Origin of the sequence: Falsiroseomonas tokyonensis (assembly GCF_019024325.1) — a bacterium.
GTDB classification, from domain to species: Bacteria; Pseudomonadota; Alphaproteobacteria; order Acetobacterales; family Acetobacteraceae; genus Falsiroseomonas; species Falsiroseomonas tokyonensis.
Genome location: NZ_JAFNJS010000011.1, coordinates 108,126 through 161,148, shown reverse-complemented (window position 1 = coordinate 161,148; position 53,023 = coordinate 108,126). Strand labels below are relative to the sequence as shown.

The 53,023-nt window shown below is 71.6% G+C and carries 50 protein-coding genes and 1 tRNA gene (1 of these 51 running past the window's edge); 35 read left to right on the top strand and 16 right to left on the bottom strand.

Annotated features, from left to right (window positions below):
- The 16 genes from J3S20_RS26525 to serA form a co-directional block, all read left to right on the top strand.
- Nucleotides 1–790: hypothetical protein (locus tag J3S20_RS26525; RefSeq protein ID WP_216839945.1), on the top strand; the 790-nt coding region annotated here is incomplete at its 5' end.
- On the top strand, nucleotides 787–2,154 hold the full coding sequence (gene tolB / locus J3S20_RS26520) for a Tol-Pal system beta propeller repeat protein TolB (protein WP_216839944.1): 1,368 nt from the start codon (nucleotides 787–789) through the stop codon (nucleotides 2,152–2,154). The genes J3S20_RS26525 and tolB, both read left to right, overlap by 4 nt.
- A gap of 147 nt (nucleotides 2,155–2,301) precedes the next feature.
- Nucleotides 2,302–2,781: a peptidoglycan-associated lipoprotein Pal gene (gene pal / locus J3S20_RS26515; RefSeq protein ID WP_216839943.1), complete on the top strand. Its 480-nt coding sequence runs from the start codon at nucleotides 2,302–2,304 to the stop codon at nucleotides 2,779–2,781.
- A gap of 177 nt (nucleotides 2,782–2,958) precedes the next feature.
- Complete coding sequence (locus J3S20_RS26510) at nucleotides 2,959–3,846, top strand: tol-pal system YbgF family protein (RefSeq protein ID WP_216839942.1); 888 nt, start codon at nucleotides 2,959–2,961, stop codon at nucleotides 3,844–3,846.
- Between the two features lie 67 nt (nucleotides 3,847–3,913).
- On the top strand, nucleotides 3,914–5,116 hold the full coding sequence (gene tilS, locus J3S20_RS26505) for a tRNA lysidine(34) synthetase TilS (protein WP_216839941.1): 1,203 nt from the start codon (nucleotides 3,914–3,916) through the stop codon (nucleotides 5,114–5,116).
- Between the two features lie 142 nt (nucleotides 5,117–5,258).
- Entirely contained in the window at nucleotides 5,259–7,184 is a 1,926-nt protein-coding gene (ftsH, locus tag J3S20_RS26500) for an ATP-dependent zinc metalloprotease FtsH (RefSeq protein ID WP_216839940.1), read from the top strand.
- A gap of 127 nt (nucleotides 7,185–7,311) precedes the next feature.
- Nucleotides 7,312–8,367, top strand: a complete 1,056-nt coding sequence (gene folP, locus J3S20_RS26495; RefSeq protein ID WP_216839939.1) for a dihydropteroate synthase — start codon at nucleotides 7,312–7,314, stop codon at nucleotides 8,365–8,367.
- A gap of 102 nt (nucleotides 8,368–8,469) precedes the next feature.
- A complete protein-coding gene (gene xylF / locus J3S20_RS26490; protein ID WP_216839938.1) occupies nucleotides 8,470–9,534 on the top strand; it encodes a D-xylose ABC transporter substrate-binding protein in 1,065 nt (354 codons plus the stop codon).
- Nucleotides 9,535–9,544: 10 nt separating this feature from the next.
- Nucleotides 9,545–10,786 carry a sugar ABC transporter permease gene (locus tag J3S20_RS26485; protein ID WP_216839937.1) on the top strand — a complete coding sequence of 414 codons (1,242 nt, stop codon included), beginning with the start codon at nucleotides 9,545–9,547 and terminating at the stop codon, nucleotides 10,784–10,786.
- Nucleotides 10,787–10,863: 77 nt separating this feature from the next.
- Complete coding sequence (locus tag J3S20_RS26480; protein ID WP_216839935.1) at nucleotides 10,864–11,619, top strand: ATP-binding cassette domain-containing protein; 756 nt, start codon at nucleotides 10,864–10,866, stop codon at nucleotides 11,617–11,619.
- Nucleotides 11,620–11,672: 53 nt separating this feature from the next.
- A complete protein-coding gene (glmM, locus tag J3S20_RS26475) occupies nucleotides 11,673–13,064 on the top strand; it encodes a phosphoglucosamine mutase (protein ID WP_216839934.1) in 1,392 nt (463 codons plus the stop codon).
- Nucleotides 13,061–13,882: a bifunctional hydroxymethylpyrimidine kinase/phosphomethylpyrimidine kinase gene (gene thiD / locus J3S20_RS26470; protein WP_216839933.1), complete on the top strand. Its 822-nt coding sequence runs from the start codon at nucleotides 13,061–13,063 to the stop codon at nucleotides 13,880–13,882. Before glmM ends, thiD begins: the two co-directional genes overlap by 4 nt.
- The gene (locus J3S20_RS26465; RefSeq protein ID WP_216839932.1) at nucleotides 13,879–14,742 is read left to right on the top strand and encodes a PhzF family phenazine biosynthesis protein; all 864 of its coding nucleotides are present in this window, start codon (nucleotides 13,879–13,881) and stop codon (nucleotides 14,740–14,742) included. The genes thiD and J3S20_RS26465 overlap by 4 nt, the downstream gene beginning before the upstream one ends.
- A complete protein-coding gene (locus J3S20_RS26460; RefSeq protein ID WP_216839931.1) occupies nucleotides 14,739–15,827 on the top strand; it encodes an SLAC1 family transporter in 1,089 nt (362 codons plus the stop codon). Before J3S20_RS26465 ends, J3S20_RS26460 begins: the two co-directional genes overlap by 4 nt.
- Nucleotides 15,828–15,921: 94 nt before the next feature.
- A complete protein-coding gene (locus tag J3S20_RS26455; protein ID WP_216839930.1) occupies nucleotides 15,922–17,094 on the top strand; it encodes a phosphoserine transaminase in 1,173 nt (390 codons plus the stop codon).
- Nucleotides 17,091–18,686, top strand: a complete 1,596-nt coding sequence (gene serA, locus J3S20_RS26450) for a phosphoglycerate dehydrogenase (protein WP_216839929.1) — start codon at nucleotides 17,091–17,093, stop codon at nucleotides 18,684–18,686. The genes J3S20_RS26455 and serA overlap by 4 nt, the downstream gene beginning before the upstream one ends.
- A 42-nt stretch (nucleotides 18,687–18,728) precedes the next feature.
- Here the strand turns inward: serA and J3S20_RS26445 are convergent, their stop codons facing one another.
- Both J3S20_RS26445 and J3S20_RS26440 read right to left on the bottom strand, forming a co-directional pair.
- Nucleotides 18,729–19,043 (bottom strand): hypothetical protein, encoded by a 315-nt coding sequence (locus tag J3S20_RS26445; RefSeq protein WP_216839928.1) that lies wholly within the window; start codon nucleotides 19,041–19,043, stop codon nucleotides 18,729–18,731.
- Nucleotides 19,044–19,158: 115 nt separating this feature from the next.
- On the bottom strand, nucleotides 19,159–20,091 hold the full coding sequence (locus tag J3S20_RS26440) for a LysR substrate-binding domain-containing protein (RefSeq protein WP_216839927.1): 933 nt from the start codon (nucleotides 20,089–20,091) through the stop codon (nucleotides 19,159–19,161).
- Between the two features lie 85 nt (nucleotides 20,092–20,176).
- Here J3S20_RS26440 and J3S20_RS26435 point away from each other — a divergent pair, with 85 nt between their 5' ends.
- From J3S20_RS26435 to J3S20_RS26425, 3 genes are read left to right on the top strand one after another with little or no spacing between them, the layout of a single operon-like run.
- On the top strand, nucleotides 20,177–20,812 hold the full coding sequence (locus J3S20_RS26435; RefSeq protein WP_216839926.1) for an SDR family oxidoreductase: 636 nt from the start codon (nucleotides 20,177–20,179) through the stop codon (nucleotides 20,810–20,812).
- A 10-nt stretch (nucleotides 20,813–20,822) separates the two neighbouring features.
- A complete protein-coding gene (locus J3S20_RS26430; RefSeq protein ID WP_216839925.1) occupies nucleotides 20,823–21,743 on the top strand; it encodes an MBL fold metallo-hydrolase in 921 nt (306 codons plus the stop codon).
- A gap of 4 nt (nucleotides 21,744–21,747) precedes the next feature.
- Nucleotides 21,748–22,662 (top strand): SMP-30/gluconolactonase/LRE family protein, encoded by a 915-nt coding sequence (locus tag J3S20_RS26425; RefSeq protein WP_216839924.1) that lies wholly within the window; start codon nucleotides 21,748–21,750, stop codon nucleotides 22,660–22,662.
- A 16-nt stretch (nucleotides 22,663–22,678) separates the two neighbouring features.
- Here J3S20_RS26425 and J3S20_RS26420 read toward each other — a convergent pair whose 3' ends face one another.
- The gene (locus J3S20_RS26420) at nucleotides 22,679–23,209 is read right to left on the bottom strand and encodes a hypothetical protein (protein WP_216839923.1); all 531 of its coding nucleotides are present in this window, start codon (nucleotides 23,207–23,209) and stop codon (nucleotides 22,679–22,681) included.
- An 87-nt stretch (nucleotides 23,210–23,296) separates the two neighbouring features.
- Between J3S20_RS26420 and J3S20_RS26415 the strand changes: the two genes are divergently transcribed.
- The 6 genes from J3S20_RS26415 to J3S20_RS26390 all read left to right on the top strand — a co-directional run bounded on the left by J3S20_RS26415 (nucleotide 23,297) and on the right by J3S20_RS26390 (nucleotide 28,713).
- Nucleotides 23,297–23,914 carry a dioxygenase family protein gene (locus J3S20_RS26415; RefSeq protein ID WP_216839922.1) on the top strand — a complete coding sequence of 206 codons (618 nt, stop codon included), beginning with the start codon at nucleotides 23,297–23,299 and terminating at the stop codon, nucleotides 23,912–23,914.
- A 232-nt stretch (nucleotides 23,915–24,146) separates the two neighbouring features.
- Nucleotides 24,147–25,289 carry an ATP phosphoribosyltransferase regulatory subunit gene (locus tag J3S20_RS26410; protein WP_216839921.1) on the top strand — a complete coding sequence of 381 codons (1,143 nt, stop codon included), beginning with the start codon at nucleotides 24,147–24,149 and terminating at the stop codon, nucleotides 25,287–25,289.
- Between the two features lie 5 nt (nucleotides 25,290–25,294).
- The gene (locus tag J3S20_RS26405) at nucleotides 25,295–26,584 is read left to right on the top strand and encodes an adenylosuccinate synthase (RefSeq protein ID WP_216839920.1); all 1,290 of its coding nucleotides are present in this window, start codon (nucleotides 25,295–25,297) and stop codon (nucleotides 26,582–26,584) included.
- A 12-nt stretch (nucleotides 26,585–26,596) separates the two neighbouring features.
- A complete protein-coding gene (locus J3S20_RS26400) occupies nucleotides 26,597–26,962 on the top strand; it encodes a cupin domain-containing protein (protein ID WP_216839919.1) in 366 nt (121 codons plus the stop codon).
- A gap of 222 nt (nucleotides 26,963–27,184) precedes the next feature.
- Nucleotides 27,185–27,595, top strand: a complete 411-nt coding sequence (locus tag J3S20_RS26395) for a GNAT family N-acetyltransferase (protein WP_343215308.1) — start codon at nucleotides 27,185–27,187, stop codon at nucleotides 27,593–27,595.
- Nucleotides 27,592–28,713 carry an MFS transporter gene (locus tag J3S20_RS26390; RefSeq protein WP_216839918.1) on the top strand — a complete coding sequence of 374 codons (1,122 nt, stop codon included), beginning with the start codon at nucleotides 27,592–27,594 and terminating at the stop codon, nucleotides 28,711–28,713. The genes J3S20_RS26395 and J3S20_RS26390 overlap by 4 nt, the downstream gene beginning before the upstream one ends.
- A gap of 7 nt (nucleotides 28,714–28,720) precedes the next feature.
- Here J3S20_RS26390 and J3S20_RS26385 read toward each other — a convergent pair whose 3' ends face one another.
- The 4 genes from J3S20_RS26385 to J3S20_RS26370 all read right to left on the bottom strand — a co-directional run bounded on the left by J3S20_RS26385 (nucleotide 28,721) and on the right by J3S20_RS26370 (nucleotide 33,375).
- Complete coding sequence (locus J3S20_RS26385; RefSeq protein ID WP_216839917.1) at nucleotides 28,721–29,254, bottom strand: VOC family protein; 534 nt, start codon at nucleotides 29,252–29,254, stop codon at nucleotides 28,721–28,723.
- A gap of 113 nt (nucleotides 29,255–29,367) precedes the next feature.
- On the bottom strand, nucleotides 29,368–31,026 hold the full coding sequence (locus tag J3S20_RS26380) for a histidine kinase famiy protein (protein WP_216839916.1): 1,659 nt from the start codon (nucleotides 31,024–31,026) through the stop codon (nucleotides 29,368–29,370).
- A gap of 166 nt (nucleotides 31,027–31,192) precedes the next feature.
- Nucleotides 31,193–32,077, bottom strand: coding sequence for an RNA polymerase sigma factor RpoH (gene rpoH, locus J3S20_RS26375; protein WP_216839915.1), 885 nt, complete (start codon nucleotides 32,075–32,077; stop codon nucleotides 31,193–31,195).
- A 269-nt stretch (nucleotides 32,078–32,346) separates the two neighbouring features.
- Entirely contained in the window at nucleotides 32,347–33,375 is a 1,029-nt protein-coding gene (locus J3S20_RS26370) for an RluA family pseudouridine synthase (RefSeq protein WP_379793870.1), read from the bottom strand.
- On the opposite strand from J3S20_RS26370, the gene J3S20_RS26365 reads away from it, so the two are divergent.
- The 7 genes from J3S20_RS26365 to J3S20_RS26335 all read left to right on the top strand — a co-directional run bounded on the left by J3S20_RS26365 (nucleotide 33,362) and on the right by J3S20_RS26335 (nucleotide 37,956).
- Nucleotides 33,362–33,643 (top strand): DUF6476 family protein, encoded by a 282-nt coding sequence (locus tag J3S20_RS26365; protein WP_216839914.1) that lies wholly within the window; start codon nucleotides 33,362–33,364, stop codon nucleotides 33,641–33,643. The two genes, J3S20_RS26370 and J3S20_RS26365, sit on opposite strands and share 14 nt — an antisense overlap.
- The gene (locus tag J3S20_RS26360; protein WP_216839913.1) at nucleotides 33,643–33,858 is read left to right on the top strand and encodes a DUF2256 domain-containing protein; all 216 of its coding nucleotides are present in this window, start codon (nucleotides 33,643–33,645) and stop codon (nucleotides 33,856–33,858) included. The genes J3S20_RS26365 and J3S20_RS26360 overlap by 1 nt, the downstream gene beginning before the upstream one ends.
- 41 nt (nucleotides 33,859–33,899) lie before the next feature.
- Nucleotides 33,900–33,975: transfer RNA gene (locus J3S20_RS26355), tRNA-Glu, on the top strand.
- A 464-nt stretch (nucleotides 33,976–34,439) separates the two neighbouring features.
- Nucleotides 34,440–34,976 (top strand): hypothetical protein, encoded by a 537-nt coding sequence (locus J3S20_RS26350; protein WP_216839912.1) that lies wholly within the window; start codon nucleotides 34,440–34,442, stop codon nucleotides 34,974–34,976.
- Between the two features lie 115 nt (nucleotides 34,977–35,091).
- A complete protein-coding gene (locus J3S20_RS26345) occupies nucleotides 35,092–36,081 on the top strand; it encodes a TRAP transporter substrate-binding protein (protein ID WP_216839911.1) in 990 nt (329 codons plus the stop codon).
- 1 nt (nucleotide 36,082) lies between these two features.
- Nucleotides 36,083–36,622: a TRAP transporter small permease gene (locus tag J3S20_RS26340; RefSeq protein ID WP_216839910.1), complete on the top strand. Its 540-nt coding sequence runs from the start codon at nucleotides 36,083–36,085 to the stop codon at nucleotides 36,620–36,622.
- Between the two features lie 2 nt (nucleotides 36,623–36,624).
- Nucleotides 36,625–37,956 (top strand): TRAP transporter large permease, encoded by a 1,332-nt coding sequence (locus J3S20_RS26335; protein WP_216839909.1) that lies wholly within the window; start codon nucleotides 36,625–36,627, stop codon nucleotides 37,954–37,956.
- 62 nt (nucleotides 37,957–38,018) lie between these two features.
- Here the strand turns inward: J3S20_RS26335 and J3S20_RS26330 are convergent, their stop codons facing one another.
- Nucleotides 38,019–38,945: a peptidoglycan-binding domain-containing protein gene (locus J3S20_RS26330; protein ID WP_216839908.1), complete on the bottom strand. Its 927-nt coding sequence runs from the start codon at nucleotides 38,943–38,945 to the stop codon at nucleotides 38,019–38,021.
- Between the two features lie 162 nt (nucleotides 38,946–39,107).
- Here J3S20_RS26330 and J3S20_RS26325 point away from each other — a divergent pair, with 162 nt between their 5' ends.
- On the top strand, nucleotides 39,108–40,430 hold the full coding sequence (locus tag J3S20_RS26325; RefSeq protein WP_216839907.1) for a TAXI family TRAP transporter solute-binding subunit: 1,323 nt from the start codon (nucleotides 39,108–39,110) through the stop codon (nucleotides 40,428–40,430).
- Here the strand turns inward: J3S20_RS26325 and J3S20_RS26320 are convergent.
- Nucleotides 40,414–44,913: a DUF4011 domain-containing protein gene (locus tag J3S20_RS26320; protein ID WP_216839906.1), complete on the bottom strand. Its 4,500-nt coding sequence runs from the start codon at nucleotides 44,911–44,913 to the stop codon at nucleotides 40,414–40,416. The two genes, J3S20_RS26325 and J3S20_RS26320, sit on opposite strands and share 17 nt — an antisense overlap.
- Nucleotides 44,910–46,475, bottom strand: a complete 1,566-nt coding sequence (locus J3S20_RS26315) for a Na+/H+ antiporter (protein WP_216839905.1) — start codon at nucleotides 46,473–46,475, stop codon at nucleotides 44,910–44,912. The genes J3S20_RS26320 and J3S20_RS26315 overlap by 4 nt, the downstream gene beginning before the upstream one ends.
- 108 nt (nucleotides 46,476–46,583) lie before the next feature.
- Between J3S20_RS26315 and J3S20_RS26310 the strand changes: the two genes are divergently transcribed.
- On the top strand, nucleotides 46,584–47,534 hold the full coding sequence (locus tag J3S20_RS26310; protein ID WP_216839904.1) for a S1C family serine protease: 951 nt from the start codon (nucleotides 46,584–46,586) through the stop codon (nucleotides 47,532–47,534).
- A 4-nt stretch (nucleotides 47,535–47,538) separates the two neighbouring features.
- On the opposite strand, the gene J3S20_RS26305 is transcribed toward J3S20_RS26310, so the two are convergent.
- From J3S20_RS26305 to J3S20_RS26280, 6 genes are all read right to left on the bottom strand, one after another.
- Entirely contained in the window at nucleotides 47,539–47,697 is a 159-nt protein-coding gene (locus J3S20_RS26305) for a hypothetical protein (protein WP_216839903.1), read from the bottom strand.
- Entirely contained in the window at nucleotides 47,694–48,176 is a 483-nt protein-coding gene (locus J3S20_RS26300; protein ID WP_216839902.1) for a DUF1003 domain-containing protein, read from the bottom strand. The genes J3S20_RS26305 and J3S20_RS26300 overlap by 4 nt, the downstream gene beginning before the upstream one ends.
- A 69-nt stretch (nucleotides 48,177–48,245) precedes the next feature.
- Entirely contained in the window at nucleotides 48,246–48,998 is a 753-nt protein-coding gene (locus J3S20_RS26295) for an SDR family NAD(P)-dependent oxidoreductase (protein WP_216839901.1), read from the bottom strand.
- Nucleotides 48,999–49,107: 109 nt separating this feature from the next.
- Nucleotides 49,108–50,616, bottom strand: a complete 1,509-nt coding sequence (locus tag J3S20_RS26290) for a tripartite tricarboxylate transporter permease (protein ID WP_216839900.1) — start codon at nucleotides 50,614–50,616, stop codon at nucleotides 49,108–49,110.
- 13 nt (nucleotides 50,617–50,629) lie between these two features.
- Entirely contained in the window at nucleotides 50,630–51,169 is a 540-nt protein-coding gene (locus J3S20_RS26285; RefSeq protein ID WP_246603292.1) for a tripartite tricarboxylate transporter TctB family protein, read from the bottom strand.
- Between the two features lie 170 nt (nucleotides 51,170–51,339).
- Nucleotides 51,340–52,332 (bottom strand): Bug family tripartite tricarboxylate transporter substrate binding protein, encoded by a 993-nt coding sequence (locus tag J3S20_RS26280; RefSeq protein ID WP_216839899.1) that lies wholly within the window; start codon nucleotides 52,330–52,332, stop codon nucleotides 51,340–51,342.
- 153 nt (nucleotides 52,333–52,485) lie between these two features.
- On the opposite strand from J3S20_RS26280, the gene J3S20_RS26275 reads away from it, so the two are divergent.
- Nucleotides 52,486–53,023: the start of a M20 metallopeptidase family protein gene (locus tag J3S20_RS26275; protein WP_216839898.1), read on the top strand. Its footprint extends 638 nt past the window's final position; the window shows 538 of its 1,176 coding nt (coding positions 1–538); its start codon is at nucleotides 52,486–52,488; its stop codon lies beyond the right edge, outside the window.

The following is a 53,023-nucleotide window of genomic DNA, read 5'->3' as shown; positions in this document are numbered from 1 at the left end:
CGCCGCCCCGCCGGCGCCCGCCCCGCCGACCCCGGCGCCGCCGCCGAGCCCGGCGCCCTCCGCCCCGCCGCCGCAGCCGGCGGAGCCGCCGCCAATGCCGCCGCCGCCGCCGCCTTCGCCCGCGCCGGTCGCGCCGAACCCCACGCCGCCGGCGCCCGCCCCGGCGCGGCCGCAGCCGGCCACGCCGGCCGCACCCGCCCCGCCGGCCCAGGCCGCGGCACCTGCCAATGCGCCGCCGGCGCAGACTGCCGTGCCCCTGCCGCCGCCGCCCGCGCCCGCGCCGCCCACGCCGGTGACGCAGCCGGGCACCGGCTCCACCCCGCCCACCGCGCGGCCGGATGAGCGTTCGACCAGCGTGCTGAACACGCTGGAGCGGCTGCGCCAGCAGCAGGCCGCCAACCGCCCGCCGACGGCCCGCCCCTCCGCCCAGCCGGCGCGCCCGGCCGCGGCCGGCGGCGCGCCCAATGCCACCGATTCCCTGAATGCCGGCGAAAGGGCCGCGATCGGGGAGCGGGTGGGCGAGTGCTGGCGCGTCGACCAGGGCATGCTCGGCCTGTCGGAGATGCGGGTCAGCCTGATCGCCATCGTGGATCGTGAAGGCGTGATCCGAAATGTGCTGCCGGGACCCGAAGGGGTGCCGAGCGAACCGCGCGCTCGTGCGCTATATGAACAGGCGCGGCGCGCCCTGCGCGATCCGGCTTGCAGCCCGCTGCCCGTTCCGCCGGGCCGCCTGCAGGCGGGCGAAAACCGCTTCCAGTTCAATTTCTCGCCGAGGGGATTTCTGCGATGACTCTGCCGGGCTTCGAATTCACGCGCCGCAGGGTGTTCGCTGGTGCCGGGGGCCTGGTTGTCGCCAGCCTGCTGCCCGACTTTGCGCTAGGCCAGGGTGCCGGCCAGACCACCGTCATCGATGTGACGCGGGCGCGCACCGATCCGGTGCCGATCGCCGTGCCGGACATGGCGGGTGCCAGCCCGGATGCGCAGCGCCTCGGCCGTGACATCGCCCGGGTGATCCAGGCCAACCTCCGCAATTCCGGCCTGTTCCGCCCGGTGGACCGCCAGGCCTTCATCCAGACGCCGGAGCTGGCGGCGGCCAATCCGCGCTTCCAGGACTGGCGGGTGATCGGCGCCCATGCGCTGACGACCGGCCGGGTCGAGGAATCCGGCGGCCGCCTGCGCGTCGAGTTCCGGCTGTGGGACGTGCTCGCCGACACCCAGCTGCAGGGCACCGCCTTCACCGCGCCGGCCGCGCAGTGGCGCCGCATCGCGCATCTGATCAGCGACGTGATCTATGAGCGGCTGCTGGGCGAGAAGGGCTATTTCGACACGCAGATCGTCTACATTGCGGAGTCCGGCCCGCGCGACCGCCGCACCCGCCGCATGGCGCTGATGGACCAGGATGGCGAGAACCACCGCTTCCTGACCGATGGCAGCTTCCAGGCCCTGACCCCGCGCTTCCACCCGACGGCGCGCCAGGTCGCCTTCATGTCCTATTTCCGCAACCAGCCGCGGGTCTATCTGTTCAACCTGGACAGCGGCCAGCAGCAGGTGCTGGGCAGCTTTGGCGGCATGACCTTCAGCCCGCGCTTCGCGCCGGATGGGCGCAGCGTGATCCTGTCCGCCAGTCGCGGCGGCGATGCCAATATCTTCGTCGTCGACATCGCCAGCCGGCGCGAAAGGCAGCTGACCTCGGGCGGGTCGCTCGATGTCTCGCCCTGCTATTCGCCGGACGGGACGCAGATCGTCTTCAACTCGGACCGCGGCGGCGACCAGCAGCTCTACGTCATGTCCGCCGATGGCGGCGGGGCGCGGCGCATCTCCTTCGGCAATGGGCGCTACGCCACCCCGGTCTGGTCGCCGCGCGGCGACCTGATCGCCTTCACCCGGATCAGCGGCGGCCAATTCGCCATCGGCGTGATGCGGCCGGATGGTTCGGGCGAGCGGATCCTCAGCGAGGGCTGGTCCATGGAAGGCCCGACCTTCGCGCCGAATGGCCGCGTGCTGGCCTTCTATCGGGAGACGGCGGCGCGGGATGCGCGGGGCGGCGGCTATTCCTCCCGCCTGGCGCAGATCGATATCGCCGGCTTCAACGAGCGGCAGATCGTGACGCCGACCGATGCCTCCGACCCCGCCTGGAGCCCGCTCCTCTCGTAACAAAAGATTGGTAACTGTTTCGGGTGCACCAATAGGGCCGCGGCGGGCGTTTTGCCTTGTTGCTGCCGCACGAATTGTTGACCATACCCCCTGGCCGGACGGTCCCCCGACTCGTCCAATGGCAACCCTGGAAGGATTCCGACTCCGATGAACACCAAGCTCCTCGGCGCGTTCGCCGCCGTGGCCCTGCTCGCTGCCTGCGGCAGCGGCACTGAGCAGTCCTCCGCTGCCACTGGCGGCGGCGCCGAGACCACGGCGAGCGGCCCCCGCCCCGGCAGCCAGGAAGACCTGGTCGCCAATATCGGCGACCGCGTGTTCTTCGACACCGACCGCAGCAGCGTCCGCGCCGACCAGCGCACGGTGCTGGAGCGCCAGGCCGGCTGGCTGGCCCGCTACCCGCAGGTCCAGGTGGCCGTCGAGGGCCATGCCGACGAGCGCGGCACCCGCGAATACAACCTGGCGCTCGGCCAGCGCCGCGCCAATTCGGCGCGCGACGTTCTGGTGGCCAGCGGCGTCGCCCCGGCCCGCATCGCCACCATCTCCTACGGCAAGGACCGCCCGGCCGCCCTCGGCTCCAACGAGCAGGCCTGGTCGCAGAACCGCCGCGCCGTCACGGTGGTGCGCTGAGCCTGCCGGCGGGCCTTCGCCTGAAGGCCCGCCACTCATCAGGGTTCGGAACGCCCCCCGCCCCACCGGGCAGGGGGCGTTCTGCTTTGCTCACGGCACTTTCTTGACCCGGGCCCTGGCCCCGGATGCGGCCGTGCCGTATCGGAAGCCCGCGCCACAGGCATGAAGGAGCCCGCCATGCGCCTCGTCCGATCCGCCCTTCTGGCCCTCGGCCTTTGCACCGCGCTGCTGGCGCCGCCCGCTTTGGCGCAGGTGGAAACGCGCGAGGGCATCGCCCTGCAGAACCAGATCCTGCAACTGCGGCAGGAGGTGGAGATGCTGCGCCGCTCGGGCGCCGGTGCGGCGCCGATGCCGGCGCCCGCCCCCTCCGCCCTGGGCGGCCGCCCCGTGGCACAAGGCGGTGCGCCGCAGGGGGAGCTGGTGGCCGCCCTGCTCGACCGCGTCTCCCGCCTCGAGGAGGAGCTGCGCATCCTGCGCGGCCGCGCCGAGCAATCCGAATTCCGCGAGCGCACGCTGCAGGAACGGCTGGAGAAGCTGGAAGGCGATGTCGATTTCCGCCTGCAGCAGCTGGAGGGCCAGCGCCAGGGCAGCGCCACCCCGCCGGCCCGCCCGCCGGTCGCCGCGGCCACGCCCGGAGCCCCCGCGGCGGCCGCGGCGGCGACGCCCGCCGCCACGCCGCCACGGACGCCGCAGCGCGCCCTGGCCGAGGGCCAGGCGGCGCTCGACCGGCGCAACTGGGCGACCGCCGAGGCCGCGGCGCGGGAGGTGATCGCCTCCCGCGATGCCGCGCGCGCCGCCGATGCGCAGCTCCTGCTCGGCGCCGCCCTGGCCGGGAAGCGGGATTTCGCCGGGGCGGCGGTGGCCTATGACGATGCCTATCGCCGGGCGCCGCAGGGCAGCCGGGCGCCGGAGGCGATGCTGGGCGTCGCCAATGCGCTGATCGGCATGAACAACAACACCGTTGCCTGCGGCCAGCTGAACGACCTGCGCGGACGCTTCCCCGCGCTGCGCGGCCCGGTGGCCGAACGCGTGGCCGATGCCCGCCGCCGTGCCCAATGCCGCTGAGGCCGGCGCCCGAATTGCGTTGACCGTGCCTGACGCGCCGCTCTCGGCGCGGGAATTTTGCGCCTGCATGGCCCCCCTGGGCCCATTCGGCCCCACCCCCACCATCCTGGCCGGTGTCTCCGGCGGACCCCACAGTCTGGCGCTGGCGCTGCTGCTTGCGCGCTGGGTCTTGGCGCGTGGTGGAAGGCTGCTGGCCGGCATCGTGGATCACGGGCTGCGCGCTGAAAGCGCCAAGGAGGCGGCGGACGTCGCCGGATGGCTGGTGGCGCGGGGCATCGAAAGCCGCATCCTGCGGCTCGGCCTGGCCCCCGGCCCCGGCGCCCAGGCGCGGGCGCGGGCTGGAAGGCTGGCGGCGCTGCTGGATCTTGCGACGACGGAAGGGGCCGGCTGGCTGGCACTCGGCCAGCACCGGGCGGACCAGGCGGAGACGCTGCTGCTGCGCGGCCTGGCCGGCAGCGGCGCCGCGGGCCTGGCAGGCATGGCGGCCGCGCGCAGCGCCGGTGCCGCGCTGCTGATCCGCCCGCTGCTCGGCCAGGCGCCGGCGCGGTTGGAGGCGGTGGTGGCCGCCGCGGGACTCGCACCGCTGCGCGACCCCTCCAACGCCGATCCCCGCTTCACCCGCGCCCGGCTGCGCGCGGCGCTGGCCGATGCGGCGGGGCAGGGGCCGGCGGTGGCCGCGCTGGACCAGGCGGCGCGGGCCTTCGCCGCCCGGCGGGCGCGCCAGGCGCAGGTGGTGGCGGCGAGGCTGGCGGTGGCGGTGCAGCTTTCCGAATGGGGTTTCGGCCGACTCGACCTGGCGGCGCTGGGGCGCGATGAGGTGGCCGAGGCGGCGCTCGCCGGCCTGGTCCGGATGGTGGGCGGCGGCGCCTATGCGCCCTCCGAGGCGGCGGTCGGCCGCCTGCTGGCCCAGGGCGCCGGCACGCTGGGCGGGGCGCGGCTGACCCGCCAGGGGCTTCTGCTGCGAGAGGCGGCGGCCATGGCGCCCGCCGTGCCGGCTGTGCCGGGCGCGCTTTGGGACGGGCGGTTCCGACTGGAAGGCCAGCCCCCGCTTGGCCTTTGGCTCGGCCCGCTGGGTCCCGCCGCGGCCAGCCTGCCGCGCCCGGCCTGGCTGCCGGCGGCGGTGGCGGCCACCCTGCCGGCCCTCTGGCGGGCCGATCGGGCTTCTCGCGACACTGTGCTGGCCGAGGTGCCCGCACTCGCCTATTCTGATTTCCAAACCAGCTTCGACATCCGGTTGCGCTTCGCGCCGCTGGGCGGCGCAGGGGGTTGAGCGCAGCATTGCACGCGCCCATCCACGATGTCTCAATGCTCGGGATGGAAGCTGGCGGCGGCGCACCTATCTGTGAGTGCGTAGCGGCCCAACTTGGCGGGCTCTCGAAGTCCAAATTGGGAAGCCCCAAAGGGATGCAAACGTGAACAATTTCGGCCGGAACCTGGCGCTCTGGGTCATCGTGGCGCTGCTGCTGGTGGCGCTGTTCAACCTGTTCCAGCCCTCGGGCGGGGCCAGCCGGACGGCGCAGCAGGTGGCCTATTCGGACTTCCTGAATGAGGTCAACGCCGGACAAGTCCGCGACGTGACCATCCAGGGGCGCACCGTCACCGGCCAGCTGAATGACGGGCGCAGCTTCTCCACCTTCACGCCGGAAGACCCGCAGCTGGTCAGCCGCCTGACGGATAAGGGCGTGCGCGTCGTCGCGCGGCCCGAGGAAAGCGACGTCAACCCGCTGTTCCAGATCCTGATCTCCTGGTTCCCGATGCTGCTGCTCATCGGCGTCTGGATCTTCTTCATGCGCCAGATGCAGGGCGGCGGCGGCCGCGCGATGGGCTTCGGCAAGTCGAAGGCCAAGCTGCTGACCGAGAAGCAGGGGCGCGTCACCTTCGACGACGTGGCGGGCATCGAGGAGGCCAAGTCGGAACTCGAGGAAATCGTCGAATTCCTGCGTGACCCCCAAAAGTTTCAGCGGCTCGGCGGCAAGATCCCGAAGGGCGTGCTGCTGGTGGGCCCGCCGGGTACCGGCAAGACGCTGCTGGCGCGCTCCATCGCCGGCGAGGCGAACGTGCCCTTCTTCACCATCTCGGGCTCCGACTTCGTCGAGATGTTCGTGGGCGTCGGCGCCAGCCGCGTGCGCGACATGTTCGAGCAGGGCAAGAAGAACGCCCCCTGCATCATCTTCATCGACGAAATCGATGCCGTGGGTCGCCACCGCGGCGCCGGCCTCGGCGGCGGCAATGACGAGCGCGAGCAGACGCTGAACCAGATGCTGGTGGAGATGGACGGCTTCGAATCCAACGAAGGCGTCATCATCATCGCGGCCACCAACCGGCCGGACGTGCTGGACCCGGCGCTGCTGCGCCCGGGCCGCTTCGACCGGCAGGTGGTGGTGCCGAACCCCGACGTTAACGGCCGCGAGAAGATTCTGCGTGTCCACATGCGGAAGGTGCCGCTGGCGTCCGACGTGGAGCCGAAGACCATTGCGCGCGGCACGCCGGGCTTCTCCGGCGCCGACCTCGCCAACCTGGTGAACGAGGCGGCGCTGCTCGCGGCCCGCACCGGCCGCCGCACCGTCGGCATGGCGGAGTTCGAGGCGGCCAAGGACAAGGTGATGATGGGTGCGGAGCGCCGCAGCCTCGTCATGTCCGAGGATGAGAAGCGGATGACCGCCTATCACGAGGCGGGCCACGCCCTGGTCGCGATGCACGAGCCGGAATGCGACCCTGTCCACAAGGCCACCATCATCCCGCGCGGCCGCGCGCTGGGCCTGGTGATGTCCCTGCCGGCCGGCGACCGCTACTCGAAGCACAAGTCCAAGATGAAGGCCGAGCTCGCCATGGCGATGGGCGGCCGCGTCGCGGAGGAGCTGATCTTCGGCCCAGACAAGGTCTCCAACGGCGCCTCGGGCGACATCAAGATGGCGACCGACCAGGCCCGCCGCATGGTGACCGAATGGGGCATGTCCGAGAACCTCGGCATGATCGCTTATGGCTCGAACGACCAGGAGGTCTTCCTGGGCCATAGCGTGACCCAGTCGAAGAACCTGTCGGAGGAGACGGCGCGGAAGATCGATGCCGAGATCCGCGCCATCATCGACGCCGCCTATGCCCGCGCCACCAAGGTGCTGTCCGAGAACATCGACGAGCTGCACCTGCTGGCCAAGGGCCTGCTGGAGCACGAGACCATCTCGGGCGATGAGATCAAGCTGATCATCAAGGGCGAGCCGATCGTGCGGGTGCGCCCGGATGAGCCGGTGAACCAGGGCCGCGGCAGCGTGCCCACCAGCGGGCGCCCCACCCCGCGGCCCAATCCGGGCCCGGGCCTGGCGCCGCAGCCGGGGACCTGATCCCGGACGACTGAGACCAGCGAACGGCCCGCGCGAGCGGGCCGTTTTCTTTTGGGGGCGCGTGACGCTTTGCGGCGGGCCCGCCGCGGGGCATCGTCGCCCGCCATCGCAGCGGGGGCCGCGAGTCGTGATCGAAACATGGGTCGAGCCGCTCGGCCTGATCGAGGGCCAAGCCGCCGCCGCCGCCCAGGCGGCGGAGCTGGCGCTGCCGCTGGCGGGCGGGCCGCTGGCTTTCACGCTGGTGCAGCTGATCGGCCCGGATGCGCCCGCCCTGCCGCTGCCGCTATCCGAGGTTCCGGAGGCGTGGCAGCCCCGGGTGCTCGCCCTGACCCGGCCGCTGCCCCGCTTCGCGGGCCTGGAGATGCCGAGCGCCGGCGGCCGGCCGCTGGTCATGGGCATCATCAATGTCACGCCGGACAGTTTCTCGGATGGCGGGCGCGGCATCGCCGAATCCATCGCGGCCGGCCATGCCATGCTCGCAGCCGGGGCGGACCTGCTGGATATCGGCGGCGAATCCACCCGCCCGGGGTCCCAGCCCGTGCCGCCGGAGGAGGAATGCCGCCGCGTGCTGCCGGTGATCCGGGAGCTCGCCAAGGCGGCGACCATCAGCGTGGATACCCGCAACGCCGCCACCATGCTGGCGGCGCTGGAGGCCGGCGCCGAGATCGTCAACGACATCACCGCGCTGCGCCACGATCCCGCGGCGGCGCGGGTGCTGGCGCGGTCGGAGGCCAGCGTCATCCTGATGCATATGCTGGGCGAGGACCCGCGCACCATGCAGCAGGACCCGCGCTACGGCGATGTGGCGCTGGAGGTGGCGCAGTTCCTGGCGGATCGGGTCGCGGCGGCGGAGCGCATGGGGCTGCCGCGGGACCGCCTGGCGGTGGACCCCGGCATCGGCTTCGGCAAGCGCCTGCCGCACAACCTGGCCCTGATCGAGCGCCTGCCGCTGCTGGCCGGAATCGGCTGCCCGATCGTCTTCGGTGCCAGCCGCAAGCGCTTCCTCGGCACGCTTTCCGGCGTGGAAGCGCCCGCGGAACGCGTGCCGGCCTCGGTCGCGGCGGCCCTGGCCGCGGCCTCGCGCGGCGCGGCGCTGCTGCGTGTGCATGACGTGGCGGAGACGGTGCAGGCGCTGGCGGTCTGGCGCGCCCTGTCCGGCGGGGCGGAGGAGGAGGAGGGCTGACGGCGCCGTGTGTGCCTTCACGCGGCGCTTGACGTCGGCGTATACGCTGGTCGAGGCTTCGCCCAACACCGGCCATCACGCCGGCGGTCAAGGGAGCGGGGCATGTCGGAACTCAAGCAGGGTGTTTCGCGGCGGGTGACGCTGGGCGCGGCGCTGGCCGCACCCTTCCTCGGCGGCGTGGCGAGGGCCCAGGGCAGGGGGCCGGTGGTCGGCGTCTCCTGGTCCAACTTCCAGGAGGAGCGCTGGAAGACCGATGAGGCCGCGATCCAGGCGGCGCTGCGCGAAGGGGGCGGCAGCTACCTCTCGGCCGATGCGCAATCCTCCCCGGCCAAGCAGCTGACGGATGTGGAAAGCCTGCTCGCGCGCGGGGCCAAGGCGCTGATCATCCTGGCGCAGGACGCCGCCGCCATCCGCCCCGCCGTGCAGAAGGCGATCGATGAGGGCGTGCCGGTGGTGGCCTATGACCGGCTGATCGAGATGCCGGAGGTCTTCTACCTGACCTTCGACAATGTCGAGGTCGGCCGCATGATGGCGCGCAGCGTCCTGGCGCAGAAGCCGGAGGGCAACTACGCCTTCATCAAGGGCAGCTCCGCCGATCCCAATGCGGATTTCCTGTTCCGCGGCAGCATGGAGGTGCTGAAGCCCCATATGGATTCGGGGCGCATCCGCAATGTGGGGGAGGCCTATACGGATGGCTGGCTGCCCGCCAATGCGCAGCGAAACATGGAGCAGATGCTGACCCGCAACAACAACCGCATCGATGCGGTGGTGGCGGCGAATGACGGCACGGCGGGCGGCGCCATCGCGGCGCTGGCGGCGCAGGGGCTGGCGGGCAGCGTGCCGGTCTCCGGCCAGGATGCGGACCGCGCGGCGCTGAACCGCATCGCCCAGGGTACGCAGACCGTGACCATCTGGAAGGATTCGCGGGACCTCGGGAAGAACGCGGCGGAGATCGCGCTGCGCCTGGCCGGCGGCGCGCGCCTGGCGCAGGTGCCAGGCGCGGTGCAGTGGAACGAGGGGCCGCAGAAGCGCGCGATGACGGCGCGCTTCCTGACGCCGTTGCCGATCACGCGCGACAATCTCGGCCTGATCATCGAGGCGAACTGGGCGCCGCGGGCGGCGGTCTGCCAGGGGGTGCCGGCGGGACGGGTGCAGGCCTGCAACTGAGCATCGCCGGATGCGGCAGCTTGAAATCGATCCGCGGCTGGTCGGCATGCTGGCCGCGCTGGCGGTCATCTGGGTGGGGTTCGACCTGCTCTCGGGCGGCGCCTTCCTGACGCCGCGCAACCTCTGGAACCTCTCGGTCCAGACCGCCTCCATCGGCATCATGGCCTGCGGCATGGTGCTGGTGATCGTGACGCGCAACATCGACCTCTCGGTCGGCGCCATCCTCGGCTTCGTCGGCATGGTGGTGGGCGTGGCCCAGGCGCGCTGGCTGCCGGAGGTGCTGGGGCTGGAGCATCCGGCCACCGCCTTCATCGCGGTCGCGCTCGGCATCGGGGTCGGCGGGCTGATCGGGCTGCTGCAGGGCGGGCTCATCGCCTATCTCGGCATCCCCTCCTTCATCGTCACGCTGGGCGGGCTGCTGGTCTGGCGCGGCAGCGCCTGGTGGGTGACGCAGGGGCAGACGGTGGCGCCGATGGATGGCCGCTTCCGCATGCTGGGCGGCGGGATCCAGGGCGCGATCGGGGCCAATGCCTCCTGGATCCTGGGCGCACTCGCCTGCATCGCCATCATCGCCGGCATGGCGATGCTGCGCCGCCGGCGGCTGGCCTTCGGCTTCCCGGTGCGGCCGGGCTGGGCGGAGGGGCTGCTGATGGGCCTGTCCTGCATGGCGGTGCTGGGCGCCGTGGCGGTGGCGAACGCCTATCCCATCCCCGCCGGCGTGGCGCGACGCATGGCGGAGGCGCAGGGCATCCCCTGGCCGGAGGAGGGGCTCTTCATCGCCCATGGCCTGGCGCTGCCGGTGATCGTGGCGCTCGGCGTCGGCATCGCCATGACGGTGCTGGCCACCCGCACCCGCTTCGGCCGCTATGTCTTCGCCATCGGCGGCAATCCGGAGGCGGCGGAACTGTCGGGCGTGAATACGCGACGGACGCTGATGCTGGTCTTCGGGCTGATGGGGGCGCTGGCCGGGCTCTCGGCCTGTATCGCGACCGCCCGGCTGAATGCGGCGACCAATGCGGCGGGCACGCTGGACGAGCTCTATGTGATCGCCGCGGCGGTGATCGGCGGCACCTCGCTCGCCGGCGGGCTGGGCTCGGTCGCGGGCGCCATGCTGGGCGCGCTGGTGATGCAGTCCTTGCAGTCGGGCATGGTGCTGCTTGGGGTGGATACGCCCCTGCAGAACATCGTCGTGGGGCTGGTGCTGGTCTTCGCCGTCTGGCTGGACGGCGCCTGGCGGAGGCGGCTGAAATGACACCACGACAGGCGTCGGATGACCGCAGGCCCGAAGGGGCCGGAGGTCTGAATCCGCCGCCCAAACCACTTGTGGAAATGCGCGACATCTCCATCGCCTTCGGCGGCATCAAGGCGGTGGATGGCGTCTCCGTCGACCTGATGCCCGGCGAGGTGGTCGCGCTTCTGGGCCACAACGGCGCCGGCAAGTCGACATTGATCAAAATCCTGTCGGGCGCCTATCGCGCCGATGCCGGGGAGATCCTGGTGGAGGGCCAGCCGGCCGAGATCCATTCGCCGCGCGACGCCAAGCGCTACGGGATCGAGACGATCTACCAGACCTTGGCCCTGGCCGATAACGTCGATGCCGCCGCCAATATCTTCCTGGGGCGGGAGATCACGACGCGCTGGGGCATGCTGGACGACGCCACCATGGAATCGGAAACGCGCAAGGTGATGGCGCGGCTCAACCCGAATTTCCGGCGCTTCAAGGAACCGGTCCGCGCCTTGTCCGGCGGCCAGCGGCAGTCCGTCGCCATCGCGCGCGCCATCCATTTCAACGCCCGCATCCTGATCATGGACGAGCCCACCGCCGCGCTCGGCCCGGCCGAGACGGCGCAGGTGGGGGAGCTGGTGCTGCAGCTGAAGGCGCAGGGCATCGGCATCTTCCTGATCAGCCACGATATCCACGACGTCTTCGAACTGGCCGACCGGGTCAGCGTGATGAAGAACGGCCGCCTGGTCGGCAGCGCCCGCACCGCGGATGTCACCAAGGACGAGGTGCTGGGCATGATCATCCTGGGCAAGTGCCCGGAGGGCGCCATCCCGGGGCCGGGCGCCATGGTCACGGGATAATCGGTCACGGGGGCGTAGATTTCAAAGCGGCGCCAGGGCGCTATAAGCGGGACATGACCTTACCGACCCGCAAGCTTTTCGGCACCGATGGCATCCGCGGCACCGCGAACAGGCCGCCCATGGATGCCGGCACCGCGCTGCGCCTCGGCCAGGCGGCCGGGCGCTTCTTCAACCGTGGCACGCACAAGCACCGCGTCGTCATCGGCAAGGATACGCGACTGTCCGGCTATATGCTGGAGCCGGCGATGACGGCGGGCTTCGTCGGCGCGGGGATGGATGTGGTGCTGGTCGGGCCGCTGCCGACGCCGGCCATCGCCATGCTGACCCGCAGCCTACGCTGCGACCTCGGCGTGATGATCTCAGCCAGCCACAACCCGTATGAGGACAATGGCATCAAGCTGTTCGGCCCGGACGGGCTGAAGCTGTCGGACGCCCAGGAAGCCGAGATCGAGGCGCTGATGGATGCGCCGAATTTCCTGGAGACGCTGGCAGCGCCCGGCAAGCTCGGGCGCGCCAGCCGGCTGGACGATGCGCCCGGCCGCTATATCGAGGCCGCCAAGGCCGCCTTCCCGCGCGGCCGCAGCCTGGAAGGGCTGCGCATTGCCGTCGATTGCGCGCATGGCGCCGCCTACAAGGTGGCGCCGACCGTGCTCTGGGAGCTGGGGGCGGAGGTGGTCTCCATCGGCGTGAACCCCGATGGCTTCAACATCAATCGCGATTGCGGCGCGACGGCGCCCCAGAAGCTGGGGGATCTGGTGCGGGAAAGGCGGGCCGATCTCGGCATCGCGCTGGATGGCGATGCGGACCGCCTGGCGCTGTGCGACGAGCAGGGCCGGATCATCGATGGCGACCAGATCCTGGCCACCATCGCCGGCGCCTGGCAGCGGGAGGGCAAGCTGGCCGGCGGCGGCGTGGTCGCCACCGTCATGTCCAACCTGGGGCTGGAGCGGCATCTGGAAGGCCTCGGCCTGAAGCTGCACCGCACCAAGGTCGGCGACCGCTATGTGGGCGAGAAGATGCGGGAGGCCGGCTGCAACCTGGGCGGGGAGCAGTCGGGCCATGTGATCCTGTCCGATTTCGCCACCACGGGCGACGGGCTGTTTGCCGCGCTGCAGGTGCTGTCCCTGCTGGTGGAGGAGAAACGCCCGGCCAGTGAGGTTTGCCGCCGCTTCACCCCGATGCCGCAGCTGCTGGAGAATATCCGCTACACCGGCACCTCGCCGCTCGCCGATGCGGAGGTCTCCAAGGCCATCGCCGCGGCGGGCGAGAAGCTGGGCAATCGCGGCCGCGTGCTGGTGCGTGCCTCCGGCACCGAACCACTGATCCGCGTGATGGCGGAGGCAGAGGACGCCGGCGAGATGCGCCGCACGGTGGCGGAGCTGTCCGCGCTGATCCGCGCCCGCGCCGCGGCGGGCGCCGTGAAGAAGGTGGCTGCCGCCGAATGAGTGCGAAGGGTCGGGTTCTGATTTGCGCCGGGTCGGATTCCGGCGGCGGGGCGGGCATCCAGGGCGATATCAAGACGGTCACCGCGCTGGGTGGCTATGCCGCCACGGCGGTCACGGCGCTGACGGCCCAGAACACGCTCGGAGTGCAGGATGTGATGGGCGTGCCGCCCGATTTCATCCGGCTGCAGATCCGCATGGTGCTGGACGATCTCGGCGCGGATGCCATCAAGACCGGCATGCTGGCCGATGTCGCCACCATCGAGGCGGTCTGCGAGGCGCTGGCCGCGCATGGCGCCGGGATACCGCTGGTGGCGGATCCGGTGATGGTGGCCAAGGGCGGGCATCGGCTGCTGGCGGCGGATGCGGTGGCGACGCTGGTCGAACGCCTGCTGCCCATGGCCGCGCTGATCACGCCGAACCTGCCGGAGGCCGAGGCACTGGTCGGCTTCCCGGTGCAGGATGTGCCCGCCATGCATCGCGCGGCGGAGGCACTGTTGCGGATGGGCGTGCGCGCCGTGCTGGTGAAGGGCGGGCATCTCGACGGCGAAGTGCTGACCGACATTCTGGCCACCGCCGCCGGCACCGAGACTTTCGAAAGCCCCCGCATCGCGGGCACGAGCACGCATGGCACGGGCTGCACCCTGGCCTCCGCCATCGCCTGCGGCCTGGCCCAGGGCATGCCGCTGCGCGACGCCGTGGCCCGCGCCCGCGCCTATGTGCGGGCGGCCATGCGCGCCGCACCCGGGTTTGGGCAAGGACACGGCCCGCTCGGCCATGGCATCACCATGGACCCCGCCCGCCTGGAGACCCTGCCGTGAGGCGCTTCGACTTCGTCACGGTGGACGTCTTCACCGACCGCCGATTCGGCGGCAATCCGCTGGCCGTCTTCCCCGATGCGCGTGGCATGACGGATGCCGAAATGCAGGCGCTGGCCGCCGAGTTCAACCTCAGCGAGACCACCTTCGTGCTGCCGCCCGAAAGGCCCGCGAACACCGCCCGCGTCCGCATCTTCACCCGCCAATACGAAATGCCCTTCGCCGGCCATCCGAATGTCGGCACCGGCTTCGTGCTGCGCGACCGCGCCGTGGGCGGCCTGCTGCGCTTCGAGGAGATCGCCGGCCTGGTCGAGGTGCGGGTGGAGGGGCAGGACACCACCATCGCCGCGCCGCAGCCGCTGACCCTGGACGTGGAACTGCCGCCCGCGCTGATCGCCCGCGCGGCGGGGCTGGCGGAGGCCGATATCGTGACGGCGCGCCACGCGCCGGTGCGTGCCGGCACCGGCAACTTCTTCGTCATCGCCGAGGTGACGCCCGAAGCGCTCACCCGCGCCCAACCGGATTTCGCCGGCTTCCGGGCGGGCTTGGAAGCGGTGCCGCAGCTTGCCAGGCGCTTCGCGCTCTACCTCTATGCGCCGAACGGGACTGCCGTGCGCGCGCGCATGTTCGCGCCGCTCGGCGGCACGGTGGAGGATGCGGCGACCGGCAGCGCCGCCACGCCGCTCGCCGCCTTGCTGCTGAAGCTCTCGGGCGCCGAACAGGGCGCCTGGGACATCACCCAGGGCGTCGAGATGGGCCGGCCGAGCCTGCTGCGCACCACCGCGCGCCGCGCGCCGGACGGCATCCGCGCCACCGTCGGCGGCGGCTGCGTGCCCGTGCTGCGCGGCGAGGTGACGCTGTGAGCGGCACGCGCAAGCCGCGCGCTGCCAAGCCGAAGCAAGCCATCCCGGCCGGCGCCGCGCCGATCGACGCGCCGGCGCTCGCCGTCCCGAGCGCCCCGGCGCCGCCGCCACCCGCCGCACCCGTGGTCGCCGCCGTCCCGGTCCCGCATGCGCCGCCTGGCATCGCGCATCTGCCGCTGCCGCTGCTGGTTCTGCCCATGGGCCTCGGCGGACTCGGCCTCGCCTGGCGGGAGGCCACGGTGAGCCTCGGTGCGCCCGCCGTGCTGGGGGAGGTGGCGCTGCTGCTGGCGGCGCTGGTCTGGCTGGTGGTGGTGGCGGGCCAGGTGGCGCGCGGCTGGCGCTACCCTGACGCCATGCTGGCCGAACTGCGCCACCCGGTCCGCGTCGCCTTCGCGGCGGCGCCGACCGTCGGGCTGATGATCCTGGCGGGCGCCGCCTTCCCCTATGCGCCGCGCCTCGGCGCTGGGCTCTGGTGCCTGTCGGTGGCGCTGCACCTGGTGGTGGCCATGCTGCTGCTGCGCCGGGTGCTGGCCGGGCGAGGGGAGGTGGCGATGCTGGCGCCACCGCTGCTGGTGCCCTTCGTCGGCAATATCCTGGCGCCGGTTATTGGCGCGCGCATGGGCTTTCATGACGCGGCCTGGATGATGTTCGGCGTCGGCACGGTGCTGTGGCTGGCGGTGCTGCCGCTGCTGCTGCACCGGCTGCTGGCCGGCCCGCCCCTGCCGCTGGCCATGAAGCCCAGCATCGCCATCTTCCTGGCCCCGCCCGCCGTGGGGGCGCTGGCGGTGGTGGCCCTGACCGGGCAGCGGGACGAGCTGGCCCTGGCCTTCGCCGGCGTGGCGCTGCTGGTGGCGGCCGCGCTGATCTCCCTGGCGCGGGAGATCGCGCGGGTACCCTTCAGCCTGACCTGGTGGGGCGTCACCTTCCCCTCCGCCGCCTTCGCCGTGATGCTGATAACGCTGGGTTTTCATCCCGTCCTCGGCTGGCTGGCGCTGGCGCTGAACACCGGCCTCACCGTCTGGGTGGCCTGGCGCACGGCGCTGGCCGCGCGCTCCGGCGCCTTCCTGCGGCCCGAGGCGCATTGACCTGATGCTTGCGCGGCCGCCGGCGCGGGTCTAACCCTCGCGGCGGGCCACGCTCCCCCACCGGAGCGCATTCGCTTCTGGAAGGGAGCCGCATATGACCGCCAAGCCGGACCTGCGTCCGAACAATCCCCGATTCTCATCCGGTCCCTGTGCCAAGCGCCCTGGCTGGTCGCTGGCGGCGCTGGACGGCGCGCTGCTCGGGCGCAGCCATCGCGCCAAGGACCCAAAGGCGAAGCTCGCCGAGACCATCGACCTGTCCAAGGCCATCCTCGGGATGCCGAAGGACTGGCGGCTGGGCATCGTGCCGGCCTCCGACACCGGGGCGGTGGAGATGGCGCTGTGGTCGCTGCTCGGGCCGCGCGGCGTCGATATCCTGGCCTGGGAGTCCTTCTCCAAGGATTGGGCGACGGATGTCACCAAGCAGCTGCGCCTGACCGATGTGCGCGTGATCTCGGCCGGCTACGGCCAGCTGCCGGACCTCACGCAGGTCGACAAGGCGCGCGACCTCGTCTTCGTCTGGAACGGCACCACCAGCGGTGTGCGCCTGCCCAATGCCGACTTCATCGCGGATGACCGCGAGGGCCTGGCGATCTGCGATGCCACCTCCGCCGCCTTCGCCATGGAGCTGCCCTGGGCGAAGCTGGATGTGGTGACCTGGTCCTGGCAGAAGGTGCTGGGCGGCGAGGCCGCGCATGGCATGCTGGCGCTGTCGCCGCGCGCCGTCGCCCGCCTCGAATCCCACAAGCCCGCCTGGCCCATGCCGAAGATTTTTCGCATGACCAAGGACGGCAAGCTGAACGAGGGGATCTTCAAGGGCGAGACCATCAACACGCCCTCCATGCTCTGCGTCGAGGATGCGATCGACGGGCTGCGCTGGGCCGAAAGCGTGGGCGGGCTGAAGGGCCTGATCGCGCGGTCGGAGGCGAATCTCGCGGCGATCGCGGACTGGGTCGCCGGCAGCGACTGGGCGGCCTTCCTGGCCGATGACGCGGCGACGCGGTCCTGCACCTCCATCTGCCTGAAGATCGTGGCGCCGTGGTTCACTGCGCTCGATGCCGATGGCCAGGCCGCCGTGGCGAAGAAGCTGTCCGGGATGCTGGAGAAGGAGGGCGTCGCGCTCGACGCCGCCAATTACCGCGACGCCCCGCCGGGCCTGCGCATCTGGGGCGGCGCCACGGTGGAGACCAGCGACATCAAGGCGCTCCTCCCCTGGCTCGACTGGGCTTTTGCGAGCATTGCCGCCGAGCAGAAGGCGACTGCGGCATGAGCGCGGCCCCGAAGGTTCTGATCAGCGACAAGCTCTCGCCGGCGGCCATCGCCATCTTCCAGCGCCGCGGCATCGAGGTGGATTTCAAGCCGGGCCTGAAGCCGGCCGAACTGCGCGAAATCATCGGCAACTACGACGGCCTCGCCATCCGGAGCGCCACCAAGGTGACTCGCGAAGTGCTGGAGGTCGCGTCGCGGCTGAAGGTGGTGGGGCGTGCCGGCATCGGCGTGGACAATGTCGATGTGTCGAGCGCCACCGCGCGCGGCGTCGTCGTGATGAACACGCCGCATGGCAATGCCATCACCACCGCCGAGCACGCCATCGCGATGATCTTCGCCCTCGCCCGGCAGCTGCCCGAGGCCTCGGCCTCCACCAAGGCGGGCAAGTGGGAGAAGAACCGCTTCATGGGCGTCGAGGTCTCCGGCAAGACCCTCGGCCTCATCGGCGCCGGCAATATCGGCAGCATCGTCGCCAATCGCGCGGTGGGGCTGCATATGAAGGTCATCGCCTTCGACCCCTTCCTGTCCGAGAAGCGGGCGGTGGAGCTGGGCGTGGAGAAGGTGGACCTCGACACGCTGGTGGCGCGCGCGGATTTCATCACGCTGCACGCGCCCTATACCGAGCAGACGAAGAACATCCTGAATCGCGAGCGCCTCTTCGCCATGAAGAAGGGCGCGCGCCTGATCAACTGCGCCCGTGGCGGGCTGGTGGATGAGGCGGCGTTGTTCGAGGCACTGCAATCCGGCCACCTTGCCGGCGCCGCGCTCGATGTCTTCGAGACGGAGCCCGCGACGGACAGCCCGCTGTTTGGCCTGGAGAATGTGGTCTGCACCCCGCATCTGGGCGCCGCGACGGCCGAGGCGCAGGAGAATGTGGCGCTGCAGGTGGCCGAGCAGATGAGCGACTTCCTGCTCACCGGCGCCGTCTCCAATGCCATCAACATGCCGAGCGTGACCGCCGAGGAAGCGCCGCGGCTCCGCCCCTACATGGAACTCGCCCGCCTGCTCGGCGCGCTCTCCGGCCAGCTCACGGCAGCCCAAGGCGAGGAGATCAAGGCGATCCACGTCGCCTATGAGGGCCAGGCGGCGGAGCTGAACCAGCGCCCGCTGACGGCGGCCGCGCTGGCCGGCGTGCTGACGCCGATGATGGGCGCGGTGAACATGGTGAACGCCCCCGTGGTGGCGCGGGAACGCGGCATCGAGGTGGCGGAGACGGTGCTGGAGCGCAGTGGCGACTATGCCACGCTGGTCCGCGTCACGGTGGTGACGCAGGCGCTGCGCCGTTCCGTCGCCGGCACGCTGGTTGGCACCGGCAAGCCGCGCCTGGTGGAGATCAAGGACATCGCGGTGGAGGCCGATTTCGCGCCCCACATGCTGTATGTGACCAACCAGGACCGCCCCGGCTTCATCGGCCGCTTCGGCATGACGCTGGCGGATGCGGGCATCAACATCGCCACCTTCCACCTCGGCCGCAATGCGCCCGGGGGGGACGCCATCTGCCTGGTGGGGCTGGATGCGCCGGTGCCGGAACAGGTGCTGGCAACCGTTCGCGCGCTGCCGCTGGTGGTGCGGGCGACGCCGCTGGCCTTCTGAACCGCGTCCCGCCCGGTGGCACAGCCACCGGGCGGTGCGGGATCACTTCGCGGCGCCGGTCAGCGCCTCGCCGAGTTCCTTCATCTGCTCGGCCTTCTTGCCCTCGGCGCGGCTGGCCATCTTGACCGTGCCCTCGCCGAGCGCGCCGACCAGCTTCTTCACCGCCTCGCCGTCGATCTCCTCCGACTGGATCAGCTTCTTCAACTTCTCCAGGTCGCGGATGATGCCCTTGGCACCGGGCGTCTCGACGCTTTCCAGCGTCTTCTCCCAGCCCTCGATGTTCTTCACCGCGGCGCTGATGGTGAAGCCCTTCACCCCCTCGCCGATATGCTTGATGGTCGCTGCGAATTGCGGCATCCGGTTCGTCTCCCGCCGATGCGAGATGCACCGGTCGGGTGAGAAGCGCGTCGCCCGGACCCTGGTTGCGAAAGCATATTTTGGGCAATCGGGGGTTGCGGCGCGGGCAAACGCGCTACGCGAACAATTGGTCCTGCGCATTATGCGCCGCCAGACGCTCCCGCAGCCAGCGTAGCGCCGGCACCGACGTGTCGCGCTTGTGCCATAGCATGCTCACCTCGAAGCGGGGCGCCTCGAAGGGCAGGGGGCTGGTGGTCAGCGCCGCCGCATTGGCGCAGAGCCGCGACAGCCGCAGCGGCAGCGTGGCGACGGCCGGGACGGATTTCAGCAGCAGCGGAATGGCGAGGAAATGCGCGGTGGCCAGGATGCTGCGTCGCGCCAGGCCCTGCGCCTCCAGCGCCGAATCCACGAAGCTCGCGAATTCCCCATGCAGGCTCGGCAGGATATGCGGCAGCCGCGCGAAATCCGCCAACGGCAGCGGCGCAGGCAGACCCAGTCGCGCGCCGTCATACAGGCAGGCATGGCCTTCCTCGTACAGCATGCGGCGTTCCTGCCAGCGGCGCGGCGGCGCAAGCATGCCGAGAGCCAGGTCGATCTCGCCGGCATCCACCGCTTCGGGCGCGCTGCGCCGGTTCACCGGCTGCACCGCCAGGCCGATGTCCCAGCCCGCTTCGGCGATCTCCGTCACCAGGCCGCGCAGCAGCACGGAAGCGGCGTAGTCGCCGGCGCCGATTCGGAACTCGGTGCGGCGGGCGGCGGGGTCGAAGGATGCCTCCGCCGCCGGCTGCAGGGCGCGTGTCGCTAGCAGCAGTGCCTCCCTCACCGGTTCTGCCAGACGCTGCGCGCGGGCCGTGGGTTCCAGCCCGCTGGCACTGCGAACGAACAGCGCGTCCCCGGTTGCCGCCCGCAGCCGCGCCAGGCCGTGGCTGACAGCGGATTGCCCGATGCCCAGCCTTGCCGCGGCGCGGGATGCGCTGCGGGTTTCCATCACGGCGTCGAAGACCTTCAGCAGATTGAGGTCCAGCCCCGAATTATGAATCAGCCTCATGTGGATATCGGCCCGGCTGCGGATTGTTCATCGCCATTGCCGGCAAACATGCCTGTCCGACAACAAGAACCTGCAGGCATCCCGCATGACCGCATCAACGCCCCGCTGCGTGATCCTGGGCTACGGCCCGGGCCTTGGCGCCGCGCTTGCCAGCCGCTTCGCCGCCGGCGGCTACCGGGTTCTCGGCCTGGCGCGGGACCCGTCGCGGCACGCCGCGGCGGAGATCGAGCTGCGCGCCGCGGATGCCGCCGACCCGGCCTCGCTGGCCGCGGCGCTGGAAGGGACGGTGGATGTGCTGATCCACAATGCCTACCGCGCCACCATGGCCGCACCCGGACCTTCCGCGCTGTCGCCACAGGATCTGGCCAGGGATTTCGCGGTGAATGTCGGTGGCGCCCTGGCGGCCGCCCAGGCGGTGCTGCCGGGCATGCGGCGGGCCGGGCGCGGGTCCATCCTGTTCACCGGCGGCGGCCTGGCGCTGGACCCCACGGGCTGGCTGCCGGCCGCTTCGCTCGCCATCGGCAAGGCCGGGCTGCGCAGCCTGGCGCAAACGCTGCATGCCGAACTGGCGCCCGCCGGCATCCATGCCGGCACCGTCACCGTGGCGGGCACGATCGCCCCCGGCACCGGCTTCGATCCGGCGCGCATCGCGGAGGCCTTCTGGTCCCTGCACCAGGACCCGCCCGGCGCCTTCCGCGCCGAGATCATCTTCCAGGGCTGAGGAGGCCAAGATGTTCACACGTCGCAGACTGGCGCTGGCAACCGGGGCGCTTTCCGTCCTCGGGCTGTCGGGCGCCCGGGCCTACACGCCCGGGGCGGGGCTGGAGGTGGCGAAATACGATCGGCCCGGCGAGGGTTCGGTCAATTCCTTCCTGCTGCTCGGCCCGCGTTCCCTGGTCATCGTCGACTGCCAGCGCACCGCGGTGGAGGCCGCGCAGGTGGTCGCCCATGCGCGCGGAACCGGCCTGCCGGTGGAGGCCATCTTCCTGTCGCACGAACATGCCGATCATGTGACGGGTCTCGAGGTGGTTCGCCGCGCCTTCCCGGAGGCGCCGATCCTGGCCGGGGAAGGGACGCGGGATTACATCGCCCGCAACGGTGCCGCGCTGATCAGCCAGATGCAGGGCTTCTTTCCAGGCCGCGTGCCGGACCGCCTGCCGGTGCCGACGCGCGTGCTGCGGCCGGATGAGCGCATCACGCTGGCCGGTGCCGAATGGCGGGTCGACCAGCTCGGCCGCGGCGAGGCCAGCGGCATGACGCTGCTCTATTCCGAGGCGAACGACCTGCTGGTGACCGCCGATCTCTGCGGCAACCGCGCCACGCCCTGGCTGCTGGATGGCCATGTGCTGGACTGGATCGCGCAGCTGGAAGCGGCGCTGCCGCGCTATGCCGGCGTGGGCACGGCGCTGCCTGGCCATGGCGCCGCCGCGCCGGCCGGCGTGCTGATCCGCGAGCAGCTGGACTACCTCCGCAGCATGGAGCGTGCGGTGCGCGCCGAGCTCGCCGTCGCGACGCCCCTGACGCCGGAGGCCGCGCGGCGCATCGCCGCGATGATGGCGGCGCGCTACCCGGGCTTTCCGCGCGTGGCGCCGATGCCGAACCTGGTCGAACTGAATGCCGCCGCCCTGGCGCGCGAGATCACCGGAGGCTGATGCCATGCTGCAGAGACGCCTTTTCCTCGCTTTGGCGCCGGCCACCCTTCTGGGGCGCCCCGTCTCGGCCCAGCCCGCGCCGGATATCCTGGCGCGCTTCCCGCACGGCACCTTCCTGGAGAACCTGGTGGTGGAGCCGGGCGGGCGGGTGCTGTTCACCAACTACTTCGCCCGCCGCATCGAATCCTGGTCGGAAGGCGGCGGCGCGGCGGCCTGGGCGGAGGTGCCGGTGCATCCGGTCAGCCTGACGCCGCTGGGCGATGGGCGGCAGGCGCTGGCGGCGCATGGCGCCTCCTTCCTCGGCGGGCCGGCGGCGCTGCGGGGCAGCGGGCTGGTGCTGCTGCTGGCCGCAGATGGCAGCACCCAGCGCCGCATCCCGCTGCCGGAGGCGATCTTCCCCAATGGCGGCCTGCTGCTGGCACCCGGCCGCCTGCTGCTGGCCGACAGTGCGCTGGGGCGGATCTGGGCCATCGACATCGATGCCGGCACGGTGACGCCCTGGCTGGACCATCCGCTGCTGGCGCCGGTGGCCGGGCGCGGCGGGCCGGGCGTGAATGGGCTGAAGCGGCAGGGCGATGCGCTGCTGATCTCCAATTCCGCCACCCGACAGCTGCTGCGACTGCGGCTGGCCGGCGGCGCGCCATCCGGTGCGCCGGAGGTGGTGGCGCAGATGACGGGCGGTGTGGATGATTTCGTGGTCGCCGCCGATGGCACGGTCTATGCGGCCACCCATGCGACCGGCCTGGCGCGCCTGGCGCCCGGCGCCAGCGCGCCGGAGACCATTCCGGCGCCAGGCGTGGAGGGCAGCACCGCGGTGGCGCTGACGCCGGATGGGCGCGCGCTTTATGCGCTGGGTACCGGCGGCCTGACTTCGGGCGGGCAGGGGGAGGCGGTGCTGGCCCGCCTGCGCATCGCCTGACCCTTCCCGGGCCGGCTCAGCTGCTGCGCGGGCCGCCATCCAGCCGGCGGATCTCGGCATAGGCCGCCGCCGCGGCCTCCGCCACGCGCGGCAGGCGGGGCAGGGCGGCCAGCCGGGCCAGCGTCGCCTGCGGGCCCAGCGGGAAGTCCGCCCCGGTCAGCGCCGCCTCCGCCCGCGCTGGCCGGCCCTGGTCCAGCGCCAGGGCGGCGTCGCGAAGGGCTGCGATGACGGAGGCGGGCGGCGCCTCCGGGCTGATGCCGATGGCCTGGCGAAGTTCCGCCACCCCCTGGCCGGTCGCATGCAAGGCGGGGCCGGAGGCCTCGTGCCGGTAGCGCGGGTCGGTCCGCAACGCATCCGCCACCACCTCCAGCTGCACGGCCGCCCGCGCCGCCTGGGCGGGATTGCCGGCGAGGCGGGAGGTATCGGCCAGCCACCAGGGGGCGGAGAGCGCGGCGCCGCGCACCGGGTCGCCGAAGCCGCCCAGGTGTTGCGCCGCAGGATCGGCGCAGGCGGTGGCCAGAAGAAGCGGCAGGAGGGCAAGGCGCATGGCCCGATCCTGCAGGCAGGGCGGCACCGGCCGCAAGTCACGCTTCGTGACGTGACGGCGCGCGGCCGCCGCGCGATTCCTGCGGGCATGACCCTGCTGCTGCCGCGCCGCGGCCTGATCCTCGCCACCCCCGCCTTGATCCTGTCTGGCTGCGCCCAGGCCCAGCCCTCCGGTGGCACGCCGGCGCAGATGGAGGGGCCCTATTACCCCCGCGCCATCCCGGACGATGCGGATGCCGATCTGCGCCAGGTCGCCGGCCTCGGCCAGGCGGCGCAGGGCCGGCCGCTGCTGCTGGCGGGCCAGGTGCGCAACCTGGATGGCGCGGCGCTGCCCGGCGCCGTGGTGGAGATCTGGCAGGCCGACCATGCCGGCATCTACCTGCATCCGCGCGAGGGCCGCCTGGCGCAGCGCGATTCCGGCTTCCAGGGCTATGGCCGCGCCCGCGCCGATGCCGCGGGGCGCTACGCCTTCCGCACCATCCGCCCCGGCCAGTATCCCGGCCGCACCCCGCATATCCACCTGCGCGCCCATCCCCCGGCGGGCGGCCCGCCCCTGACCACCCAGGTCTATTTCCCGGATGAGCCGCTGAATGCCCGGGACGGGCTGCTGAACCGGGTGGCCGCGCCGCAGCGCGCCCTGTTGCTGGCGCGGCTTTCCGCGACCGATGAGGGCCAGCGCGCGGAATTCGATGTGCTGCTCCCCTAGGGCCTATGGACAGCTGGGCTGCGGGCGCGTCCGGCGGCGCTTTTCCGCGCTGGGTGCGTCAGCCATGCTCGCCGATGGATAGCCATCGGCTCCCCTGTCTTCCTTCCCAGCCCGAAAAATCCCTCGCCGGCCACATCCCGGCCCCAACTGTCCACAGGCCCTAGCCGCAGGGGTTGCGAAGGGGCCGCCCCCCTGCCACACACGCGCCGCCTTTTCGCGGCGCTGAAGACTGATGACCGACGACCCTCCGAACCCCGCCTTGCTGCCCGCTGGCCTGTCCGACGTGCTGCCGCCCGAGGCGGAGCGCGAGGCGATGCTGGTCGAGGTGCTGGCCGAGACCTTCGCCCGCCATGGCTATGAGCGGGTGAAGCCGCCGCTGCTGGAATTCGAGGACAGCCTGCTCGCTGGCTCCGGCGCCGCCGTGGCGGAACAGACCTTCCGGCTGATGGACCCGGTCAGCCACCGCATGATGGGGCTGCGCGCCGATACTACGCCCCAGGTCGCCCGCATCGCCGCCACCCGCCTGGCCCGCGTGCCGCGCCCGCTGCGGCTGAGCTATGCCGGCCAGGTGCTGCGCGTGCAGGGCACCCAGCTGGCCCCCGCCCGCCAGCTTCCCCAGGCCGGCGTCGAGCTGATCGGCCCCGAAAGCGCCGAGGCCGATGCCGAGGTCGCGGCCGTGGCGGCGGAGGCGCTGGCCGCCGTCGGCATCGTCGATGCCTCGCTGGACATCACCCTGCCGCGCCTGGCCCCCGCCTTGCTGGACGAGGCCGGGGTGCAGGGCGAGGCCCGGCGCAAGCTTGCCCGCGCGCTGGACCGCAAGGATGCCGCGGCGGTCGCCGAGCATGCCGCCCGCGCCGGTGGCGCCGCCCTGCTGCTGCCCGCCCTGCTGGCCGCCGCCGGCCCCGCCGATGCGGCGCTCGCCGTGCTGCAGGTGGAGGCGCTGCCGCCCGCGGCGCGGGCCATCGCGGACCATGCGGCGGCGGTGGTCGCCGCCATCCGCGCCCGCGCGCCGGCGCTGCGCATCACGCTGGACCCGCTGGAATTCCGCGGCCTGCAATACCACACGGGCGTCGCCTTCACGATCTTCGGCGCCGGCCGCACCGGGGAGCTGGCGCGTGGTGGCCGCTACCTTTCCGGCGAGGAGCCGGCCACCGGCATGACGCTCTATCCCGATGCCGTGCTGCGCGCCGTGCCGGCCGCAGCGCCACGGATGCGCGTCTTCCTGCCGCAGGGCGCCGATGCCGGTCAGGCCACCGCGCTGCGCGCCCGGGGCCTGGCGACGGTGGCGCAGCTGGCCGCCTCGGATACGGCGCAGTCGCTGCGCTGCACGCATGTGATGGACAGCACCGGCGCGCCGCGCCCGGTTGAGGAGTAGTCGCGATGGCCAATGTCGCCGTCATCGGCGCCCAATGGGGCGACGAGGGCAAGGGGAAGGTTGTGGACTGGCTCGCCAGCCGGGCCGACATCGTGGTGCGGTTCCAGGGCGGCCATAATGCCGGCCATACGCTGGTGGTGGGCAACCAGGTCTACAAGCTGTCGCTGCTGCCCTCCGGCGTGGTGCGCGGCAAGCTGGGCGTGATCGGCAATGGCGTGGTGCTGGACCCCGATGCGCTGCTGTCCGAGATTTCACGCGTTACCGCGCAGGGATTGTCGGTGACCCCCGAGAACCTGCGGATTGCGGAAAACGTGCCGCTGATCCTGCCGCTGCACTCGGCCATCGACAAGGCGCGCGAAGTCGCGCGCGGCGCCCATGCCATCGGCACCACCGGCCGCGGCATCGGCCCGGCCTATGAGGACAAGGTGGCGCGCCGCGCCATCCGCCTGTCGGACCTGGCGGAGCCGGAGGTGCTGTCGCACAAGCTCGATGAGCTGCTGCTGCACCACAACACCCTGCTCAAGGGCCTCGGCGCCGAGACCTTCGACAAGCAGGACCTTCTGGACCGGCTGCTGGCGCTGGCGCCGAAGCTGCTGCCCTATGCCGAGCCGGTGTGGGAGCTGATGGACGCGGCGCATCACGCGGGCAAGCGCGTGCTGTTCGAGGGCGCGCAGGCGGTGATGCTGGATGTCGACCACGGCACCTATCCCTTCGTCACCTCCTCCAACACCGTGGCCGGCAATGCCGCGGCGGGGGCGGGCGTCGGGCCGAAGCAGATCGGCTACGTTCTTGGCATCGCCAAGGCCTACACCACCCGCGTCGGCAGCGGGCCTTTCCCGACCGAGCTGAAGGACGACACCGGCCGCCTGCTGGGCGAGCGCGGCCATGAATTCGGCACCGTCACCGGCCGCCCGCGCCGCTGCGGCTGGTTCGATGCCTGCATGGTCCGCCAGGCGGTGAAGGTCGGCGGCATCGAGGGGCTGGTGCTGACCAAGCTCGACGTGCTGGACGGGCTGAAGGAGCTGCGCATCTGCACCGGCTACCAGGTGGACGGCCAGGTGCTGAAGCGCCTGCCGGCCTCGATCGCGGCGCAGGAGAAGGCGGTGCCGGTCTATGAGGTGCTGAACGGCTGGTCCGGCTCCACCCGCGGCGCGCGCAGCTATGCCGAACTGCCGGCCGAGGCGGTGAAATACGTGCGCCGGATCGAGGAGCTGGTGGAGGCGCAGGTGGTGCTGCTGTCCACCAGCCCGGACCGCGACGACACCATCATGCTGCGCGACCCCTTTGCGGGTTGAGGAGACACCGCGATGAGCCAGGCCGAGGAATTCCACAACCTGGATGACGAGACGCAGGGCCTGGCCCGCGTCCTGGCGCCCGGCGTCACCACGCGCATCTTCCCGGGCGAGCACGCCATGCTCTCCGTCGTCACCATCGCGCCCAATGGCATGGGCACGCTGCATGACCACCCGGAGGAGCAATGGGGCGTGCTGCTGGATGGCAGCGCCATCCGCATCCAGGGCGGCGAGGAAATCGCCGTGAAGAAGGGTGACTTCTGGCGCACCCCGGGCGGCGTGCCGCACACCATGAAGGCGGGGCCCGAGGGCTGCCGGGTGCTGGACATCTTCGCCCCGCCGCGCGAGGCCTATCGCAAGCAGGGCCAGGGCTTCGGCTGAGCCGCGCCGCCCCCCGCCGGCGGGCGGGGGCGCGGTGATTTCCGGCCGATAATTCATCTAGACATCCGGTTGTCATCCCACTGTCACAGGGGCAGGCTTTGGCCATGCCCCTCCTCCGCGACAGCCGTACCGACGACATCCCCGCCCTCGCCGCGATCTACGCCCATTGGGTGACGCATGGCCTGGCCAACTTCGAACTGACCCCCGCCCGAGGCCGCCGAGATGGCGCGGCGGCGGGAGGCGGTGCTGGCGGCCGGCTATCCGCATCTGGTGGCGACGGATGCGGCGGGGCGGGTGCTGGGCTACGCCTATGCCAGCGCCTACCGGCCCCGCCCGGCCTATCGCTTCGCCGTGGAGAACAGCGTCTATGTGGCCCCCGATGCCGGGTGCGGTGGCATCGGCAGCGCCCTGCTCTCGGCGCTGGTTGAACGCTGCACAGCCGCCGGCTTCCGGCTGATGGTCGCGGTGATCGGCGATAGCGCCAATGCGGCCTCCATCGCCCTGCACCGGCGCGCCGGCTTCCGCCATGCCGGGCTGATTCCCGCGATCGGCTGGAAGCATGGGCGCTGGGTGGACAGCGTGCTGATGACCCGGCCGCTGGGAGAGGGCGATTCGACGCCGCCCGAGGCATGACCGGCGCCATCAGCCGCGCCGAGGCCGACCGCGCCTCCCGCAATGCCTCCCTCGTGCTCGGACTGACCCTGCCGGGCGATACCGTGCTGTACCTGCTGCTGCCGCTGCATGCGGCCGCCTTCGGGGTGACGCTAGCGGAGGCCGGGCTGCTGCTGGCCGCGAACCGGCTGGTGCGGATCCTGGGCTATGGCTGGGTGGCGAGCTTTTACGAGCGGGCCGGCCCGCGCCAGGCCTGCCTCTGGGCGGTGCTCGGCGCCGCCTGCGCCACCACGTGCTATGCGGTGCTGCCGGGGGTCTGGTGGCTGCTGCCGGCCCGGCTGCTCTGGGGCCTGTCCTTCGCCGCCATGAACATCGCCACCCAGGCGCTGGCCACCGCCGAGGCCGGCGGCGCCGCGCGGCGCAGCGGCACCTCCCGCGCCATCATCGCCACCGGGCCGATGCTGGGGCTGCTGGCCGGCGCCGTGGTGGCGGAGATGGCGGGACCGCGGGTGGTCTTCCTCGGCCTCGGCCTGCTGTCTCTGCTGGCGCTGCCCTTCGCCTGGCGCCTGCCGGACGGGGAGGGGGCGCGGCTGCGCAGCGCCGGGCCGCGCTTCGCCCTGCCCAGGCCGCTGGACGTCTGGTCCTTCATCCAGGGGCTGACGCTGGATGGGTTGTTCGTGCTGGGCCTCGCCTTCCTCGCCGCCGCCGCGCTGCCGCAGGGGGCGGCGCTGGCGGCCGGCGCGGCGCTGTCCGCGCGCTACCTGGCGGAGGTGCTGCTGGGCCCGCCGGCCGGGCGGATGGCGGAGCGCATCGGCGCGGCGCGGCTGCTGCTCTGGGTCTCCCTGGCCTCGGCGGCCGGGCTCGCGGTGATCGGCGCGGGCTGGCTCTGGGTCGGCAGCCTGGTGGTGGTGGGGCTGCGCGGCCTGCTGCAGCCGCTGCCCGCCCCGGTCGCCGCCGCCCGCGCGGCGCCGGAGGAGCGCGTGGCCGCGCTGGCGCGGCTGGCCACCTGGCGGGATATCGGCGCGGGGATCGGCCCGCTGGTGGCGGGGGTGCTGCTGCCCCTGGTGCCGGCGCTGTGGCTGTATCTCGGCGCCGCCGCCCTGCTGGCGGCGGCGTCCTTGGCGGCGCTGCGGCGGTAGCGCGCCGTCAGCCCGCCTCGGCCAGAAGGCTCTTCAGGTCCAGCCGCTTGGTGCACATCTTCAGCCGGCCGTCCTCCAGCCGCGGCCAGTCCTCCCGCGGCCGGTCGCGGTACAGCTCCACGCCATTGCCGTCCGGGTCACGCAAGTACAGCGCTTCCGAGACGCCATGGTCGCTCGCGCCTTCCAGCGGCCAGCCGGCCTCGACCAGCTGCTTCAGGGCGCGGGCCAGCGCCTGGCGGTCCGGCAGCAGCAGGGCCACGTGATACAGGCCGGTGCTGCCGAAGCCGGGCGGGCTGCCGCCGGCGCTTTCCCAGGTGTTCAGCGCGATATGGTGGTGGTAGCCGCCGGCCGAGAGGAAGACCGCTTGGTCGCCGATTCGCTGCTGCACCTCCAGCCCGATCAGGTCGCGCCAGAATCGCAGGCTGCGCTCCAGCTCCGCCACCTTCAGGTGGACATGGCCGATGCGGGCGCCGGCGGGCATGGTGTAGGGGGCGGTGCGTGCCTCGGTTTCCCGTTTGGCATCTTCGATGATGGCTGACATGGCGGGGCTCCTGTCTTTCTGACACGAAAGATGCGCATGGCTGCCCCCCGGGTCCAATCCGGTGGGCATATAGGCCCCATCGCCCGGGATGATGGCGCCCGCGCCGGCGCCGCTCAGCCCTGCTTGGCGCCCGGACCGTCCAGAGCGCGGCGGATGCGCCGTGCCACCTCTGCCCGTCGATAGGGCTTCTGCATCATCGGGAAGCCATGCGGCCGGGTGCCGGCGCTGGCCGCCTCCTCCCGCGGATCCACGAAGCCGGTCGAGAGCAGCACCCGCAGGCCGGGCCGGCGCCGCCGCGCCTCGCTGGCCAAGGTGATGCCGTTGATGCCGCCGGGCATGACCACGTCGCTGAACAGCAGGTCGAAATGCCGGTCCTCATCCGCCAGCAGGCCGAGCGCGGTCGGGCCGTCGCCCGCCGTCTCCACGCGATAGCCCAGGTCGCCCAGCATGCCGGCCGCGAGGTCCAGCACCTCGGCATCGTCATCCACCACCAGGATCCGTTCCCCCTGGCCCTGCGGCTCATCCACCGGGTCCGGGGCCTGGCGTGCCGGCTGCTGCGCCACGGAGATCTCCTCTCCCAGCGCCGGAAAGCGCAGGCGAACGGTGGTGCCGCGGCCTTCCAGGCTTTCGATGCGCAGGAAGCCGCCGGACTGGCGGACGAAGCCGTAGACCTGGGCCAGGCCGAGGCCCGAGCCCTTGCCCACCTCCCGCGTCGTGAAGAAGGGTTCGGTGACGCGGTCCAGGATGGCGGTGGGGATGCCGATGCCGGTATCGGTCACGGCCAGCTCGACGAAGCCAGGCTCCAGGGTCTCGGCCTCCGGCATTTCGGCCGCGGGCACCTCGCGGGTGGCGATCGTCACCTCGCCGCCCTGTGGCATGGCGGCGGCGGCATTCATCAGCAGGTTGACCAGCGCCGATTCCAGCTGGTCCGCATCCAGCCGCGCCGGCGGCAGGCCTTCTGCCAGATCCAGCTTCAGCGCCATGCCGCCCACCGCCCGCGACAGCAGTTCCGAAAGGCTGCGCAGCGAGGCGTTGAGATCCGTGGGCTGGCCGTCCAGCCGTTGCCGGCGCGCGAAGGCCAGCAGCTGCCGGGTGAGGTTGGCGCCGCGCCGCGCCGCCTCCAGCGCCCCCTCGTGCCGGCGCTGGGCGCGCGGATTGCCGGATTGCTCGATCAGCGGACGCAGCACTTCCAGCGATCCGACGACGACCTGCAGCAGGTTGTTGAAGTCATGCGCCACGCCGCCGGTGAGCTGGCCCAGCGCCTCCAGCCGTTGCGAGCGGCGCAGCGCGATCTCGGCCTCCCGCCGCCGCGTCACGTCGAGCTGGCTGCCGAAATAATACAACAGGCTGCCATCGCTGCCGAAGACCGGGCTGACGAAAAGCGCGTTCCAGAAGGGCGTCCCGTCCTTCCGGTAGTTCAACAGCTCGATCGCCAGGTCGGTGCGGGCCGCGACGGCCTGGCGGATCTGCGCCACCTGCAGCGGGTCCGTGTCCTTGCCCTGCAGGAAGCGGCAGTTCCGGCCCAGCACGTCCTCGGCCGTATAGCCGGTCATCCGCTGGAAGGCCGGATTGGCGAAGACGACGGGATTATCGGGCTGGTTTGGATCGGTGACGATCATCGGCATCCGCGTCATCTCGATCGCGGCGAAGAAGACGTCTCCGCTGTTCAGCGCCTCGCGGTGGCACGGTTCGGCGCGGGTCGCATCGGGGGGGGCGTCGGGGGGCTCATCGGGCAGGGGCCCGCGGCCTTGGGGTGAGGGGTCGTATTCCACGGTGAGGAGAAGCCTGGCGAACCTCGGAAGTTCCGCCCCCGCCTGCGCTCGCCAGCAACAAGGGGTGAAGATGTGCCGCGAAAGACATACGCCCCGCCTCCGGCTGGAGGCAGGGCGCGGCTTGGGGTGAGGCAGGCCGGATCGGGCGATCCGGCCGATCGGACGGTCAGGCGGTGCCGAGGCGGCGCTCGACGATCTGCGTCTTCATGCTCTTCTGCAGCTTCTCGAAGGCGCGCACCTCGATCTGGCGCACGCGCTCGCGGCTGATGTTGTACTGCTGGGACAGCTCCTCGAGCGTCGTCGGCTCGTCCTTCAGGCGCCGCTCGATCAGGATATGGCGTTCCCGGTCGTTCAGCGTCTTCAGCGCGGCGCCCAGCAGCTCGCGGCGGTTGGACATGTCCTCCCGCTCCGCCAGCTCGGTCTCCTGGCTCTCGCCGTCATCCACCAGCCAGTCCTGCCACTCGCCGTCGCTATCTGCGCGGACCGGGGCGTTCAGGCTGTTGTCGGGCGAGGCGAGGCGGCGGTTCATCGAGATGACGTCCGCTTCCGGCACGGCCAGCACGCGGGCGATCTTCTCGACCTGCTCGGGCTTCAGGTCGCCTTCCTCCAGCGCCGCCATCTGGCCCTTCAGCCGGCGGAGGTTGAAAAACAGCTTCTTTTGCGCGGCCGTCGTCCCCATCTTCACGAGGGACCAGCTGTGCAGGATGTATTCCTGGATGGCGGCACGGATCCACCACATGGCGTAGGTCGCCAGGCGGAAGCCGCGGTCCGGGTCGAAGCGCTTGACGGCCTGCATCATGCCGACATTGCCTTCGGAGATCAGCTCGCCCACCGGCAGCCCGTAGCCGCGGTAGCCCATGGCAATCTTGGCGACGAGGCGGAGGTGGGAGGTGACCAGGCGATGGGCGGAAGGCTCGTCGCCCTCCTCCTTCCACCGCTTGGAGAGGTTGTACTCCTCCTCCGGCGTCAGCATCGGGAACTTGCGGATCTCCTGCAGGTACCGGGAGAGGTTACCCTCGGGAGCCATCGGAATGGACAAAGTGGAAGCCATGGTGAGAACTGCCTCCTGCGTCGCCTGACGCCCCCCGTGACGGCGGGGCCCATGGCGGCTGTGCTGTTCTGCCAACGTCGGCCGGGCCCTCCCTTTCCATACCTGACCCGGTCACGACGGGGTGATATGGCGGGGCGCTCCTTCACCGGGTTCGGCACCCGGGCCGGGGGGCGCAAGCGGCACCCGCCCGAAGCTGGCTTGCTGGAGTCTTAGATCGTATCCGCGACGGGATCAAGAAAAACCGACCTGCAAGGTAGGTTTACGTTTGGTTACCTCGCTGTAACATGCCCCTCCAGCGCCCGCAGCAGCTCCGCCATGTCCGGCGGCAGGGCCGCGGTGAAGGATAGCGCCGCGCCGGTGACCGGATGGCGGAAACCCAGCGTCGCGGCATGCAGCGCCTGGCGCGGGAAGCCTGTCAGCGCTTCGCGCAGCGGGGCGGCCAGGTTACGCGCGGCCGCCGGCACGCGCTTCAGATAGACCGGGTCGCCGACCAGCGGATGGCCGATATGGGACAGGTGCACGCGGATCTGATGCGTGCGGCCCGTCGCCAACCGGCAGCGCAGCAGGGCGCAGGCGGTGCCGAAGGCGCGTTCCGTGCGGTAGCGGGTCAGGGCGTGCTTGCCGTTGCGGGTGACCACTGCCATCCGCTTGCGGTCCATCGGGTGGCGGCCGATGTCGCCGGTGATCTCGCCCTCCGCCGGGCTGGGCAGCCCCCAGACCAGCGCCAGGTATTCGCGGTCCAGGTCCCGGTTGGCGAAGGCGGCGGATAGCGCCGTATGCGCCGCCTGGGACTTCGCCACCACCATGACGCCGGAGGTGTCCTTGTCCAGCCGGTGCACGATGCCGGGGCGGGCCTCGCCGCCGATGCCGGTCAGATCCTCCGCCGCATGCGCCAGCACGGCATTCACCAGCGTGCCGTCGGGATTTCCGGGGGCGGGGTGCACCACCAGCCCTGCCGGCTTGTCCAGCACGATCAGGTCCCGGTCCTCGAAGAGGATGGTCAGGGGGATGTCCTGCGGCTGCGGCACCGCATCCTCCGGCGGCGGCAGGCGGAGGGCGTAGCGCGCGCCCGGGCGCACCGACTCGGCCGGGTCGTGCACCGGCACGCCGTCGCGACTCGCCTGGCCCTGCTCGATCAGTGCCTTGACCCGGGACCGCGAGAGGCCGCCTATCGCGCCGGCCAGCGCATCGGTCAGGAACCTGTCCGCGCGCAGGCCGGCGGCCTCCGGCGGGGCCTGGATTTCATGGGTCTGGCCCGCGAAGGGGCCGGGAAGGGAGGTTTGCGTGGCGGCGCTCAAATGGCTGGTCGGGGTGATGGGGGTGCTGATTATTCTCGGCACCGTGGGCCTGGTTGTGGTTCTCGTCCAGCGCATGGGTGGTGCGGGGCGGGAGGTCGCGCTGCCGCCCGCCTCGCTCGGCCAGCCGGCCGGCACCCGCATGCTGTCCCTGGCCGGGGCGGAGGGGCGGTTCGCGGTGCTGGTGGCCCGGCCGGATGGCACGGAGCGCCTGCTGCTGCTGGACCCGCAGCGCGGACGCGTGCTGGGCGAGTTGCGCGTGGCCGATTGATGGCGCATCGCAAGCCGAATCTTCCCGAGAAGATCTGCGCCGCCTGCGCCCGGCCCTTCGCCTGGCGCAAGAAATGGGCGCGGGACTGGGAGGCGGTGCGCTTCTGCTCGGAAGCCTGCCGTAGCGGCCGTCGCCAGGCGGCGGTGACGAAGCCGATGGCGAAAGTGACAAAAACCGCGTCCGGGCGGCTTGATCCCCCGGCAGCGGAAGGCTAATCAGCCGACCTCACGACGCTTCGGCGCCGCGAGCAGTCCGGGTCCCCTTCGTCTAGAGGCCTAGGACACCGCCCTCTCACGGCGGTAACAGGGGTTCGAATCCCCTAGGGGACGCCACTTCCACTCTTGGCAACCTGGTTCTTGGCCACGCGGCCGCGCCGTCAGGCGCGGGTTTTGCGCGCGCGGCTGGCGGGTTTGGCGGGACAATTCCGGCTTGCGCCTGCGCGCGCCCCCCGACTGAATGGCCATCCAGCCAGCCGACCCAGCACGATGTCCTGCTTGTTGGGGGCCTCTGCCGCGCGTGACCTGCCACGTGTCCACCGACTTCGACCCGAACACCACCTTCCGCGACGAAACCTCGGCCGCCGCAGGCGCAGCCTCCGGGCCGATTAGAACATTCCTCTCGTGCAAGGCTTCCGAAAGGGCGCAGTCTGCCGCGACAGCGCATTCGCCAGGACCGGCCCAGGTGAGCATCGAGAAGCTGGACGACGAGAAGCTGCGCCGTGTGGTGGGCGGAGGGTCAAGCGCGAGCGAACTGGCCGAGTTGCATCAACAGATGTCGTCTCTTCGAGCAGACTTAGATGGATCCCGCCGAGCTCGCCCGGCTCACCAACGACCTGATCCAGCAGATGAGGGACAGTCTCGCGCCGACCGTGATCACGGGCACCGCCGGTCATGACCTGCTCTTCGGAACCAGCGGAAATGACGTCATGCTCGGCGGCGCCGGCAGCAACATCCTGTTCGGCGGAGAGGGCCACAACACCTTCATCGCCAACGACCGCGACGGCACCGCGGATATGGCATTCGGCGGGCAGGTCGCGGACAGCTTCATCTGGTCGCCAGGCAGCGGCTTCGACTTCTTCGATGGCGGGCTGGGGATCGATGTCCTGGCGCTGCAGGACGTCTCGCTGCAGCAGTTCATAGCGGGTCTTCGGGTTGAAGGCCTGTCGATCTCCCAGCTGCCCCCGCACGGCGTCCTGCCGGTCTTCGCCCAGACCGCGGATGGCTTCGAGTGCAGGTTCGTCAACTTCCAGGGACAGCAGCTGACCATGACGGGCCAGGTCTGGGTCGGTGGGGCGTGCGTCAACTTCGCGAATACGGAGAGGATTACCTCCTAGTCCCGGTCCTCTTCGCCGAACCTTTCGCTGCACCGCAGCAGCCCCTTGCGCCCGGCGGCGTTTGGCCCCGATGATCGCCGGCAGAACAACGCACTGCCAATCGGGGGCTTCAGACATGATCCTTTCTCGCCGCGCGATCCTGGCGGCCGGCCTTGCCGCGCCCGCACTGCTGCCCCGGCAGGCCCGGGCGCAGACCACCCGCTGGCAATTCGCCACGCCCTATCCGGACGGCAATTTCCACACCCGCAATATCCGCGACTTCATCACGGCGGTGGAGCAGGGCTCCGGCGGCCGGCTGGCCATCCAGCTGCACAGCAACGGCGCGCTGCTGCCGCTGCCGCAGATCAAGCGCGGCGCGCAGACCGGCCAGGTGCAGCTCGGCGAGATCCTGATCTCCGCCTATGGCAACGAGGATCCGCTGCTCGAGGTGGACAGCATCCCGCAGCTGGTCACCAGCTACGCCGGCGCGAAGAAGCTGGCCGACCTGTCGCGCCCGATGCTGGAGGCGCGGCTGGCGCGGCAGGGGCTGTCGCTGCTTTACACCGTGCCCTGGCCGCCTTCCGGCTTCTACACCAACTTCCCGGTCGAGACGCTGGAAGCGCTGCGCGGCACCAAGATGCGCACCTTCAACGTGATGACGAATCGCTTCGCCACGCTGATCGGCGCGACGCCGACGCTGGTGCAGGCGGCCGAGATCCCGCAGGCCTTCGCCACCGGCGTGGTGAATGCCATGGTCACCTCCGCCGCCACCGGCGTGGACAGCGCCGCCTGGGACTACGCGAAGTTCTTCACGCCGATCGGCTTCACCTGGACCAAGAACGCGGTCTTCGTGAACCGCCGCGCGCTGGAGGCGCTGCCCGCCGAGGTGCAGGCCACCATCCGCAGCGCCGCCGCCGCCGCCGAGACGCGCGGCTGGGCGATGAGCGAGGCGGCGCGGGATTCGGCGCAGGCCACGCTGGGCAGCCGCGGCATGACCGTGGCCGAACCCTCGGCCGCGCTGATGGAGGGCATGGCGCGCGTCGGCGCCACCATGGCCGAGGAATGGGCCGGCCGCGCCGGGGAAGATGGCCGCAAGATCATCGCCGACCTGCGGGCGGCCGGCTGAGATGCGCGCGCTGCGCAGCGGCCTGGACCTGCTCTACCTGGCCGGCGGGATTGCCGGCGGCGTGGCGCTGGCCTCCATCGGCGCCATCATCGCGCTCCAGGTGATCGGCCGGCAATTCGGCCTGTCCCTGGATGGCGCGGACGACCTGACCGCCTTCGCCGTCGCCGGTTCCGCCCTGCTGCCGCTGGCCTATGCCTTCCGCCAGGGCGCGCATATCCGCGTCGACCTGATCATCGGCCATGTGAAGGGCGGCACGCGCTTCGCGATGGAGGCGCTGGCGCTGGTCCTGGGCGCCGGGCTTGCCCTGTTCCTCGCCTATTCGGTGGGCGACCTCGCCTATGATTCCTGGCAGTTCGAGGATGTGGCGCAGGGCACCGTGCCCTGGCTGCTCTGGATCCCGCAGGCGGCCTGCGCGGTGGGCTGCGGGCTTTTCGCCCTGGCGCTGCTGGACGACCTGGCGGTGCACCTGGCCGGGGGCACGCCCTCCTACCGCCGCGTGGCGGAGGAAACGGCGGTGGAACGCGCGATGGGGGAGATCTGAGCATGGACCTCGCGCAGACCGAGGCCGGGCTGCTGCTGCTCGGCGTGCTGTTCCTGATCCTGGGCCTCGGCGTCTGGATCGGGCTGGGGCTGTTGATGACGGGCCTGGTCGGCGTCGTCGCCCTGCCGATGCTGATGACCGGCATGGCCAGCTTCCCGGCGGAGAAGGTGCTGGGCAGCGCGGTCTGGGGCTCGCTCGCCAGCTGGACCCTGGCGGCGCTGCCGCTGTTCATCTGGATGGGCGAGATCCTGTTCCGCACCCGATTGTCGGAGGACATGTTCCGCGGCCTGGCGCCCTGGGTGCAATGGCTGCCGGGGCGGCTGATGCATGTGAACGTGATCGGCTGCGGCATCTTCGCCGCCGTCTCCGGCAGCTCCGCCGCCACGGCGGCGACCATCGGCAAGATGTCGCTGCCGGCGCTGACACAGCGCGGCTACCACCAGCCGCTGGCGATCGGGTCGCTGGCCGGCGCCGGCACGCTGGGGCTGCTGATCCCGCCTTCCATCGTCATGATCGTCTATGGCGTGGCGGCGGAGGTCTCGATCGTCCGGCTGTTCATCGCGGGGCTTGGCCCGGGCATCCTGCTGATGGCGCTGTTCTCCGGCTATATCGCCATCTGGTCGCTACTGAACCCGAAGCTGGTGCCGCCGCCCGATGCGCCGATGCCCTTCCGCGAGAAGCTGCGCGCCAGCGGGCAGCTTTTCCCGGTGATGCTGCTGATTGGCTTCGTCATGGGCAGCATCTATTTCGGCTGGGCCACCGCGACGGAAGCCGCGGCCTTCGGCGTGGCCGGCGCGCTGGCGCTGTCCGCCTGGGGCGGCACGCTGAACCGCAAATCCTTCGGCGAGAGCCTGATGGGCGCGGTAAAGCTGTCCTGCATGATCAACCTGATCCTGGCGGGCGCGGCCTTCCTGACCAAGGCCATGGCCTATTCCGGCATTCCGGCGGCGATGGCCACCTGGGTCGGCAGCCAGGGCTTCAGCCCCTTCATGATCATCGCCGTGCTGACGCTGATCTACCTGGTGCTGGGCTGCTTCATCGACGGCATCAGCATGATCGTGCTGACGGCTTCCGTGGTGCTGCCGATCATCGCGCAGACCGGCTTCGACCTGATCTGGTTCGGCATCTTCATCGTGCTGGTTGTGGAGATGGCCCAGATCACGCCGCCCGTCGGCTTCAACCTGTTCGTGCTGCAGGGGCTGACGGGGAAGGGGATGATGACGGTGGCGCGCAATACGATGCCCTTCTTCTTCCTGATGGTCATCGCGGTGGCGCTGGTTACGCTTTTCCCCGGCATCGTCACCTGGCTGCCCAATACGATGATGGGCGGCTGAACGGCGAAAGGGCCGGGGGCTTTCGCCCCCGGCCCCGTTTCGCCTGGTCCCGATAAGCGGGATCAGCGCGGCGGCATGGACCCGGTCGAGCCGCCCGAACCACCCGTGCCGCCCGTGCCCGGATCGGCATCGGTGGCCACACCGCTGCGCTCGGCCGCGGTGCCGGAGGAATTCGGCATGCCGGGCACGCCCGGGCGGGTCGGCCGCGTCATGGCGCCGCCACCCGAACCGCCGGTACCGCCCGCGCCCGGATCGGCGCCGGTCGCCGTGCCGCTGCGTTCCATCGGGTTGGTCGTGCCGCTGCCGCCGTAGTTGGGGCTGTTGCCGCCCATGCGCGAGCTGCCGCCCGAACCGCCCGTGCCGCCGGTGCCCGGATCGGCATCCGTCGCCACGCCGCTGCGGTCCGCATTGGTCTGGCTCATCTGGCCGCCGGAGGTGCCGCCCACCGCGCCGCCGCCCATATAGGCCGCGTTCGGGTTGGTGCGGGCCGGGCGGGTCGCCTGCGTGCTGCCGCCGCTGACATTCAGCGCCGCCATGGTGGCGGAATCGGCGCGTCCGGTGGCGGACAGGTTGTTGGCGCGCTGGAACTCGCGCAGCGCGCTGCGGGTGCGCGGGCCCATGATGCCGTCGACGCTGCCCGCATTATAACCGCGCTGGTTCAGCGCTTCCTGCACCTGGCGGGTGGACCCGCTCATGCTCGCGCGGCTGGAATTGCCGTCGCCGGGGATGCGGGTCTCGGGGTTGTCCCAGACCGGGCGGCCGAGATTAACCTCGCTCGGCGAGGTTGTGGCGGCGGTCACGGCACCCGCGCCGCCGCCGATCGCGGCCCCAGCCAGCGCGCCCACCGGCCCGCCCAGCGCACCCACGCCGGCACCCGTCGCGGCACCCGCGGCAGCGCCGCCTGTGACCCGCTCCTGCGGATCGGTGCCGCAAGCCGCCACCATCAGGCTAAGCGCCGCGGCGCCGAGAAGACGTGCCTTGTTGGTCATTCGATCGTTCCTTCCATTGTGGCCGCCCGATGCCGAGGACCGTTGTGGTGACGGTCCAACGCGACATGCCGTGAAATGGTTGCAACGCCGTGGCAGCATCGCGTCGCGCACGGAATCGCGACGTCCGGGCGAACCGCGGCCCGGCTGATCCGTTGCGGGAACATGTGGGCCATCATCATCACCTTCCTGCGCACCTGGGGCCTGATCGTGGTGCTGGTCGCGGCAGGGCTTGCCGTCGCCTATCGCTTCGTCGCCCCGCCGCCGCCGCAGCTGCTGCGCATCGCCACCGGACCTGGCCCGGACAGCGCCTATGCGCGCGCCACGCAGCGCTATGCGGCGGCGCTGCGGGCCGAGGATTTCACGGTGGAGCTGGTGGAAAGCCAGGGCAGCGTGGAGAACCTGGCACTGCTGCGGCAAGGAAAGGTCGATTTCGCGCTGGTGCAGGCCGGCGTCGCCGTGGCCGCGCCGGCCGCCGCCGCGCAGGGCGCGCGCAACAGCGACGAGGTGCGCCTGGTCTCGCTGGGCGCCGTCTTCTTCGAACCCGTCTGGGTCTTCGTGCGCCGCGACAGCGGCCGGCAGCGGCTGCAGCAGCTGAACGGAGCGCGCATCGCCATGGGGCCGGAGGGCAGCGGCACCCGCGCCCTGGCGCTGGCGCTGCTGGAGGTGAATGCCGTGTCGCCCGACAGCTACGTGGCCTCGCCGCTTTCCGGCATCCAGGCGGCGGAGGCGCTGCTGGCCGGGCAGCTGGATGCAGCGGTCTTCGTCGCGGCGGAGCCTGGCCCGGCCATCTCCCGCCTGATGACGGCGACGGAGCGGGTGGAGCTGGTGGATTTCGAAACCCGCGCGGCCGCCTATGCCCGCCTGCTGCCCTATGTCACGCCGGTGGAACTGCCGCGCAGCGGCTTCTCGCTCGCGCTCGACCTGCCGACGGAGGATGTGGTGCTGCTGGCGCCCGCGGCCTCCCTGCTCGCCAAGGCGGATGTGCATCCGCAGCTGGTCAGCCTGTTCATCCGCATCCTGCAGGCCGAGCATCGCGGCCGGCAGAGCTTCGCGCCGGAGGGGCGCTTCCCCTCCGCGCTCAACCCGGATGTGCCGCTGCACCGCGACGCCGCGCGCTGGTACCAGAGCGGCCCCACCTTCCTGCAGAGCTGGATGCCCTTCTGGGTGGCGGTGACGGTGGAGCGGATGTGGGTGCTGCTGATCCCGCTGCTGACCCTGGCGCTGCCGCTGATCCGTTTCGCCCCGCCGCTCTACACCTGGCAGATGGAAAGCCGCATCTACCGCTACTACGACGACCTGCGCGGGATCGAGGAGGCGCTGCCGCGCGCCGCCGATCCGCCGGCGCGCGACGCGCTGCTGGCGCGCCTCAACGGGCTGGAGGCGAAGCTGCAGAAACTGTCGGTGCCCGCCGCCTATGGCCGCCAGTTCTACGCGCTGCGCCGCGACATGGCCTGGCTGCGCGAGCGACTCAGCCCGAGGGGCTGAGCACCCCGGCACCGACCAGCGCCGCGATGCGCGCCGCGATGGCGGGCGCGGCGGCGGCTTCCAGCCCCAGCAGCCGCACCACGCCGGCCACCAGCTCCGCCTCCGTCGAGCCGGGCAGGGCGGTGAGCAGCGCGCGCGCCGCGGCCTCCACCTCGGCCGGCGGCAGCAGGGCGGCGCGGCGCAGATGCTGGGCGGCGGCGCGGCGGTCGCGCGGCTGTACGGGGCCGGCGCCCTCCGCCGTCCAGAAGCCGGCGGCCTCCGCCACGCCTTCCAGCTGCGCGGCCAGGCGCAGCGCCTGGGTCAGGGCGCTGCGGTCGCTGGCGGAGAGCGTGTCCTGCCCGAACACCATGCGCGCGCGTTCCAGCACCGCCTCGCCATGCACCGGCTGTTCCACGCTGATGATCTCGGCCAGCAAGGCGCGCAGCTGGGCGGCGGTGGCGGCGGCGATGTCCTGGGCCGGCTTGGCCGGCGCGGCTTCCGCATAGGGTGGCGCCAGTCCCGGATCGGGGCTTGCGGGCGCGGCGGCGGCGGCCGGCGGCGCCACGCCGAGCGCGGCGCGCAGCCTGTCCCGCTCCGCCTCCGGCCGCTGCAGCCAGGCGAGGCTCCAGGCCCGGTGCAGCCGCCAGCCCATGCGGCCGAGGGCGGCGGCGCGGCCATTGTCGCGATCGCGCGCGCCGCGCAGCGAGGCCCAATCCGCGGCATCGGCCTCGACGCCCAGCACATAGTCACCCTCCCGCCGCGCCGCGACATCAAGGAAGAGGCCTGCGCTGCCGACGCGCGCCACCGGCTGCATGCCGGCCGCGCTGATTTCCTCGGCAATGAGGCGGGACAGCGGCGCCGTCGCCTCGCTGCCGGTGGCGCGCCGATCCTCGCCGGATTCGGCGAACTGCAAGAAGGTCTTCAGCGCGGCAACGCCGGCGCCGCTGGCGCGCGACAGGTCGATGTCCTCCGCGGTGATGCCGGAGAAGACGACGCAGCGCGTCTTGGCGCGGGTGATCAGCACGTTCAGCCGGCGCTCGCCGCCCTCGGCGGAAAGCGGGCCGAAGCGCATGGCGAGCTTGCCATCGGCGCCGGGCGCATAGCCGACGCTGATGAAGATGGCGTCGCGCTCGTCGCCCTGTACGTTTTCGAGGTTCTTCACGAAGAAGGGCTCGTGCGGATGCGCGGTGAAGAAGCCTTCCGCGGAATCGTCCTGGCGGCGCAGCGCCTCCACCGCGTCCAGGATCGCGTCGCGCTGGCGCAGCGAGAAGGCGGCGACGCCCAGCGTCTGCTGTGGCGTTTCCTTCGCATGGCGCAGCACGGCTTCCGCCACCGCCTGCGCCTCCGCCCGGTTCACGCCGGCGCCCGCCTGCCATTCGCCGGCGACCTTCACCAGCGACAGGCCGAGCGCCGGGGATCGGCCGCGGGGGGAGGGCAGCACCACCAGCCTTCCGCCGTAGAATGCGGCATTGCTGGTGGCGATCAGGCTCTCGTGCCGGCTGCGATAGTGCCAGCGCAGCATCACGTTGGGCACGCCGCGCGCATTGGCCAGGCCCAGGATGCTCTCGACCTCCCGCGCCGCGACCGTCTCCGTCGCGTCGTCCTCCTCCGGCATCTCCTCCTCGGAGGTCATGCGCTGGAAGAAACGCGTCGGCGGCATCTGCTTGTCGTCGCCGACCACCACCACCTGGCGGCTGCGCGCGATGGCGCCCAGCGCATCGACGGGCTCGATCTGCGAGGCCTCGTCCATCACCAGCAGGTCGAAGCTCAGGCCCGGCTTCAGGCCATGCGGCGGCGCCAGCAGCTGCGCGACGGAAAGCGGCGACATCAGGAACACCGGCTTGGCCGCCTGCACGGCATTGCCGGCGCGCACCAGAAGTTCGCGCACGGGCAGGTGGCCGCGCTTCTTTTCGAACTCGCCCAGAAGCAGGCGGTGGCCGGGCATGTCGCGCACCCGTGCGAGCGCGGCCGAATGGGTGGCGGCGGCCTCCCGCCGCGCCAAAGCGATGCGCGCCGCATCGGCTTCGGCGAAATCGGCGAGGAGCCGGTCGAAGCCGGCGCCGTCGAAGGCGGCCAGCGCCGGGTCGGCGCGCATAGCTGCCTTCAGCAGCGCCTCGTCCAGCGCATCCTCCAGCGCCTCCGCGGCCTGGTCCGGCGGCAGGCTGACGTCGGCCAGCCGCGCAACCACCGGCGCCAGGTCCGGCCCCGCCGCCTGCACCGCGCGGCGCCAGGCGAGCCAGGGCGTCAGCGCCTCCGGCTGCGCGGCCCAGTCGCCGAGCCGGGCCGCGATCTGGCCCAGCGGCGGGTCCTCGGCGCCGAAGGCGGCGGGCAGGTCGAGCGCGGTGGCCTCGGACAATTCGGTTAAGGCGTCGAGCGCGGCCTGGATCGGCGCGGCCTCCAGCACCGGCATGCCGGCCGCCAGCGCCGCGGCGGCCTCCGCGCCATGCCGCGCGCGCCAGTCGACCAGCGCGGCCATGGCCGGCGCATCGCCCCAGAGCGTGCCGAAGGCGGCGCGACCGGTGGTCTCGCCCTGCACCAGGGCGCGGGCGGCGGACTGACCGGCCAGCGCGGCGTCCAGCGTGGGCAGCACCTCCGCCCCCGGCGCCACCACCGCTGCTGCCAGCGCCTTGGCGGCGCGCTGGGTCGAGGAAAGGAAGGCGAAGAAGCCGCCGCCCTCGGCCAGGGTGGCGCGGGCTTCGGCCAGGCCCCGCGCCTGCAACGCGCCGGGCAGCAGCCGCGCATCGCGCTGCGCGGCCTGCAGCCTGGCGGTGGCCTCGGCCAGGGCGGCGAGTGGCGCCGGCTCCGCCGCCCAGGCAGGTTGGGACAGCGCCGCCGCGTCATGGGCCGGCGCAGCGGCGATGGCGGCGGAAAGCGTCAGCAGCAGCTCGGCGCCGGCCGGTCCCGGCTCGGACAGCACCATGGCGGCCGGGGCCAACGCGGTGGCGCCCGCGGTCAGCGCGCGAATCAGCGCCGGCAGCCGCGCCAGCAGACGGTCCTGCGCCATCGGCTGGATCTCCGTGCCGACGCCGCGCCAGATGCTGCCCGGTCCCGCCGCGGCGCAGGCGGCGAGTTCCGCCACCGCCGCGCGCGCCGCGGCGATCCGGGCGGCATCCCAATCTCCCGCCGGCAGCGTGAAGCCGGCGGGCGGGGCGCCTTGGGCGCGCCGCGCCGCGAGCCGCCCCACCACCGCATGCAGCGGCCGGCCGCTTTCCCCCACCGCCGCGCCCATGGCGCGGGCATGCGCGTTCAGCCGGCCGCGCAGCGTGCCCAGCCGGCGCAGCACCGGCGCGCGATCCGGCATCGGCACCGGCGGCGCGGCCAGCGTCGCGCGCAACTCGTCCAGCACGGCGCGCTTCGATTGCTTCTCCGCATGCAGTTCCAGGCAGGCGGGTCCGAGTCCCACCTGGGCGAGGCGGCGCTCCACCACCTCCAGCGCCGCCAGTTTTTCGGCGACGAAGAGCACGGTGCGCCCATCCAGCACGGCCTGGGCGATGATGGTGGCGATGGTCTGGCTCTTGCCCGTGCCCGGCGGCCCCTGGATCACCACATGGCCGGCCGCGGCCTGCGCGCCGAGGCGCACCGCCTCCGCCGCCAGGGCCTGGCTGCCATCCATCTCCATGACGTGGTCGAGGCGTTCCACCGGGATCGCCGCATCCACATCGGCCTCCGCGTCCAAGGGCACGGCGCCTTCCAGCGCTTCGCCGCCCACCAAAGCGCGGATCATGCCGTGCTCCAGCAGGCCGGGATTCACGGCGGGGTCCAGGTCCCGCCACATCAGGAATTTCTGGAAGGAGAACAGGCCCACGGCGAGCGAATCGGCCTCGACCCGCCAGCCCTCGCGCGCGCCGATCGCGCCGCGCACCGCCTCCGCCCAGGCGGCGACCGCGAATCCCTCCTCTGGGAAGGGCGGCAGTTCGACGCGGAATTCTGAAAGCAGCTTCTGGCGGAGCGAGAGATTCTCCTCCACCTCGCCGCCCGCCGCGCGCAGCCGGTATTGCTGCGAGACGCCCTGGCGCTCCAGCACCACCGGCAGCAGCGCGAGCGGTGCCAGGCGCTCGGTCTCCGGCGTCGCCGGATCGCGCCAGGCCAGGGCGCCGAGGGCGAGGGAGAGGGTGGCGATGCCCGTCTCCTCCCGCGCCGTGCGCGCATCCTGCATCAGGTCGCGCAGGCGCCGGGCTAGGTCCTCCTGCGGCAGGCGGGCGCGCAGGCGGTTGTCACGGCGCGCCTCCTCCCGGCTCTGCGCTGCATCGGCCATGCCGACGCCGTCCACCCGCACGGCGCGGCGGCCGCGGCGGGGTGGGGCTTCCGGTGCATCGGCCACCGCCTCGAAGCCGAAGGCGCGGCCTTCGGCCAGGGCGGCCAGGACGAAATCCGCATCCTCGTCATCCAGCAGCAGCACGCCGCGGGACCGGCCGGGCTTCGGCAGCGACAACAGCCGGTTGCGGGTGGAGAGGTCGAGCAGGCCGCGCCGCGCGGCCTCCAACTGATCCGCCAGCAGGGTCATCGGGTGCCGAGCAGGCGCTGGATGCGCAGCTCCTCGAGGTCCATCTCATGCTCCAGCGTGGCCAGCATCATGTCGTTCACCGCGCCAATCCTATGCTGCTCCAGCAGCGCACGCCGGCCGGCGCGCAGCGCGGCGAGGCGAATGCGCATCCGCGCCTCCAGCTCCGCCTGGCCGGAGCCGGCGGCGACGCCGTGATAGACCCGCGCCCTTTCGCGGAACTCACTGACGAGGTCGCGCGCCACGGCGCCTTCCAGGATATCCTCGGCGCGCTGCTCCACCTCGGCCAGCGTCGCCTGGGCGACGTGGCGGCGGGCGGCGGCTTCCTCCGGCCCCATGCCCGCCACGCGCGGTTCCGTCACGCCGAAGCGGCGGATCACCCATTTCAGCGTCGTGCCCTGCAGCACCAGCGTCGCCAGGATGGCGCAGAAGGCGAGGAAGACCAGCAGGTCGCGCTGCGGGAAATCCAGCGGCAGGGCCAGCGCCGCGGCCAGCGAGACCACGCCGCGCATCCCGGCCCAGGAGATCACCACCAGATGCCCGAAGGGCGCCGTCCGCCGCCCCTCCCGCGGCCCCGGCAGCACGCGCGGCACCAAAGCGGAGGGAAAGACCCAGAGGAACCGGCTGAGGATCAGCGTCGCGGACAGCGCCAGCGCCAGCCCCGCCAGCTCCAGCACCCCATGGGCCGAGATCCGGTCCAGGATGCCGCGCAGCTGCAGCCCGACCAGGATGAAGACCAGGCTGGTCAGCACGAATTCCACGAAGTTCCAGACCGCGCGCGCGCTGATCCGGCTGTCCGGCCGCAGCACGCGATGCTGCAGCTGGCCCATGATGAGGCCGGTGCTGACCACGGCGATGACGCCGGACAGGTTCAGCGCCTCCGCCGCGAAGAAGCTGGCGAAGCAGGCGACGAAGCTGGCGGCGATTTCCAGCAGCGTATCCTCCAGCCGGCGGAAGGCCCAAGCGGCGAGCCAGCCGATGGCCAGCCCCATCAGGATGCCGCCCACCGCCACCAGGAAGAAGGAGGCGACGGCCTGTTCCAGCGCGATGCCGCCGGCGGCCACCGCCGCGATGGCGAAGCGATAGAGCACCAGCGCCGTCGCGTCATTCACCAGGCTCTCACCCTCCAGCACCGTCACCAGGCGGCGCGGCATGGGCAGACGGGCCAGCACCGCGGCGGCGGCCACCGCATCCGGCGGTGCCACGATGGCGCCCAGCGCCACGGCGGCCGCCCAGGGCAGATCAGGGATCAGCAGCTTGGCGACGACCGCGATGCAGAGCGCGCTGAACAGCACGGCGCCCACCGCCAGGAACAGGATGGGCCGGAGATTGGCGCGGAAGGCGCGCCAGTCCGTGCGCCAGGCGCTGGCCTGCAGCAGCGGTGGCAGGAAGAAGGCCAGCGCCAGTTCCGGGTCCAGCGTGACGCTGGGCAGGCCGGGGATGAAGGCCAGCACCATGCCGCCCACCACCAGGATGACGGCATAGGGCAGGTTCAGCCGCCGCGCGAGCAGCGCGAAGCCGATACAGGCCGCGATGAGGGCCAGAACGGCCTGCACGATCTCCATGACGCCAGCCTATCCGGTCTGCGGGCCGGGCTGGCAAGCGCCGGTTTCGCGGGGCCCTTGGGCGGCGCGCAGGGGCTTCCCATTTTGGGAGGCGAAAGGATCTTCCCGATGCTGGACGCCCCGATACCCCTGCAGGATCCGGACCTGCTGGATGCCTATTCCCTCGCCGTCACCCGCGCCGCCGCCCGCGCCGCGCCGGCGGTCGTGCATGTCGCCATCGAGGGCGCGCGTGGCCGCGGCAGCGGGTCCGGCGTCGTCGTCTCCCCGGACGGGCTGGTGCTGACGAACAGCCATGTGGTGGCCGGTGCGACGCGAATCGAGCTGACCACGCCGGAGGGCGCGCGATTCGCCGCGCGGCTGCTGGGCGACGACCCGGATACCGACCTCGCCTTGCTGCGCGCCGAATCGGATGCCGCGCTGCCGGCGGCCGAGCTTGGCGACAGCGCCGCGCTGCGGGTGGGGCAGGTGGCGGTGGCCATCGGCAATCCGCTCGGCTTTTCCTCCACCGTCACCGCCGGCGTGGTCAGCGCGCTGGGGCGGAGCCTGGCCGGGCGCGGCGGGCGGCCGATCGAGGACCTGATCCAGACCGATGCGGCGCTGAACCCCGGGAATTCCGGCGGCGCGCTGGTGGACAGCCAGGGCCGCGTCATCGGCATCAGCACGGCGATGATCGGCGGCGCGCAGGGGCTGTGCTTCGCGGTGGCCGCCAATACCGCGCGGCTGGTGCTGGGCCAGCTGGTGCGCTTCGGCCGGGTGCGGCGCGCGGTGCTCGGCCTGACCGGGCAGCGGGAGGCGGTGCCGCGGCGCTTCGCCCGCGCCCATGGCCTGGCGCAGGCGACCGCGCTGCTGGTGGGGGATGTCGTGAAGGGCGGACCGGCGGATCGTGCGGGGCTGGAGCGCGGCGACCTGCTGGTCTCGATCGGCGGCCAGCAGGTGGCCGGCGTGGACGACCTGCTGCGCTGGCTGACCGGGGAGCGGGTTGGCCAGGCGGCGGAGGCGGTGGTGCTACGCCGGGGCGATCTGCGGCGGATGCAGGTGGTGCCGGCGGAACGGGGGTGAGGGGCTACCGCTTCCGGGTCAGCGCCAGCACCAGGACGATGGCCGCGATGATGACCACCGCGACCATGCCCTCCACCACCGCGAAATTCGGCGCGTCCCGTGCCACGAAAAGCGCGGTTACGGCACCGGCCGCGACCAGCAGGCCGCGCAGAAGCAGGCTCATTTCGGCTCTCCTTCCCGCCCGGCCTCCAGCGTCTCGATCCGCTGCAGCGCGCGGCGCAGCATATCGGTGATCTCGACCATCTGCCGTTCGCGCATCAGGTCCAGCTTTTCATGCAGCAGGGCGATCTCCGCCTCGGCCCGCAGGTTCACCTGATAATCCGCCACGGAACGGTCGCGGTCGAGATCCGATTGCCGGTTCTGGCTCATCATGATGATGGGCGCCGTATAGGCAGCCTGGAAGGACAGGACGAGGTTGAGCAGGATGAAGGGGTAGGGGTCCCAGGCCTCGGAGCCGATCAGCGCATTGGCCAGGATCCAGACGCCCAGCAGGCCGGACTGGATCAGGATGAAGCGCCAGGACCCCACCCTGGCCGCCACCGCATCGGCCAGCCGGTCGGCCAGGCTGAGCGGGACCGGCGCCTTGCGCCGGCGCTGCTTGGCGCGGGCGATGGTGCGGCGGATATGCGTGGGGTGGGACATGGGCGTTGATCCTGCGGCCGGCGGAACCCTACACCCGCCGCGCCAGCCCGGCCCCGCGCCCTGCGCAGGTCAGTGGCTGAAGCGGTGCGTGCCACCATCCACATGCACCACCTGGCCGGTGATGTAGCGGGCGCGCGGGGAACACAGGAAGGTCACCAGCACGCCGAGGTCGTCCGGCTCTCCGATGAAGCCGACCGGCACTTCCTTCGCCGCCCATTCCTGGCGGGCTGCCTCGCTCGGCAGGATGCGGGCGTCGATCTGTTCGGAGCGAAGCCGCCCGGGCGGCACGGAATTCACCGTGATGCCATCCCGCCCGAGCTGGCGGGACAACGCCTTGGCCCAGATATGGACGGCGCCATTCGGGGCATTGGCGGCGTTGATGATGTGCGGCTCGTCGCTGCCGGTGATGTTGACGATGCGGCCGAATTTGTTGGCCTGCATGGCCGGGATGATGGCGTGCGCCATGCGGCGGCCGGCATGGAAGTTCAGCTCCATCGATTCCTGCCAGACCTCCTCCGGCCCCAGATCCGGCTGCGGGCGGCTGCCGCCGGCGTTGTTCACCAGGATGTCGCAGCGGCCGAAGCGGGCCAGCACGGCATCCCGCGTGCGTTCCGCCGCCGTCGGGTCCGTCACATCCTCGGGCAACAGCAGGGGTTCGGCGGAGGCGGGCAGGGTGGCGGCGAAATCCTCCAGCCGGTTCATGCGCCGGGCCAGCAGCGCCAGCTTGCAGCCTTCCTCCGCCAGCAGGCGGGCGATGCTGCGGCCGAGGCCGGCGGAGGCGCCGGTGACCAGGGCGACCTTGCCCGTCAGTTGCAGGTCCATGCGGGGCGACTCCATGCGTGTGGGGCGCAGGGTGCGTCCGGACCCGCACAAACGAAAGAGGCCGCCCATTGCGGAGCGGCCCCTTCCTGGATCCTCTGGCTTAGGGGCGTCAGCCGCCCTCTGCCATTGCCTTTTCCTTGCCGGACCGCAGGCCCGGCAGCAGCATCGCCAGCAGGGCGATGGCGGCGATGGCGAGCATCGAGGCGGAGATCGGCCGCTCGATGAACACCATCACGTCGCCGCGGGACAGCAGCATGGCGCGGCGGAGGTGTTCCTCCATCATCGGGCCGAGCACGAAGCCGATCAGCAGCGGCGCGCCTTCCAGCTTCAGCTTGGAGCAGAGATAGCCGAACAGGCCGAACAGAACCATCAGGTAGACGTCGAAGACGTTGTTGTTGATGGAGTAGATGCCGATGGCGCAGAACACCATGATCGCCGGGTAGAGGTGGCGATAGGGCACTTCCAGCAGCTTCACCCACATGCCGATCATCGGCAGGTTGATGACCAGCAGCATCAGGTTGCCGACCCACATGGAGCAGATCAGGCCCCAGAACAGGTCCGGCTGGGCTTCCACCATGCGAGGCCCCGGCTGGATGCCCTGGATGATCAGCGCGCCGACCATCAGCGCCATCACGGCATTGGCCGGGATGCCCAGCGTCAGCAGCGGGATGAAGCTGGACTGCGCCGCCGCATTGTTCGCGGCCTCGGGCCCGGCCACGCCCTCGATCGCCCCGGTGCCGAACAGGTGCCGGTTCTTCGAGACTTTCCGCTCCACCATGTAGGAGCCGAAAGCGGAGAGCGAGGCGCCGCCGCCCGGCAGGATTCCCAGCACGGTGCCCAGCACGGTGCCGCGCAGCACGGAGGGAACGGCGCGGCGGAACTCCTCCCGCGTCAGGTAAAGGCTGCCGACCTTGTTGGTCAGCACGTTGCGCGATTCGGGGCGTTCCAAGTTCAAGATGATCTCGGCGATGCCGAACATGCCCATGGCGATGGCGACGAAGCCGACGCCGTCGGAGAGTTCCGGCACGCCGAAGGTGAAGCGCTGCTGGCCGGTCTGCACGTCGGTGCCGACCAGGCCCAGGCCCACGCCCAGCACCACCATGCCGATGCCCTTGACGATGGAGCCCTGCGCCAGAACGGCGGAGATGATCAGGCCGAGGAACATCAGGGAGAAGTAGTCGGCGGGGCCGAAGGACAGGGCGACGGAGGTCAGCAGCGGGCCGGAGGCCGCGACCACCACCGTGGCGACGGAGCCGGCGAAGAAGCTGCCCAGTGCCGCGGTGCAGAGCGCCGCGCCGGCGCGGCCGTTGCGGGCCATCTTGTAGCCCTCGATCACCGTCACCACCGAACTGACCTCACCGGGCAGGTTCAGCAGGATGGCGGTGGTCGAGCCGCCGTACTGCGCGCCGTAGTAGATGCCGGCGAGCATGATGATGGCGGTGGTCGGCGACATGCCGAAGGTGATCGGCAGCAGCAGCGAGATGGTCGCCACCGGGCCGATGCCCGGCAGCACGCCGATGGCGGTGCCGATGAAGGCGCCCAGCAGCGCGAAGATCAGGTTCTCGAAGCTGAAGGCGACGCTGAACCCGAGGGCGAGGTTCGTGAAAAGGGTTTCCATGGATCGTTATCCCTCAGGGGCCGAAATAGGTCGGCCAGACCGGAATGCGGATATCCAGCCAGTAGATGAAGACCAGCCAGCACAGGGCGACGAGGAAGGCAGCCAGTCCTAGCACGCCGAGCGGCCTATGCGTTCGGTCGGCGAAGCTGGAGATGGCAATGGTCACCACCAGGCTCACGATCAGTCCGGCCTTCTCCAGGATCAGGCCGAAGACGCAGATGGCGGCCAGGATCAGGAACAACTCGCGCCAGGCCCAGCGTTCCAGCGGATCCGGCCCGTTGAACAGCGCCATGCCCAGCACGATCAGGCTGATGAAGAGGAGCAGGCCGAAGGCCAGCATGGGCATGTAGCCGGGGCCCATCCGCCGGGCGGTGCCCAGCGTGTGATCCAGGTTGAGCCACAAGCCCGCGACCGCGAAGGCCAGGAGTACCAGCCCCGCCGCCAGGTCTTTCGCGTTGATCTTCATCCGCACCTCGTTGCTGCCCGCCCCGCCGCGGGGACAAGTCTTGATGATCCACACCGGCGCCGCCGCCCTGGGGCCGCGGCGCCGCATTCTTGGCCGCCCCGCCACCGGCCCCAGGCCAGCGATCGGGTACGAAATTCGCCGGACACGACGAACCGCCGGCTTGCGCCGGCGGCCTGGTCCTTGCGAACCCTAGTCATCCGCGACGGCCTCGCCAACTGCGAGATGTCCGGACATTCCTCTAGAGCATTACAAAACGTTCATGATGCCGGCGTCGCACCCGAAGCGCGCACAACCGGCGCCCATCGTGCCACTTCCTCCGCCACGAAGGTGGTGAACTGGGCCGGGGTCATGTCGCCCGGCGTGCCGCCCAGCTCGGCGAAGCGCTGGCGGCTTTCCGGGCTGGCGATCACCGCCATGGTCTCCCGGTGCAGCCGCTCCACCACCGGCGCCGGCATGCCGGCGGGGCCGGAGAGCGCGAACCAGGAGGTGCTGGACAGATCGAAGCCCTGCTCGCGGAAGGTCGGCACATCCGGGAAGGCCGGGTGGCGCTGGGCGCTGCTGATGGCGATGGCGCGGACGCTGCCCTGGCGAATATGCGCGGCGGCGGAGGGCAGGCTGTCCGACATCATCGGCACCTGGCCCGCGATCACCGCCGTCATCGCCGGGCCGGCGCCGCGGAAGGGGATGTGGGTATGCTCGATGCCGGCGAGCTCCGAGAAGCGCACCAGCAGCAGGTGGTTGGAGGAGCCGGCGCCGGAGGAGGCCATGTCCAGCCCGCCCGGCTTCGCCTTCGCCGCCCGCACCAGATCCGCCAGATTCGCGATCTCGCTGCGCGGGTTCACCACCCAGACGGAGGGGTTGGTGATGACCATGGCGATATGGGTGAAGGACCGCACCGGGTCGTAGCGCAGATTGCCGTAGAGCGCCGGGCTGATGGCGTGGCTGGCGATATTGCTCATCACCAGGGTCTGGCCGTCCGGCGCCGCATCGGCCACCGTCTGGCTGCCCGTGGTGGCACCGGCGCCCGGGCGGTTCTCGACCACCACCGGCACGCCCAGCCGCTGGCCCAGCCCATCGGCCACCAGCCGCGCGGTGAGATCGGTGCTGCCACCAGGCGCGAAGGGAACGACGAGACGGATCGGGCCGGAGGGAAAGCCCTGCGCCCGCAGCGGGCGCGGCGCGGTGAGCAGCGAGGCACCAGCGATGAGGGTGCCGGCGGCAATGGCGCGGCGCGTCAATCGTCCCGTCATGGATATCCCCCCGAAAATCTTCGCGTGCCTATGACACGACAAATCTTGGCGTGCCTATCGCACGAGGTTTCCTGGCCCGGCAAGCCGGGTGCTTTGTGATGAAGACATCTTCACCTACCATGTCGCCACGAAAATTGCGTGGAGCGAGGGTGCATGCGCATCAATGATCCGGAGCGTCTGATCCGGGAAGAAGCCGCGCGGATCGCGCCTGGCTTGGTCGCGATCCGGCGAGACCTGCACGCGCATCCCGAACTGGCCTTCGAGGAGACACGCACCGCGGGCATCGTTGCCGCGGAACTCGCGCGTCTCGGCATTCCGCATCGCACCGGCGTCGGCGGCACCGGCGTGGTCGGCACCATCGAGGGCGGCCGCCCGGGCCCGACCCTGGCGATTCGCGCCGATATGGACGCGCTACCGATCCATGAGGAAACCGGTCTCGATTTCGCCAGCCGCAACAACGGGAAAATGCATGCCTGCGGGCATGACATCCATACCGCGACCCTGCTGGGCATTGCTTCGATCCTGAAGGATCTCGCGCCGCATCTCTCCGGCCGCGTGCGGCTGATCTTCCAGCCGGCCGAGGAAGTGCTGCAGGGCGCGGCCGCCATGATCGCCGATGGCGCGGCGGAGGAAATCGACATCGCGCTCGGCTTTCACAACCAGCCCGACCTGCCGGTCGGCCGCTTCGGCT

Coding starts and splice junctions, on each gene's coding strand:
- J3S20_RS26390 (WP_216839918.1), top strand. CDS start 27,592: ATGACCGGCGCCATCAGCCGCGCCGAGGCCGACCGCGCCTCCCGCAAT.
- J3S20_RS26440 (WP_216839927.1), bottom strand. CDS start 20,091: ATGAGGCTGATTCATAATTCGGGGCTGGACCTCAATCTGCTGAAGGTC.
- glmM (WP_216839934.1), top strand. CDS start 11,673: ATGACCTTACCGACCCGCAAGCTTTTCGGCACCGATGGCATCCGCGGC.
- J3S20_RS26420 (WP_216839923.1), bottom strand. CDS start 23,209: ATGCGCCTTGCCCTCCTGCCGCTTCTTCTGGCCACCGCCTGCGCCGAT.
- J3S20_RS26340 (WP_216839910.1), top strand. CDS start 36,083: ATGCGCGCGCTGCGCAGCGGCCTGGACCTGCTCTACCTGGCCGGCGGG.
- J3S20_RS26325 (WP_216839907.1), top strand. CDS start 39,108: ATGTGGGCCATCATCATCACCTTCCTGCGCACCTGGGGCCTGATCGTG.
- J3S20_RS26435 (WP_216839926.1), top strand. CDS start 20,177: ATGACCGCATCAACGCCCCGCTGCGTGATCCTGGGCTACGGCCCGGGC.
- J3S20_RS26305 (WP_216839903.1), bottom strand. CDS start 47,697: ATGAGCCTGCTTCTGCGCGGCCTGCTGGTCGCGGCCGGTGCCGTAACC.
- J3S20_RS26345 (WP_216839911.1), top strand. CDS start 35,092: ATGATCCTTTCTCGCCGCGCGATCCTGGCGGCCGGCCTTGCCGCGCCC.
- J3S20_RS26330 (WP_216839908.1), bottom strand. CDS start 38,945: ATGACCAACAAGGCACGTCTTCTCGGCGCCGCGGCGCTTAGCCTGATG.
- J3S20_RS26280 (WP_216839899.1), bottom strand. CDS start 52,332: ATGACGGGACGATTGACGCGCCGCGCCATTGCCGCCGGCACCCTCATC.
- J3S20_RS26360 (WP_216839913.1), top strand. CDS start 33,643: ATGGCGCATCGCAAGCCGAATCTTCCCGAGAAGATCTGCGCCGCCTGC.
- J3S20_RS26415 (WP_216839922.1), top strand. CDS start 23,297: ATGACCCTGCTGCTGCCGCGCCGCGGCCTGATCCTCGCCACCCCCGCC.
- J3S20_RS26485 (WP_216839937.1), top strand. CDS start 9,545: ATGCGGCAGCTTGAAATCGATCCGCGGCTGGTCGGCATGCTGGCCGCG.
- J3S20_RS26480 (WP_216839935.1), top strand. CDS start 10,864: ATGCGCGACATCTCCATCGCCTTCGGCGGCATCAAGGCGGTGGATGGC.
- J3S20_RS26430 (WP_216839925.1), top strand. CDS start 20,823: ATGTTCACACGTCGCAGACTGGCGCTGGCAACCGGGGCGCTTTCCGTC.
- pal (WP_216839943.1), top strand. CDS start 2,302: ATGAACACCAAGCTCCTCGGCGCGTTCGCCGCCGTGGCCCTGCTCGCT.
- J3S20_RS26300 (WP_216839902.1), bottom strand. CDS start 48,176: ATGTCCCACCCCACGCATATCCGCCGCACCATCGCCCGCGCCAAGCAG.
- J3S20_RS26335 (WP_216839909.1), top strand. CDS start 36,625: ATGGACCTCGCGCAGACCGAGGCCGGGCTGCTGCTGCTCGGCGTGCTG.
- J3S20_RS26310 (WP_216839904.1), top strand. CDS start 46,584: ATGCTGGACGCCCCGATACCCCTGCAGGATCCGGACCTGCTGGATGCC.
- J3S20_RS26425 (WP_216839924.1), top strand. CDS start 21,748: ATGCTGCAGAGACGCCTTTTCCTCGCTTTGGCGCCGGCCACCCTTCTG.
- J3S20_RS26320 (WP_216839906.1), bottom strand. CDS start 44,913: ATGACCCTGCTGGCGGATCAGTTGGAGGCCGCGCGGCGCGGCCTGCTC.
- J3S20_RS26385 (WP_216839917.1), bottom strand. CDS start 29,254: ATGTCAGCCATCATCGAAGATGCCAAACGGGAAACCGAGGCACGCACC.
- thiD (WP_216839933.1), top strand. CDS start 13,061: ATGAGTGCGAAGGGTCGGGTTCTGATTTGCGCCGGGTCGGATTCCGGC.
- J3S20_RS26285 (WP_246603292.1), bottom strand. CDS start 51,169: ATGCGGCGCCGCGGCCCCAGGGCGGCGGCGCCGGTGTGGATCATCAAG.
- J3S20_RS26455 (WP_216839930.1), top strand. CDS start 15,922: ATGACCGCCAAGCCGGACCTGCGTCCGAACAATCCCCGATTCTCATCC.
- J3S20_RS26405 (WP_216839920.1), top strand. CDS start 25,295: ATGGCCAATGTCGCCGTCATCGGCGCCCAATGGGGCGACGAGGGCAAG.
- J3S20_RS26445 (WP_216839928.1), bottom strand. CDS start 19,043: ATGCCGCAATTCGCAGCGACCATCAAGCATATCGGCGAGGGGGTGAAG.
- J3S20_RS26395 (WP_343215308.1), top strand. CDS start 27,185: ATGGCGCGGCGGCGGGAGGCGGTGCTGGCGGCCGGCTATCCGCATCTG.
- xylF (WP_216839938.1), top strand. CDS start 8,470: ATGTCGGAACTCAAGCAGGGTGTTTCGCGGCGGGTGACGCTGGGCGCG.
- J3S20_RS26400 (WP_216839919.1), top strand. CDS start 26,597: ATGAGCCAGGCCGAGGAATTCCACAACCTGGATGACGAGACGCAGGGC.
- J3S20_RS26315 (WP_216839905.1), bottom strand. CDS start 46,475: ATGGAGATCGTGCAGGCCGTTCTGGCCCTCATCGCGGCCTGTATCGGC.
- J3S20_RS26510 (WP_216839942.1), top strand. CDS start 2,959: ATGCGCCTCGTCCGATCCGCCCTTCTGGCCCTCGGCCTTTGCACCGCG.
- tolB (WP_216839944.1), top strand. CDS start 787: ATGACTCTGCCGGGCTTCGAATTCACGCGCCGCAGGGTGTTCGCTGGT.
- rpoH (WP_216839915.1), bottom strand. CDS start 32,077: ATGGCTTCCACTTTGTCCATTCCGATGGCTCCCGAGGGTAACCTCTCC.
- J3S20_RS26290 (WP_216839900.1), bottom strand. CDS start 50,616: ATGGAAACCCTTTTCACGAACCTCGCCCTCGGGTTCAGCGTCGCCTTC.
- J3S20_RS26410 (WP_216839921.1), top strand. CDS start 24,147: ATGACCGACGACCCTCCGAACCCCGCCTTGCTGCCCGCTGGCCTGTCC.
- serA (WP_216839929.1), top strand. CDS start 17,091: ATGAGCGCGGCCCCGAAGGTTCTGATCAGCGACAAGCTCTCGCCGGCG.
- J3S20_RS26295 (WP_216839901.1), bottom strand. CDS start 48,998: ATGGACCTGCAACTGACGGGCAAGGTCGCCCTGGTCACCGGCGCCTCC.
- J3S20_RS26350 (WP_216839912.1), top strand. CDS start 34,440: ATGGATCCCGCCGAGCTCGCCCGGCTCACCAACGACCTGATCCAGCAG.
- tilS (WP_216839941.1), top strand. CDS start 3,914: ATGGCCCCCCTGGGCCCATTCGGCCCCACCCCCACCATCCTGGCCGGT.